Origin of the sequence: Rheinheimera mangrovi, from assembly GCF_003990335.1 — a bacterium.
Classification (GTDB): Bacteria; Pseudomonadota; Gammaproteobacteria; order Enterobacterales; family Alteromonadaceae; genus Pararheinheimera; species Pararheinheimera mangrovi.
In genome coordinates this window covers 320,172-377,842 of the sequence record NZ_CP034683.1, presented here as the reverse complement: position 1 = coordinate 377,842, position 57,671 = coordinate 320,172, and the positions used below count along the sequence as shown (strand labels likewise).

General features: G+C 48.3%; 51 protein-coding genes, 2 tRNA genes and 3 rRNA genes (2 of these 56 cut by a window edge). 11 read left to right on the top strand and 45 right to left on the bottom strand.

The features are described from left to right. Both EK374_RS01775 and gorA read left to right on the top strand, forming a co-directional pair. Positions 1-746, top strand: partial view of a sensor histidine kinase gene (locus EK374_RS01775; RefSeq protein WP_127019572.1) — the 3' portion only. 457 nt of this gene lie to the left of the window's left edge; only the last 746 of its 1,203 coding nucleotides appear in the window; its start codon lies off the left edge, out of view; it ends in the stop codon at positions 744-746. A gap of 84 nt (positions 747-830) precedes the next feature. Next, the gene (gorA, locus tag EK374_RS01770) at positions 831-2,180 is read left to right on the top strand and encodes a glutathione-disulfide reductase (protein WP_127019570.1); all 1,350 of its coding nucleotides are present in this window, start codon (positions 831-833) and stop codon (positions 2,178-2,180) included. Positions 2,181-2,242: 62 nt separating this feature from the next. On the opposite strand, the gene EK374_RS01765 is transcribed toward gorA, so the two are convergent. Continuing rightward, entirely contained in the window at positions 2,243-3,667 is a 1,425-nt protein-coding gene (locus EK374_RS01765; protein WP_127019568.1) for a mannose-1-phosphate guanylyltransferase/mannose-6-phosphate isomerase, read from the bottom strand. Between the two features lie 389 nt (positions 3,668-4,056). Here EK374_RS01765 and EK374_RS01760 point away from each other — a divergent pair, with 389 nt between their 5' ends. After that, complete coding sequence (locus EK374_RS01760; RefSeq protein WP_127019566.1) at positions 4,057-4,977, top strand: DUF6492 family protein; 921 nt, start codon at positions 4,057-4,059, stop codon at positions 4,975-4,977. 70 nt (positions 4,978-5,047) lie between these two features. Continuing rightward, a complete protein-coding gene (locus EK374_RS01755) occupies positions 5,048-5,713 on the top strand; it encodes a type 2 periplasmic-binding domain-containing protein (protein WP_127019564.1) in 666 nt (221 codons plus the stop codon). Here the strand turns inward: EK374_RS01755 and EK374_RS01750 are convergent. The 7 genes from EK374_RS01750 to EK374_RS01720 form a co-directional block, all read right to left on the bottom strand. Further along, positions 5,704-5,928 (bottom strand): hypothetical protein, encoded by a 225-nt coding sequence (locus tag EK374_RS01750; RefSeq protein WP_127019562.1) that lies wholly within the window; start codon positions 5,926-5,928, stop codon positions 5,704-5,706. The two genes, EK374_RS01755 and EK374_RS01750, sit on opposite strands and share 10 nt — an antisense overlap. Before the next feature lie 124 nt (positions 5,929-6,052). Further along, on the bottom strand, positions 6,053-20,707 hold the full coding sequence (locus tag EK374_RS01745) for an Ig-like domain-containing protein (RefSeq protein WP_127019560.1): 14,655 nt from the start codon (positions 20,705-20,707) through the stop codon (positions 6,053-6,055). 68 nt (positions 20,708-20,775) lie between these two features. Further along, complete coding sequence (locus EK374_RS01740) at positions 20,776-22,107, bottom strand: TIGR03032 family protein (RefSeq protein ID WP_127019558.1); 1,332 nt, start codon at positions 22,105-22,107, stop codon at positions 20,776-20,778. A gap of 3 nt (positions 22,108-22,110) precedes the next feature. Next, entirely contained in the window at positions 22,111-23,400 is a 1,290-nt protein-coding gene (locus tag EK374_RS01735; RefSeq protein WP_127019556.1) for a S8/S53 family peptidase, read from the bottom strand. Beyond that, on the bottom strand, positions 23,375-23,929 hold the full coding sequence (locus tag EK374_RS01730) for a phage tail protein (protein WP_127019554.1): 555 nt from the start codon (positions 23,927-23,929) through the stop codon (positions 23,375-23,377). Before EK374_RS01730 ends, EK374_RS01735 begins: the two co-directional genes overlap by 26 nt. Positions 23,930-23,939: 10 nt before the next feature. Further along, positions 23,940-24,488, bottom strand: a complete 549-nt coding sequence (locus EK374_RS01725) for a phage tail protein (RefSeq protein WP_127019552.1) — start codon at positions 24,486-24,488, stop codon at positions 23,940-23,942. 12 nt (positions 24,489-24,500) lie between these two features. Beyond that, positions 24,501-25,049, bottom strand: coding sequence for a phage tail protein (locus EK374_RS01720; RefSeq protein WP_127019550.1), 549 nt, complete (start codon positions 25,047-25,049; stop codon positions 24,501-24,503). A 90-nt stretch (positions 25,050-25,139) separates the two neighbouring features. Here EK374_RS01720 and EK374_RS01715 point away from each other — a divergent pair, with 90 nt between their 5' ends. Beyond that, positions 25,140-25,640, top strand: a complete 501-nt coding sequence (locus tag EK374_RS01715) for a GNAT family N-acetyltransferase (RefSeq protein ID WP_127019548.1) — start codon at positions 25,140-25,142, stop codon at positions 25,638-25,640. A 32-nt stretch (positions 25,641-25,672) separates the two neighbouring features. Here EK374_RS01715 and EK374_RS01710 read toward each other — a convergent pair whose 3' ends face one another. From EK374_RS01710 to EK374_RS01695, 4 genes are all read right to left on the bottom strand, one after another. Further along, on the bottom strand, positions 25,673-25,966 hold the full coding sequence (locus EK374_RS01710) for a DUF6916 family protein (RefSeq protein ID WP_127019546.1): 294 nt from the start codon (positions 25,964-25,966) through the stop codon (positions 25,673-25,675). Between the two features lie 124 nt (positions 25,967-26,090). Beyond that, positions 26,091-27,218, bottom strand: coding sequence for a hypothetical protein (locus tag EK374_RS01705; protein ID WP_127019544.1), 1,128 nt, complete (start codon positions 27,216-27,218; stop codon positions 26,091-26,093). After that, on the bottom strand, positions 27,219-29,201 hold the full coding sequence (locus EK374_RS01700) for a phytanoyl-CoA dioxygenase family protein (protein WP_127019542.1): 1,983 nt from the start codon (positions 29,199-29,201) through the stop codon (positions 27,219-27,221). Beyond that, the gene (locus EK374_RS01695) at positions 29,164-29,766 is read right to left on the bottom strand and encodes an aspartyl/asparaginyl beta-hydroxylase domain-containing protein (protein WP_127019540.1); all 603 of its coding nucleotides are present in this window, start codon (positions 29,764-29,766) and stop codon (positions 29,164-29,166) included. Before EK374_RS01695 ends, EK374_RS01700 begins: the two co-directional genes overlap by 38 nt. 65 nt (positions 29,767-29,831) lie before the next feature. On the opposite strand from EK374_RS01695, the gene EK374_RS01690 reads away from it, so the two are divergent. Continuing rightward, positions 29,832-30,323 carry a hypothetical protein gene (locus tag EK374_RS01690; protein ID WP_127019538.1) on the top strand — a complete coding sequence of 164 codons (492 nt, stop codon included), beginning with the start codon at positions 29,832-29,834 and terminating at the stop codon, positions 30,321-30,323. 8 nt (positions 30,324-30,331) lie between these two features. On the opposite strand, the gene EK374_RS01685 is transcribed toward EK374_RS01690, so the two are convergent. After that, positions 30,332-31,783: an FG-GAP repeat domain-containing protein gene (locus tag EK374_RS01685; RefSeq protein WP_127019536.1), complete on the bottom strand. Its 1,452-nt coding sequence runs from the start codon at positions 31,781-31,783 to the stop codon at positions 30,332-30,334. A 161-nt stretch (positions 31,784-31,944) separates the two neighbouring features. Between EK374_RS01685 and ylqF the strand changes: the two genes are divergently transcribed. The 5 genes from ylqF (at position 31,945) to EK374_RS01660 (ending at position 37,558) form a co-directional block, all read left to right on the top strand. Beyond that, on the top strand, positions 31,945-32,880 hold the full coding sequence (ylqF, locus tag EK374_RS01680) for a ribosome biogenesis GTPase YlqF (protein ID WP_127019534.1): 936 nt from the start codon (positions 31,945-31,947) through the stop codon (positions 32,878-32,880). Between the two features lie 40 nt (positions 32,881-32,920). Next, positions 32,921-34,585 (top strand): amidohydrolase, encoded by a 1,665-nt coding sequence (locus tag EK374_RS01675; protein WP_127019532.1) that lies wholly within the window; start codon positions 32,921-32,923, stop codon positions 34,583-34,585. Positions 34,586-34,949: 364 nt separating this feature from the next. Continuing rightward, complete coding sequence (locus EK374_RS01670) at positions 34,950-35,699, top strand: TrmH family RNA methyltransferase (protein ID WP_127019530.1); 750 nt, start codon at positions 34,950-34,952, stop codon at positions 35,697-35,699. An 87-nt stretch (positions 35,700-35,786) separates the two neighbouring features. Further along, positions 35,787-36,668: a cysteine synthase CysM gene (cysM, locus tag EK374_RS01665; protein WP_127019528.1), complete on the top strand. Its 882-nt coding sequence runs from the start codon at positions 35,787-35,789 to the stop codon at positions 36,666-36,668. Next, positions 36,668-37,558 carry a DMT family transporter gene (locus EK374_RS01660; protein WP_127019526.1) on the top strand — a complete coding sequence of 297 codons (891 nt, stop codon included), beginning with the start codon at positions 36,668-36,670 and terminating at the stop codon, positions 37,556-37,558. Before cysM ends, EK374_RS01660 begins: the two co-directional genes overlap by 1 nt. A gap of 5 nt (positions 37,559-37,563) precedes the next feature. Here the strand turns inward: EK374_RS01660 and EK374_RS01655 are convergent, their stop codons facing one another. The 32 genes from EK374_RS01655 to rplD form a co-directional block, all read right to left on the bottom strand. Continuing rightward, a complete protein-coding gene (locus EK374_RS01655; protein WP_233280309.1) occupies positions 37,564-38,724 on the bottom strand; it encodes an alpha/beta hydrolase family protein in 1,161 nt (386 codons plus the stop codon). A gap of 572 nt (positions 38,725-39,296) precedes the next feature. Next, a 5S ribosomal RNA gene (gene rrf / locus EK374_RS01650) occupies positions 39,297-39,411 on the bottom strand. 147 nt (positions 39,412-39,558) lie between these two features. Continuing rightward, positions 39,559-42,439, bottom strand: a 23S ribosomal RNA gene (locus EK374_RS01645). A 195-nt stretch (positions 42,440-42,634) separates the two neighbouring features. Beyond that, positions 42,635-42,710 (bottom strand) — tRNA-Ala (locus tag EK374_RS01640). Between the two features lie 44 nt (positions 42,711-42,754). Next, positions 42,755-42,831: transfer RNA gene (locus tag EK374_RS01635), tRNA-Ile, on the bottom strand. A gap of 207 nt (positions 42,832-43,038) precedes the next feature. Continuing rightward, positions 43,039-44,573 (bottom strand): 16S ribosomal RNA (locus EK374_RS01630). The 16S, 23S and 5S rRNA genes sit together here with 2 tRNA genes alongside, the layout of an rRNA operon. A 1,002-nt stretch (positions 44,574-45,575) precedes the next feature. Beyond that, positions 45,576-45,980, bottom strand: a complete 405-nt coding sequence (rplQ, locus tag EK374_RS01625) for a 50S ribosomal protein L17 (RefSeq protein WP_127019524.1) — start codon at positions 45,978-45,980, stop codon at positions 45,576-45,578. Between the two features lie 39 nt (positions 45,981-46,019). After that, positions 46,020-47,009, bottom strand: a complete 990-nt coding sequence (locus EK374_RS01620) for a DNA-directed RNA polymerase subunit alpha (protein ID WP_031568298.1) — start codon at positions 47,007-47,009, stop codon at positions 46,020-46,022. 27 nt (positions 47,010-47,036) lie between these two features. Continuing rightward, a complete protein-coding gene (rpsD, locus tag EK374_RS01615; protein WP_127019522.1) occupies positions 47,037-47,657 on the bottom strand; it encodes a 30S ribosomal protein S4 in 621 nt (206 codons plus the stop codon). A 31-nt stretch (positions 47,658-47,688) separates the two neighbouring features. Beyond that, complete coding sequence (gene rpsK, locus EK374_RS01610; RefSeq protein WP_008899098.1) at positions 47,689-48,078, bottom strand: 30S ribosomal protein S11; 390 nt, start codon at positions 48,076-48,078, stop codon at positions 47,689-47,691. A gap of 13 nt (positions 48,079-48,091) precedes the next feature. After that, a complete protein-coding gene (gene rpsM, locus EK374_RS01605; RefSeq protein WP_040555062.1) occupies positions 48,092-48,448 on the bottom strand; it encodes a 30S ribosomal protein S13 in 357 nt (118 codons plus the stop codon). A gap of 135 nt (positions 48,449-48,583) precedes the next feature. Continuing rightward, positions 48,584-48,697 (bottom strand): 50S ribosomal protein L36, encoded by a 114-nt coding sequence (gene rpmJ, locus EK374_RS01600; protein WP_082335860.1) that lies wholly within the window; start codon positions 48,695-48,697, stop codon positions 48,584-48,586. 22 nt (positions 48,698-48,719) lie between these two features. Next, complete coding sequence (gene secY, locus EK374_RS01595) at positions 48,720-50,048, bottom strand: preprotein translocase subunit SecY (protein WP_127019520.1); 1,329 nt, start codon at positions 50,046-50,048, stop codon at positions 48,720-48,722. 15 nt (positions 50,049-50,063) lie between these two features. Further along, entirely contained in the window at positions 50,064-50,498 is a 435-nt protein-coding gene (rplO, locus tag EK374_RS01590) for a 50S ribosomal protein L15 (RefSeq protein ID WP_127019518.1), read from the bottom strand. Between the two features lie 3 nt (positions 50,499-50,501). Then, positions 50,502-50,684 (bottom strand): 50S ribosomal protein L30, encoded by a 183-nt coding sequence (gene rpmD, locus EK374_RS01585; protein ID WP_053426073.1) that lies wholly within the window; start codon positions 50,682-50,684, stop codon positions 50,502-50,504. A gap of 6 nt (positions 50,685-50,690) precedes the next feature. Then, entirely contained in the window at positions 50,691-51,194 is a 504-nt protein-coding gene (rpsE, locus tag EK374_RS01580) for a 30S ribosomal protein S5 (RefSeq protein WP_127019515.1), read from the bottom strand. 9 nt (positions 51,195-51,203) lie between these two features. Further along, positions 51,204-51,554 (bottom strand): 50S ribosomal protein L18, encoded by a 351-nt coding sequence (gene rplR, locus EK374_RS01575; protein WP_053426072.1) that lies wholly within the window; start codon positions 51,552-51,554, stop codon positions 51,204-51,206. Between the two features lie 9 nt (positions 51,555-51,563). Next, the gene (gene rplF, locus EK374_RS01570) at positions 51,564-52,097 is read right to left on the bottom strand and encodes a 50S ribosomal protein L6 (RefSeq protein ID WP_125061012.1); all 534 of its coding nucleotides are present in this window, start codon (positions 52,095-52,097) and stop codon (positions 51,564-51,566) included. A 12-nt stretch (positions 52,098-52,109) separates the two neighbouring features. Beyond that, complete coding sequence (gene rpsH, locus EK374_RS01565) at positions 52,110-52,502, bottom strand: 30S ribosomal protein S8 (protein WP_053426070.1); 393 nt, start codon at positions 52,500-52,502, stop codon at positions 52,110-52,112. Positions 52,503-52,522: 20 nt separating this feature from the next. Beyond that, positions 52,523-52,828 carry a 30S ribosomal protein S14 gene (rpsN, locus tag EK374_RS01560; RefSeq protein WP_127019513.1) on the bottom strand — a complete coding sequence of 102 codons (306 nt, stop codon included), beginning with the start codon at positions 52,826-52,828 and terminating at the stop codon, positions 52,523-52,525. Positions 52,829-52,839: 11 nt separating this feature from the next. Then, positions 52,840-53,379: a 50S ribosomal protein L5 gene (rplE, locus tag EK374_RS01555; protein WP_053426068.1), complete on the bottom strand. Its 540-nt coding sequence runs from the start codon at positions 53,377-53,379 to the stop codon at positions 52,840-52,842. Positions 53,380-53,398: 19 nt separating this feature from the next. After that, entirely contained in the window at positions 53,399-53,713 is a 315-nt protein-coding gene (gene rplX / locus EK374_RS01550; RefSeq protein ID WP_053426067.1) for a 50S ribosomal protein L24, read from the bottom strand. Between the two features lie 9 nt (positions 53,714-53,722). Beyond that, positions 53,723-54,091 carry a 50S ribosomal protein L14 gene (gene rplN, locus EK374_RS01545; RefSeq protein ID WP_127019511.1) on the bottom strand — a complete coding sequence of 123 codons (369 nt, stop codon included), beginning with the start codon at positions 54,089-54,091 and terminating at the stop codon, positions 53,723-53,725. A gap of 175 nt (positions 54,092-54,266) precedes the next feature. Then, on the bottom strand, positions 54,267-54,521 hold the full coding sequence (gene rpsQ / locus EK374_RS01540) for a 30S ribosomal protein S17 (protein WP_125061011.1): 255 nt from the start codon (positions 54,519-54,521) through the stop codon (positions 54,267-54,269). Further along, a complete protein-coding gene (gene rpmC / locus EK374_RS01535) occupies positions 54,521-54,712 on the bottom strand; it encodes a 50S ribosomal protein L29 (RefSeq protein ID WP_008899112.1) in 192 nt (63 codons plus the stop codon). Before rpmC ends, rpsQ begins: the two co-directional genes overlap by 1 nt. Then, the gene (rplP, locus tag EK374_RS01530) at positions 54,712-55,125 is read right to left on the bottom strand and encodes a 50S ribosomal protein L16 (RefSeq protein ID WP_127019509.1); all 414 of its coding nucleotides are present in this window, start codon (positions 55,123-55,125) and stop codon (positions 54,712-54,714) included. The genes rpmC and rplP overlap by 1 nt, the downstream gene beginning before the upstream one ends. 12 nt (positions 55,126-55,137) lie before the next feature. Beyond that, positions 55,138-55,851: a 30S ribosomal protein S3 gene (gene rpsC / locus EK374_RS01525; protein WP_127019507.1), complete on the bottom strand. Its 714-nt coding sequence runs from the start codon at positions 55,849-55,851 to the stop codon at positions 55,138-55,140. A gap of 9 nt (positions 55,852-55,860) precedes the next feature. Continuing rightward, positions 55,861-56,193, bottom strand: coding sequence for a 50S ribosomal protein L22 (gene rplV / locus EK374_RS01520; protein ID WP_053426062.1), 333 nt, complete (start codon positions 56,191-56,193; stop codon positions 55,861-55,863). 11 nt (positions 56,194-56,204) lie between these two features. Next, on the bottom strand, positions 56,205-56,483 hold the full coding sequence (gene rpsS, locus EK374_RS01515) for a 30S ribosomal protein S19 (protein ID WP_053426061.1): 279 nt from the start codon (positions 56,481-56,483) through the stop codon (positions 56,205-56,207). 19 nt (positions 56,484-56,502) lie between these two features. Then, positions 56,503-57,327, bottom strand: coding sequence for a 50S ribosomal protein L2 (rplB, locus tag EK374_RS01510; RefSeq protein WP_053426060.1), 825 nt, complete (start codon positions 57,325-57,327; stop codon positions 56,503-56,505). A gap of 16 nt (positions 57,328-57,343) precedes the next feature. After that, the gene (gene rplW / locus EK374_RS01505) at positions 57,344-57,646 is read right to left on the bottom strand and encodes a 50S ribosomal protein L23 (protein ID WP_008899118.1); all 303 of its coding nucleotides are present in this window, start codon (positions 57,644-57,646) and stop codon (positions 57,344-57,346) included. Continuing rightward, a protein-coding gene (rplD, locus tag EK374_RS01500; protein ID WP_008899119.1) for a 50S ribosomal protein L4 crosses the window boundary here: on the bottom strand, positions 57,643-57,671 show its 3' end. The gene runs 577 nt beyond the window's last position; 29 of the gene's 606 nt are visible here — the last part of the coding sequence; the start codon falls outside the window, past its right edge; it ends in the stop codon at positions 57,643-57,645. Before rplD ends, rplW begins: the two co-directional genes overlap by 4 nt.

The following is a 57,671-nucleotide window of genomic DNA, read 5'->3' as shown; positions in this document are numbered from 1 at the left end:
CTCAGCCCATTCAGAGTAAAATCCAATCTGGATCCAGTTTGTTTCCTCTGGCGAAAAGTCTGGAGCAAATGACTCGCCAAATCAGCCAATTAATCCAGATGAATCAAGACATGTCCCGCACCATAGCCCATGAAACAAGGACACCTTTGGCCCGGATGAAATTTACTTTGGATCTGGCCAGAACGCAGCTCGACACTAAGTACCAGCAACGTATGCTTGATGATATTGCAGAAATTGACGCGCTGGTCAGCAACTACCTTGATTTCTCCCAATTGGAGTATGCCCATACCAAACCGCTGTTACAGAAACAATCCATGGCGAGCGTGCTGGCTGAGCTAGAATCCCGTTTTGATATTTACCAACACAGTGTGGAGCTGAACTTTGCTCCTGCCGTTGCCAATGCTCATTTTCATGCTCCAGCCCTGCTGCTGGCAGGCCAGAATTTGTTGGCCAATGCGCTTCGTTATGCCAATAGCCGCATCCACATCAGTTTTGAACAACTAGGAGCGTATTATCAATTTCAGGTTTGTGACGACGGACCTGGCATGGAGGAGCATCCGGATGTAATGATGCGTTTATTCCGTCGGGGTGATAACAGTTCAGGCTTTGGATTAGGACTGTACATAGTCAGCAAAGTTGCTGAGTGGCATCAAGGCGAAGTCTGTATTCAAAGCACGGCTCAGGGAACTTGTGTCAGTCTACGCTGGCCTGTTCCGCAACACATTTCAGACGAAGTTTTAGATTGATCAGCCTTTCAGCTCCCTTTCTGCTTGAGATTGGCCTCTACAGGCCTTATAACTGCTCAACCAACACTGAGAGATCGACAGTAAATGACTGAACATTTTGACTATATCGCCATAGGTGGCGGCAGCGGCGGTATTGCCAGCGCCAACAGAGCAGCCAGTCATGGCCAGAAATGCGCCATTATCGAAGCTAAATTTTTAGGCGGCACCTGCGTCAATGTAGGTTGTGTGCCGAAAAAAGCCATGTGGTTTGCGGGACAAATTGCCGATGCCATGAAATACGCGCCGGATTACGGTTTAGATGTCCAAATGCCAGCTTTAAATTGGGCCAAATTAGTAGAAAGCCGCGAAGCTTATATCTCACGTATTCATGGCTCTTACGACAGAGTGCTGGCGAAAAACGGCGTCACAGTGATACGTGGCTTTGCCCGCTTTGTGAATAAAAACACTGTGGAAGTGGATGGCAAGCTGTATAGCGCTGACCATATCACCATAGCCACTGGTGGTCGTCCTGTGCGCCCTGATTTACCTGGCGCTGAACTGGGTATAGACAGCGATGGCTTTTTTGCCTTACAAAGCCAGCCCAAACGGGTTGTTGTGGTAGGTGCTGGTTACATCGCGGTAGAAATTGCCGGCGTGATGCAAGCCTTGGGCAGTGAAACCCATTTATTAGTGCGTAAAGACAAACCACTGCGTAGCTTCGACCCTATGTTATCCGACACCTTAGTCGAACTGATGGCCAAAGATGGTCCGACACTACACTCCCATACCGAAGTGAGTTCTGTCAGTAAAAACGCCGATGGTTCTTTAACTGTGCAACTGTCCACTGGCAGCAGCCTGACTGTGGATTGCCTGATTTGGGCTATAGGTCGAGAACCGGCCAATGACCAACTGCAGCTGGAAAAAGCTGGAGTGAAGTTGGATAGCGAAGGTTTTATTCCAACAGATGAGTATCAGAACACGAACGTCCCTGGCATTTATGCGGTGGGTGATAACACAGGTCGCCTGGCCTTAACTCCGGTGGCAGTTGCAGCCGGACGTCGTTTGTCCGAGCGGTTATTTAATAACAAGCCAGACAGCAAACTGGATTACAACACAGTGCCAACAGTGGTGTTTTCGCACCCTCCTATCGGCACTATAGGTTTAACCGAAGACGAAGCCCGTCAGCAATTTGGTGATGACCAGGTTAAAGTCTATCGCAGCGAATTTGCTGCTATGTACACGGCTTTAACCCAGCATCGTCAGCTCACCCGAATGAAACTGGTCTGCGCTGGCCCGTCCGAAAAAGTAGTAGGCTTGCATGTGATAGGTTTTGGCGCTGATGAAATGCTGCAGGGTTTTGGTGTGGCGATAAAAATGGGCGCAACCAAAGCCGACTTTGATAACTGTGTGGCTATACACCCGACGTCTTCAGAAGAGTTCGTTACACTTAGATAATTCAATATTCTGCAGTGAGTCCTGAAAGGGATCAGGCGCTACGCCTGATCCCAAATGCAGAATTATTTAGCGTCTACCCTGCCATAGCGGTCTGAAAACCGAACTATGTCGTCCTCCCCTAAGTAAGTACCGGACTGCACTTCAATCAACTCCAGCGGGATTTTCCCCGGATTTTCCAGTGCATGCACAGCTCCCAGTGGGATATATACAGACTGGTTTTCTGACAGCAAGGTATCTACGCCATCTATGCTGACTAAAGCAGTACCAGCGACAACTATCCAGTGTTCGGCTCTGTGATGATGCATTTGCACTGAGAGCTTTTGGCCCGGGTTTACCGTAATGCGTTTGACCTGATAACGTTGGCCCTGATCTATGGAATCGTATTTGCCCCAGGGCCTGTAGACTTCACGGTGAATTTTATGTTCGCTGCGCCCCAAATCCTTCACCTGCTGCACTATAGCTTTTACATCTTGCACCCTGTCTTTGGCTGCGACCAGCACTGCGTCTTTGGTTTGCACCACGACGATATTCTGCAGCCCGACTGTGGCCACTAAAGCTGTTTCGGCAAACACATAGTTGTCTGTGCTGTCACAACTCAGTACGTCACCTTTATGGACATTACCCTGACTGTTTTTTTCTGAAATATCCCACAACGAGGACCAACTACCGACATCACTCCAGCGTGCATCCAGAGGCACTACCACAGCAGAGTCAGTTTTTTCCATCACAGCATAGTCAATAGACTCGGACGGGCAAGCTAAAAAAGCCTGTTGATTGACGCGGATAAAATCCAGATCAGGGTCCACTTCAGCCATAGCTTGCTCACAGGCAGCATAAATATCAGGCCTGTGTTGTTTCAGTTCCGCCAGATAACGGCTGGCTTTAAACAAAAACATGCCACTGTTCCAGTAATAATCACCACTGCTTAAATACTCCAAAGCTGTTTCCAGTTTTGGTTTTTCGACAAAATCTGCCACTTGATAAGCATCTGCAGACTCTATCTTTTTGCATTGGCCTCTTTTGATATAACCATAACCAGTTTCAGCTGCGGTAGGTACTATGCCAAATGTAACCAATTGATCGGCCCCGGCAAATTCAGTTGCCGCTACCACGGCCTGCTGAAATGCGTCAACGTCAGCAATCACATGGTCTGCAGCCAACACCAACAATAAAGGATCCTGACCTTTTTTTATCGCAGTCAAAGCGGCGAGAGCTATGGCAGGAGCAGTGTTGCGACCCGCAGGCTCTAAAATAATATTGTTATTGAGCTGATTGATCTGCCTTAACTGCTCAGCTGCGACAAATCGGTGATCTTCATTACAAATGACTATGGCTGCTTCAGCATTCAGCCCCTGTAAACGCATCACCGTAGCTTGCAGCATGGTCAAGTCAGCATCGAGTTTTAAAAACTGTTTTGGCATTAAATCACGGGACAAAGGCCACAATCTGCTGCCCGAGCCGCCCGCCATTATCACAGGTAAAATCATTTTTAATCCTTGTCTGTTCAGCTGCCCGGCAGTTTTGTCTGCGTAAAAGTGACGACAGCATAGTCTGGGTAAAGCTGAAATTCTGAGAACTTATTTTCAGTTTTTTTATCCAAAGCGGACTCAACACGCTAGTGACGCAACATTATTCGTTTGATAGCCGCTCAATGTTACGTTTAAAATCTGACTACATATATTACACAAAGTTAAAGTAGTGTTCAGTGGCTTTTGATTGAAGCCAGCGCAAACCACCACCTGACAATCTATACCAGTCGGGGATTTGCTTTTCTGAGCTGCCATGTTAAGCGCCTGCGACTAATAGGTTTGCTAATTGTGATCAGCTTTTTCCCACAGGTTTAGAAAAACCTGATTAATTATGACAGGAGTTCTTTATGGCGATTAGTGCAGTTTTGCCATTAAAAGCAAGTGGTAGCTACGACGTCAACGATTTGAAGCGGGCTCATATCTTATTTACCTCATTACAGACTTTTGTAGCTGCCGGAACAATCTCCGAGATATTTGTGCTGGTTCCGGCTGCAGAAGTAGAGTTAGTCAAACAGGAATACGCTTGCTGGCAATCACTGAACATTAAAGTGATGGCCGAGGATGATTTATTACCTGAATTTAAAAAGTATCCAAAAATGCGGGGCTGGCGCAAACAACAGCTGTTGAAAATTGCCATAGCCAATTTAGTCGAAAATGAGTTTTATCTAACCCTTGATGCCGACGTGATTTGCCTGAAACCTTTGGATGAAAGCAAACTTATTATCAATGGCAAAGCCTTACTGCAATACGAACAAAGAGCACAGCACCCTAAATGGTGGAAATCCTCAGCCCGTATTTTGAACATGAACCCAAGTGTAGGGCCAAAAGAATTGGGGATGACGGTGACTCCGGCCTTGATGTCCAGAACCTTAAGCCAAAAGCTGATGCAGGAATTATCGCCCAACAAAGCAGGTGAAAACTGGGTGGATGCATTGTGTTCACTGCATGATCCGGCAAATCCTAAAAATTGGTGGATCGGCCGTTTCTTAAAACTGAAATGGACTGAGTATTCGCTGTATTACCTCTGTGCAATGAAACTGGGTTTGCTGGAGCAGTACCATATTATTGCAGGCACAGCTCAAACTCCGGCTTTGTTACTGATCCATGATTCACACCCTTATGAATCATGGAATATAGCGGGCAGCTTTGATTTGGCTAACCCCGGGCTGTTTTGTGTGGTAGGCAGCAAAACCCGGCTGCCACCAAAAGAAGTCTGGCTTAAAGTAGCGCCTTTTATTCAAGGTAGTGCTGCGCAGCCTCCTTTATAAATCCTACAAAAATTGTTCCCCGAATAAATCTGCTTGCTATAGTCAACACAGATCTGTCGGGGAGTTATCTATGCGCTTTTTATTGCTCTGCCTGTTTTGTTTTCAGTGCAGTACTTGTCTGGCCGCTGTACCACAAATTGAGGTAGGCGCGTCGAATAATTTGCCCCCTGATCACCCTAGCATTTTATTAATGGAAAAGGCCTATCAGCAATTAGGTTATCAGATGAAGCTGGTGGTTATGCCGCTGGAGCGCAGTGCTTACGAAAGCAATAAAGGCCAACTGCTGGATGCGGAACTAAGTCGCACAGAAGAAGCTGCTGCCATGCTACCCAATATGCTCAGAGTAAAAGTGCCTATTGGGCAGATCCGTATTACCGCGTTTTGTCGTACTAGGGCTATAAAAATCAATAACTGGCAGGATTTGTCTGCCTGGAGGGTCGATGTTTTGCGGGGTATTTATCTGGCAAAAACTAATATGCAGGGCCAGAGCTACACCGAAGTGAATCATATTCCGCAGGCCATACAACGGCTGCTATCTGGCAGAACTGACATTGCTGTGCTGTTGGGCGATGAAACAGAATGGTTGTTACAACAAGATCTGGCTCTGCCTATTTACAGCATTCAGCCAGATCTGGCTAAAACCGAAATTTTTCATTACGTTCATCAACGTCATGCGGCTTTAGTTCCACAATTAGAAGCAACATTACGTCAGTTAACTGCTCAGGCTCAGCGATAAGACTTGAAGCGTGCTGCATCCAGTATCGCGAACAAATGAGCGATAGCGCCAATAATGGCAGGAATGATTAGCCACCACAGCGCATAACCCACCACTGTGATTGCAAAAAACAAAATAGCGGCTATTAAACGGCCTTGTAACAATTGACCTAAACCCGGGATAAACAAACTACATAGTGCGGCCAATACATTGCCGCCTGATCCTTGTCCTGACATGAATTTTCACTCCGATTCGCTGTGGCCTCAGCTTAACAAAGCAGACTCAAAACTGGCAGACTTTTTTGTCACAAAAAATATCAAGGGCGGTAAAAACCGCCCTTGATATGCATATAACCAGAACTCAAAACTCGTAACGTAAGCTCACCAGCCAGCTATTTACATCATTAGGTTTAAGATTCAGCTGCTGATAACCTACACCCACTTTCCAGCCTGCCGCCAGTTGATAGTTCAACTGAACACCAAGGTAGATATCTGTGCCGTCAGTTTCAGATGTCAGCACAGCATCATCCATCCGGCTTTCTATTTCAGAATCCCAAAACAGCACACCTAATGGCACCTCTAAGTTCCATTGTTCGTTTTGCCACAAGCTAAAGCGCACCGCTGCAGTAAAACCATCCACCAATACCGGACTAACGGCTTTCACCACTTCGTGGTATTGCTGTGGGGTTAGGCTTTCTGCGCTGATCTGGCTGCTGGCTTCGCCCAAATCCAGATACCCGGCTTCCAGCGCAACATAAGGGTGTACTTGATAACCTAAAGTAAAACCATAGGAACTATCGCTGTCGTCAAAGCCAGTGATAGTTCCGTCTGGTAATTGTTCCACCAGACGGCTTTGCTTCTGATCGGCATTACTTTGTCCTGCCGAAGCTTGCAAATACCAGTCAGCGCTCTGACTAAAAGGGCTGAAAGACAACAGCACTGCTGCAGCTACCAGCATTGAACGGCGACGTAACACCACAGCTCCCGCTAATACAATCACCATCCACATGGTCATACTACCCCCACTTGATTTGTTATCCACAACAACAGGCTGATAAGCACGCACTGTCACGCTGACCTGTGCTGCTGCTTCACCACCAACTCCATCTGTTATTCTGTAGCTGATGGTATCCACCCCATCAAAACCTACCTTAGGCGTATAACGCAGACGTTGATCCGCCTCAATACTTACGGTTCCCTGCACTGCACTAGCGCTGCTTACCATCAGAGTATTGCCATCTTCGTCACTATCGTTGGCCAGTACCGCAATCAGCACTACGGTTTTATCATCAGTAGACGCCACATCATTAACTGCTACTGGCGAACTGTTTCCTGAAACGCTGATAACTAATTCACTGCTGGCCGTTCCCCCTTTGCCATCGGTAATGCTGTAAATCACTGTATCAGTACCGATAAAGTCTGGGTTTGGCAGGTAGCTCAATTGCTGGTCGGCCAGAATAGTAACAGTACCAAAACTACTTACAGCCTGGCTGACGGTTAAGCTATCGCCGTCCGGATCGGTGTCATTCGCCAGTACATTGACCACTACAGCTGTATCGGCTCTGGTCGAGCTTTGGTCTGCCACTGCTACAGGCAGATTGTTACCATTGAGTTCAACGGCCACACCACCAGGGTCAACAATGGCACTATTGGCAATGCCGTCCGCATCATTTGGACCACCATCTTCTACTGTGACCTGCACACACCAATGACCTTCAGTTAAACCTTCAGTCCATTCGGTTCCACCAGGTGGTGGACAGAAGCCCCGTTCGCCCTGAGTACTGGCCACTGAGTTACGCTCATTGCTGACAAAATCGACCCAGCCAGTAATGTCACTGTATTTGCGGTACACCGCATTAGCTGGCACAGGTAAACGTTGCGGTATCACCAGGCTATAGCTTTGGCCTTGTTCAGGTAAACCATAAGCAATAAAGTCAAAGATACCGCCGATATTGACTGCAACGTTATCTGTCTCCACCGCATCTTGCGCAATTTGCAAACCACCAGCATCAGTTTCAGCAGCAACTGTGCCTAAACGTAAACAGACTCCAGGATCACCTTCCACCAAAAACTCTGTCTGACCCAACAACTCAGTTGGCATTACGTTACATTCGTTGATCGCATCCTGATAATCCGGAATACCATCACCATCTGCATCGGTGAATCCCTCTTGATCATCAGGAATTAAGTCCCCGTCAGAGTCCTCGCTGTTCAGAGTTGGCAAGCTTGGACGCACGACAATAAAGACCGAAGTGCTGGACGATAAAACAGGTGAGCCATTATCTGTAGCTCTGTAGCTCACCTGATACAAACCAGGGCCTTGCTCTGCCGGGTCAAAACTCATCTGAGTTTGATCCGACGTTACATTGACCAGGCGACCAAAGTTCCACTCCCCAGTGAGCTGATCAGCAGGGTTAACGTCTGTCGCTGTAACAGTGACACGAATAACACCTTCATTCTCACTCACGGTTAATCGACTTTCTCCATTTTGCTGCACATCCAGAGAAACGACAGGAGCAATATTGGCTTCAGTGATCACAATACGGCTACTGCGCTGACTGCCACGATTCAGGCTCGCATCCAGACTAATGACCAGCTCTTCTGTGCCTTCGCTTTGGCCATCTTCCAACACAGTAAAGCGGATACTGGTGCTAAGTCCTGAGCTTATTTCAGCCACACCTGATACCAAGGTATGGTCATTGCCACCAGCGCTACCCGTGACAGTATAAGGGACCAACACAGGATAGACAGGTGACGGACCATTGAGGATCACCTCAACTACGACCTCAGCCCCTTCGGTCACCACTTGATCTTTGCTTAAAGAAATTAGCGGTTTCACACTGACTTTCTGTGCTTTGGTCGCGGTGTTGCCATCGGCATCAGTCGCTTGCCAGTAAACAATATGCTCACCAGGTGCGAAGAACAGGCTACCGTTAATCAAGGATACGCGCAAACGACGACCATTACGATCAACGGCTGTGGCAGTACCAAGAGGCACGCGGGTAAAGAGTGCAGTTGCATTCACTTCTATATCCGCAGGCACAGTAATGACCGGCAACTCTGACGCTGCGCCGCCTTCAATAATCAGGCTGACATTAGCGCTGGCGCGGCCGCCTTTGCCGTCAGTCACGGTGTAACGCAGACTGACTGGTCCAACATAACGATCCGGCGCAGTAAGGGTTAGACCCGCCGCGTTAAAGGTTACAGTACCCACCGTAGTAGAGGCGCCATCTATAATCAGAGTGTCTTCATCAACATCCGTATCATTGGCTAACACTGCCAGTTGATATTGATTATTGTCAGTGCGCGGCAGGCTGTAACTGTCGTCTGCCACCACTGGATTATCATTCACTGGCGTCACTGTGATGCTGATCGTCGCCTTATCTGAGCTTGAGTCCGCATCATTTGCAATAAAGCTGATACTGTCTGCGCCATTGAAGTCTTGCTCCGGTGTATAAAGCAGTACTGCCCCTTGCAACGTTACAGTTCCATGCTCTGGCTGACTCACAATCTCATAGGTCAGTGGGTCTTGATCCGGGTCCTGCGCAGTTAAGGTCAGACTCAGCGGCGTATCCTCCTGCGTAGTTGCAGCGCTGTCGGTCGCAACAGGAGCATCATTGGTGTTTGTCACGGTCAGCGTAAAGGCTGGCAATGCCGCACTTAACTCACCGTCCGAGACCGAAATCACTATACCAGCTGTAGCCCCTACATCTGCATTCGCCGGAGTACCAGTGAGCGTACCTGTCGCTGTATTGAAGCTCGCCCAGCTTGGTTTATTGGCAATGCTAAAGGTTAAGGTGGTACCTGTGTCTACATCTGCCGCTGTTGGGATGAAGCTATACGCAGCCCCCTGAGCGACAGTCACAGCCGGACTTCCTGTGATAGTCGGTGCATCGTTGACGTTCGTCACTGCCAGCGTAAAGGCTGGCAATGCTGCACTGAGTTCACCATCTGATACTGAAATCACAATACCCGCAGTAACCCCCACATCTGCATTGGCCGGAGTGCCAGTGAGCGCACCTGTCGCTGTATTGAAGGTCGCCCAGCTTGGTTTATTGGCAATGCTAAAGGTTAAGGTAGTGCCCGTGTCTACATCTGCAGCTGTTGGGGCAAAGCTGTATGCCGCGCCCTGAGCCACTGTGGTTGCAGGAGAGCCTGTGATAGTCGGTGCATCGTTGACGTTCGTCACTGTCAGCGTAAAGGCTGGCAAGGCTGCACTGAGTTCACCATCTGATACAGAAATTACGATGCCCGCTGTAGCACCCACATCGGCATTAACCGGAGTACCGCTTAATACACCGCTAGCAGGATCGAAGCTGGCCCAGGTCGGTTTATTGGTAATGCTGAAAGTTAAAGTACTGCCTGTGTCTACATCAGTTGCTGTTGGGATGAAGCTATACGCAGCCCCCTGAGCGACAGTCACAGCCGGACTTCCTGTGATGCTTGGTGCATCGTTAATATTAGCCACAGTCACGTTAAAGTTCTGCTCTGCAAATAAACCTGCAGCATCAGTCACTCTTAAGGTCACGGCATGCACGCCTACGTCGCTATTGCCAGGAGTACCCGACAATACACCTGTGCCTGCATTAAAGTTGAGCCAAGCTGGTTTGGTCAACACTGAGCGGGTTAAGGTATCCCCCACATCCACATCAGTACCGACAAAACTATAGCTATAAGCTTCGCCTTGTGTGGCTACTGTTACCGCTGTTGAACTGACTACAGGAGCATCATTGGTATTGACTACTGTAATCGCAAACGCTGGCAAGGCAGATGTGGCTGTACCATCGCTGACACTAATCACTATACCTGAACTTGTGCCCACATCACCGTTGGCCGGAGTGCCAGTTAAAGCGCCGGTCGAGGTACTGAAAGCCGCCCATGTTGGTTTATTACTGATGCTGAAGGTCAGAGTAGTACCTGTATCTTCATCAGTCGCAACAGGGGTAAAGCTGTATGGGCTGTCTTCATTGACTGAAGTTGAAGCTGTGCCAGAAATCACTGGCGTTGCATTGTAGAGTTTCACCACTGTCGCTGTGGCTGCGGTTCCGGCATTTCCGACTGCATCGGTCAGGATCGCACTCAGTTGTAATGTCCCTTCCGCCAGACCTGTCACGTCAATAGCCCCGATCTGCTGATTGGCCGCCGTTATCACACCAGTGAAAGTGACTGAATTGGTACCGTCACTCACCACATAGTTATAAGTGGAGCCTACTTCTGCACCGGTAAACACAAAACTCATGGCGTTTTGGTTATTGGCATCAATGCGGCTTTGCTGGATCACTACGCTATAGCCAGCAGGAGGCAATAAGTCGACCGTCAGTTCATTGCCCGTTGTATCCGTATCACTATTGCCTTGTGTATCCGTGGCTGTGACAACAACATCATAAACGCCATGATCCAAAGCAGCGATCTGATTATCGGCCAAAGTCCAACTGCCATCACCGTTATTGGTTGGCGTATAGGTTTGACCATTCACCACCAGACTTAACGTGGCAGAGGTGTCATCCACGGTACCTGCCAATGCAGGAGTTGAGTCTGCTGTTGCCAACTCAGTTACAGTAACTACAGGAGCCACAGAATCCTGAGTAATAGTCACCACATCAGTCACCGCCGATATATTGCCAGCTTTGTCTTTCACCACAACAACAAAGTTATTTGCCAGGTTCTGGGTAAGAGGCGCTGTCAGAGACCATGAGCCTGAAGTGATAGACCCCACCACAGTGCTTGCCAGCACCGTACTGTTATCAGCCACGCCATCGTTATCCGCGTCAACAAATAATTCTACTGTAACGCCATCTTCTGAATGAGTACCGCTAATCACCTGCTCCACAGTATTAACAGCAAGAGCTACATCAGGACTGGTGATCACAGCAGCAAGCGGAGCTATAGAGTCTTCAGTAATAGTTGGAACATCAACTGCCGTCGAGATATTACCTGCCGCATCTTCTGCAATTACAACATAGTTGTGAGCAGTGTCTGCAGTTAACGGCTGGATCAGGCTCCAGTTACCGTCGGCATCAACCACAGCGCTGACTAAAACACCACCGTCTGCAGCACCATCATTGTCTGTGTCCGCATAGAGGTTAATGGTCAGGCCAATTTCGCCATGAGTACCTTTCAACTCGTAGCTTGCTGCATTTAAAAATATAGCTTCGGCTGGATTTGTAACTATGGTGACAGCAGGAGCCGAAGTATCCACTTTAGCTGCACTATTATTCGTGCCACTGAACGTTAAAGTTACATCGTTATTGCCTGAATCACTTATGGTATCGCCATTCAGCGTTATGCTGTTAGATAGCACAGAAACACCAGAACTGTCAGTATTCTGCCCTGCCAATACGGTGTAGCTATACGTCAGTACAGTGCCTGTTGCATTGACAAAAGCAGCTTGCTGAGTAGAGCCATCAATATCTATACCTAAGGTGGAATTAACACCAGACACTATGACTGAATCATCTAAGGTTACAGTGAAAGTGATTGTATCTCCGGCTTTATAGTTACCGTCCGCAATAGCGACCGAAACTACTGTAGGAACTACTGTATCCACTGTCATCGACAGCTGAGTTGCTGCTGTATTGCTGTTACCCGCCGCATCAGTAAAGACGCCGCTTGCTACATCCACAGTGGCAGCTGTGGTGCTGCCTGCTGTCGGTGTAAAGGTCGCGGTATAGCTAGCGCCTGAACCTGTCAGTCCTGACACAGTGCCACCTGCTGCTGTGATATCGCCCAGCTCAAAGTTAGTGCTGCTTTCACTTAAGGTGAAGGTCAGCGTCGCTGTCTCGCCTGCTTTCAGCGCGGATTTATCACTGCTGATAGCCACAGTCGGAACCAGGGTATCCACCGTCATCGACAGCTGAGTCGCCGCTGTATTGTTATTACCTGCCGCATCAGTAAAGACGCCGCTTGCTACATCCACAGTTGCAGCTGTGGTGCTGCCTGCTGTCGGTGTAAAGGTCGCGGTATAGCTGGTGCCTGAACCTGTCAGTCCTGACACAGTGCCACCTGCTGCTGTGATATCGCCCAGCACAAAGTTAGTGCTGCTTTCACTTAAGGTGAAGGTCAGCGTCGCTGTCTCGCCTGCTTTCAGAGCCGCTTTATCGCTGCTGATAGTCACTGTCGGAACTACTGTATCCACTGTCATCGACAGCTGAGTTGCTGCTGTATTGCTGTTACCCGCCGCATCAGTAAAGACGCCGCTTGCTACATCCACAGTTGCAGCTGTGGTGCTGCCTGCTGTCGGCGTAAAGGTCGCGGTATAGCTGGTGCCTGAACCTGTTAGTCCTGACACAGAGCCACCTTCTGCTGTGATATCGCCCAGCTCAAAGTTAGTGCTGCTTTCACTTAAGGTGAAGGTCAGCGTCGCTGTCTCGCCTGCTTTCAGAGCCGCTTTATTGCTACTGATAGTCACTGTCGGGACTACTGTATCCACTGTCATCGACAGCTGAGTCGCTGCTGTATTGCTGTTACCCGCCGCATCAGTAAAGACGCCGCTTGCTACATCCACAGTTGCAGCTGTGGTGCTGCCTGCTGTCGGCGTAAAGGTCGCGGTATAGCTGGTGCCTGAACCTGTTAGTCCTGACACAGAGCCACCTTCTGCTGTGATATCGCCCAGCTCAAAGTTAGTGCTGCTTTCACTTAAGGTGAAGGTCAGCGTCGCTGTCTCGCCTGCTTTCAGCGCGGATTTATCACTGCTGATAGCCACAGTCGGAACCAGGGTATCCACCGTCATCGACAGCTGAGTCGCTGCTGTATTGCTGTTACCCGCCGCATCAGTAAAGACGCCGCTTGCTACATCCACAGTTGCAGCTGTGGTGCTGCCTGAGGTAGGTGTAAAGGTCGCGGTATAGCTGGTGCCTGAACCTGTCAGTCCTGACACAGTGCCACCTTCTGCGGTGATATCGCCCAGCACAAAGTTAGTGCTGCTTTCACTTAAGGTGAAGGTCAGCGTCGCTGTCTCGCCTGCTTTCAGAGCCGCTTTATCGCTGCTGATAGTCACTGTCGGAACTACTGTATCCACTGTCATCGACAGCTGAGTTGCTGCTGTATTGCTGTTACCCGCCGCATCAGTAAAGACGCCGCTTGCTACATCCACAGTTGCAGCTGTGGTGCTGCCTGCTGTCGGCGTAAAGGTCGCGGTATAGCTGGTGCCTGAACCTGTTAGTCCTGACACAGAGCCACCTTCTGCTGTGATATCGCCCAGCTCAAAGTTAGTGCTGCTTTCACTTAAGGTGAAGGTCAGCGTCGCTGTCTCGCCTGCTTTCAGAGCCGCTTTATTGCTACTGATAGTCACTGTCGGGACTACTGTATCCACTGTCATCGACAGCTGAGTCGCTGCTGTATTGCTGTTGCCCGCCGCATCAGTAAAGACGCCGCTTGCTACATCCACAGTTGCAGCTGTGGTGCTGCCTGCTGTCGGCGTAAAGGTGGCGGTATAGCTGGTGCCTGAACCTGTCAGTCCTGACACAGAGCCACCTGCTGCTGTGATATCGCCCAGCACAAAGTTAGTGCTGCTTTCACTTAAGGTGAAAGTCAGGGTCGCTGTCTCGCCTGCTTTCAGAGCCGCTTTATCGCTGCTGATAGTCACTGTAGGAACCAGGGTATCCACCGTCATCGACAGCTGAATCGCTGCTGTATTGCTGTTGCCCGCCGCATCAGTAAAGACGCCGCTTGCTACATCCACAGTTGCAGCTGTGGTGCTGCCTGCTGTCGGCGTAAAGGTCGCGGTATAGCTGGTGCCTGAACCTGTTAGTCCTGACACAGAGCCACCTGCTGCTGTGATATCGCCCAGCACAAAGTTAGTGCTGCTTTCACTTAAGGTGAAAGTCAGTGTCGCGGTCTCCGCGGCTTTTAATGCTGCTTTGTCACTGAGGACACTGATCGTTGGTGCCTGATTGTCGACAGAGGTATTGTTGGTACCAGCTGTCGTTGTAGTATTGCCAGCATCGTCAGTGACTGTTGCGGCTACATTCAGATTGCTGCTGTTAATAGTGCCGGCGGCAATCACATAAGTTGCAGTCCAGACACCACCGCTCAGAGAAGCGCTTACGGCTGATCCGCCGCCGAAGGCTGAGAAATCAATAGTTACGGCGCTGATAGTATCGCTGTTTGCATCGCCGCCCGTATTAATCCAACTAACGGAGGCTGTATCTCCAGCTTTAAAGGTACCCGCAGTTCCAGTGGCACCGCCCACCTGAATATTACCCGAAGTGACTACGGGCCTATTATTGTCCAAAGTTGCGTTGGAGCTGTCAGCAGTAGTCGTGGTATTACCCGCGTTATCAGTCGCTGTAAAAGATATGTTTAGACCAGTGCTGTCTATGCTGCCGGCCGTAATTGTATAGGTTGCGCTCCATATTCCTGCATTGTTGGTGGCGACTACAGCTGCCCCCCCCCCAAATGCACTGAAATCAACGGTGGCACCACTAATCATATCGCTGTTGTTTTCGCCACTTACCAAATTGTCCCAGCTAGCGGTAATAGTATCGCCCACTTTGTAGGCTCCGGCTGTTCCACTGTGACCAGATATGCTGATACGAGCATCAGTCACTACTGGCGCTATATTATCTACTGTGGCATTTGACGTATCTGCTGTTGTAGAGCTTGCATCAGGATTCGTCGCTGTGATACTCACATTTCTGTTCGTTGTATCCACAACACCAGCTGCTACAACATAAGTTGCAGTCCAGACACCGCTACTTTGAGTTGCAGCTACAGCTGAGCCGCCACCAAATTGACTGAAGTCTGCAGTGACTGCAGTAATCTCTGGGTTATTGTCGCCGCTGGCACTGTTATTCCAGGTTACTGTGACTGTATCGCCGATTTTATAAGCACCCGCAGTGCCGGTGGCGCCTGAAATGCTGATTCGGTTATCTGAAACCGTGGGGGCAGGCCAAGGCACATTCACAGTGTGAACATCACCTGATGCATAAGCCACTGCATACCCATTTGTGTTGTTGCCATTCCCCACGCTGTCAATAATATCGGTCGACGCTTTCAAATCCAGCCGCAAAGTACCGCTACCCGAAATACTATTCACTGTCACATTGAAACTGCTGCCTGACGAAGCTGAAACGCTTGCGATGGTGCCAGACGCACTGCTACCAGTGGTGGTTAAAATGAAATCATCAGAGGACAGATTGCTGACGGCTCCATCGAACGCCACAATAAATGACACACTGGTCGCCGATGCCAGCGGAGAACCACTCAGAGTAATTGAATTTACGGCCGGTACTGCATTATCCAATGTATAAGACAGTTCTGAAGTGCCTGATGGTGTAGTGGCTGTTAGCGCATTACCCGCGCTGTCGGTAATGTTCTGACCACCGCCGAAACTTAAACTGGCAACACCATTGTATCCGGCTAAATCACCTGACGACGCCGTAATATCATATACAGAGCCGCTTACCTGACTGACACTCAGACCAGCTGAACTGCCGCTCAGACTAAAATCAGCAGCGTCAACACCAGTGACGGTTTCATCAAAGGTCACTCGCCAGGTCAGACTGTCGGCATTGGTCAGATCTACCGATGGAGTCTGCCGCATTATGCTCGTCACTGTAGGGGCTACATTGTCGTCGTCATTCAAAATAGTACCTGCCGCAGTACCACCAGAAAGAGTGGCATTGGTGGGGCTACTTAAGGCGACTGCAAAGGTCTCATCCGACTCAGGCGTGGTATCCCCTGCGACAGTAACAGTAAAGGTTTTACTGGTTTCACCAGGATTGAAGGTCAGAGCCCCTGAAACTGCAGTGAAATCTGTACCTGCTGTCGCAGAGCTATCCGACGTGGCATAGGCCACTGTCACTGTTTTCGCTGACGCCGCACTTAAAGTCACGGTAAAGGTCATAGTACTAGTGCCACTATTGCCCTCAGCCTGACTGACATCTGCAATGGATAACGTGGGTTCAGCATCATCATCCGTTATAGTCACAGTCACAGGTTGCGAGCTATTTGCAGTGGCTCCATCACCACCACTGACACTGGAGATATCCAAAATTACCGTTTCATCTGTTTCATCCAGCGTATCCTGCACCGCAGTGACTGTGACCGTCCCTGTGGTTTGGCCTGCAGTAATGGTAATGCTGTTACTGCTCAGGTTGTAATCTGTACCGCTGCCTGTGGCTGCGCCGCTGGCTTCTAAATTAACTGTAGTGCTGGTTGATGCTGCTGCGCTTAAGGTTGCAGTGACAGTAGCCACACCTGCAGCTTCATCAATGCTATCGGGACTGACACTCAGGCTGACAGTAGGGGTTGGCACAAGAGTTGTTACATCCAGTTGTACTGGCATACCCATTCTGTTCGGGATAGCTTCATCATCTTGTGCCACGACGTAAAGATCATAGGCAGTACCTGAGGCTAAGCCTGTCAGGTTAAACGTATGTGAGAAATCACCACTGCCAACAGCCTGACTTCCAGCAACTAAAGCTGCTGTGCCTCCGGCATTCTGACCTGCCACAACCTGCGCTGAAGAGGGCGCAGTTGCACCATCTGCCACCACTACGTAAAACAAAGTCCCTGCTTCGTCAATGCTGGCAGACAAATCAAAGCTTGAGGTCGTAATGTTCGACACGGCAGCGTTTACATCGAATACTGGCGCAGTAACATCTTGTGCTGCAGCATCTGCAATAACCAGAATATTGTCGATCAGGCCAGCCATCATACTGCCCCAGGTCGCTGTGGTTTCAGGTCCAAAAGTTAAGCGCACTTCGTCTACAGCATTAAAACCAGCAGGAAGAATGATTCTATTTTGTTGCCCACCAGAATTCATCCTAATAGTGCGCTGCACAACCTCAGCATTATCCTGATAACCTGTGACAGTTAAATCCGTTATGTCACCAAACCAGTCCATATCATCACTATAACTGAAGCCCTGGAAGTCAAAATCTGCGCCATTGCCGGATTTGATGATAAGTGATTGAGGAGAAGTGTAGTCACTCAGCACACGCAAAGATTGGCCGACAGAGTCGTATTCAATTCCATAGCTGTCAGCATCAAATGAACTGACAGAAATTTGTAAATTACCCAAAGCAGACTGAGTAATTTCAACAGTTTCCACCCTTTGTCCAGCTGTAGGATCCGTGTCAAACTCGCTGTAGGTTATTGTGCTATCAACCTCACCAACCGCGATGACCGTCTTGCCAGCCGGAGAGTTGTCCCAGCTAGGATTTCCATCACTGTCCGTCAACTGGAATTTAAACTCACGCTGCCCTGAACTGGAGGATGCATTAAAAGTAACGGAACGCAACACAGTCTGGTACTGCGCCGCAGTTGCAGTACCGCTTAAACTTAGTACACCTGTGCCTGAATCATAATTACCGGTAATACCATGAGCCGCAGTAAAACTCAGGGAGTCACCTGTTGTTTGGCCAGATGTAAAACGGACTGTTGCGCCGCTGATGTTAGCGGAATCAATATCCGTAACAGTTAACTGCGATGCTAACAGCTGAGTGCCACCAGCAACTATAGCTAGTATCCCTTCGGTATTGCTGACGACGGGCGCTAACTCAAAGCTCACCACTGTCAGCCCAGGTCTGAAAAATTCAATCACAGGGTCTGAAGTACTCAGCGCTGGAAAAGAAGAAACCGCCGTAATGGAGGTGCCATCATAACGATATAAAGAACCGCCGCCGGAATTTTCTGTGGTGGTAAAAAATAAGTCACCATCATAGGACTCTAAATCAACAATAGATGTAGTGCCATTGTTAAAGTTAGTCAGATTAGTTACGTTACCTGTGCTGTTATAACGATACAGATTGTAATAGTTGTTCGAGCCAATGCGCGCAGCAAAGTACAACACATCGTCGATCACCCAGGTCCCGCTGATTACACCATCGTTGCCTGTGGCAAACTCTGTCACTAGTGTGCCGACGGCTGTGACCGAAATCAGGTTTTTATCATTTAACGTGGCAATATCCTGCGCATCATTGGAATTGGTACCGGCAAAAAACACCTTACCATCGGCAACTATTAAGTGTTTTGGCATTTCCGTGTTATACGCATTTGTATAGAACTGCCGATTAGTAAGCTGGGTTACTGTATCTGTCACCGAATTGTATTTAAACACTTCAGAGTTATTGCGGCCCTCTCCCGCTGGCTCGTTAGCGCCAAAATACAGCTCATTTCCCATCACTACCATGGAGTTTGTAAACGCAGAGGAATTCGTTTCCGCAGACCACACCACAGTAACTGAAGAACCATCCCAGCGAGCCACTTTATAATCGGATTGGAAGAAATAAAGCTGACCGTTGTACCACTGAATACCAGTTTGCTGGTGGGTATCCCCCACCTTTATCAGCGTATTGTCACTGATATCATATTCAAACAGGCTGTAATTTGCGCCAACCTCGGCAGCCGTAAAATAAATCTTGTCATCATGAGCAACAACAGACCCTAAATCTTCAAACTTCTTGTTATTGAGATACTCAATCTGGCTGCCATCGTAACGCCCGAACTCGTAGCCTTTACCTGCATCTGGGTTTACAAACATGCCATACAGCTTGCCTTCATGCTGAATAAAGGCGTCCGTATCATTAAAGCGGGTTCCCAAACCATCCAAGCCAACAGGATTTGCGTCAATCACACTGACAGCACCACGATCTTGTGTCGCGTTGTAACCACCTAAGGTGCCTGTATTAAAGTAACTAATGTCCGTACCTACTTTAAACAACAAAGTGCCACCCGCTGGCTCGTCATCGTCGATAATAGTCACAGTCACCTGCTGCGAGTTACTTTCAGTGGCTCCATCACCACCACTGACGCTGGAGATATCCAAAATTACCGTTTCATCTGTTTCATCCAGCGTGTCCTGCACCGCAGTGACTGTAGCCGTGCCTGTGGTTTGGCCTGCAGTAATAGTAATGCTGCTACTGCTCAGGTTGTAATCTGTACCGCTGCCTGTGGCTGTGCCAGTGGCGCTTAAATTCACTGTGGTGTTTGTTCCTGCCGCTGCGCTTAAGGTTGCTGTGACTGTGGCCACACCTGCATCCTCAATAATGCTATCGGGACTGACACTCAGGCTGACGGTAGGGGTAGTCACTGCCGTATTATTAATTGGGCTCTCTACTGCAGTTCCAGTTGCTTTAGCATTTTTAGGTGTGACTTCAAAACTAATAAATTTCCCTACATCTGCAGCAACCAGCACATAGGTCTGACTGGTTGCACCGCTGATAACCACTTTACCACTGCCGCCACTAGTGTTACTGCGATACCATTTGAATGTAGTGCCTTCTTCTGTGTCGCTGTCTGCATCGGCATAGTTATAACTGCCTGTTAGCGTTTGACCAACCCGTAAGGTGCCGGTAAAGGATACAGAGTTGGCAGTTGGGGCAGTATCGCTGGCGCCTTGGCAGGCTGTGTTTGTTTCAAACCAGGTTTTGCATGCTGCGGGTATTTTAGCTGCTGTAATGGGGAGCTGAGCGGGATCATACTCATGCAACAAGGATGGTTTCTGATTCCAATTGCCGGGAGGAGTCCGGGTAAGTGCTATACAAGAAATATTGCCTGAGCTTGCAGTGTAGATAAAAGTCACTCCCAAATTCGCATTGTTTGGGCAAACTAACTGGTGGTATTGATGACCACTCCCTACATTTAGCGCAGCCGCAACATCATCCCAATTTACAGTAGTAGCAAACTCCTTGCGCGCCAATGACTGATTGCCCGATAACGCCGCAGGCTGAGCTTCACCCGGCGTTAACCAGCCTTGTTGCTGTAAAAAGTCCATAGCGGCAGCCTGCGGCTCTGGTCGTGCGCTACTTTGAAGCTGTGGTTTGGTTGTTGCAGAGGAAAAAGCTGAAAACAGCTGTTTTTTCACCACGGCGCTGGCAGGCGTAGCAGAGACTGGTTTTTGTTGCTGTGATTGCACAGATGGCATTAATCGGCGGCTGGAGCTGGCGCGGCTATGGCTGGCTGCGGCCAGCGGACTAAAGGCCAGCAGGGCTGGCCATAACATTTTCAGTAAACGGGCTGGCTTTTTATTGTCCGCTTCTGGTGCGGTAATATCCCTGGTGTTCTGTTCCATCTCTTTACTCCTTGCTGGCCTTAGCCGCAAAAACCAGGGGGAAGCCCTGGCCACTGTACCTGTTTAGTTTAAATTGCCCCGTTTACCATAGGTTGTAATTCGGGAAAACAAAAATGATTGCGTAATCTGGGGTGTTCCGGCTCGATAAACTCCGGATAACTGCAACCCGGCAATACGGCTACATCGTAAATTTGGTCGACATTGCCGCTAAATTTCAGCCAGCCCACTTCGGTATTGGTCTCAAGGTTCCACACCCAAATACCTGAATAGGTTTCGCTGTATTTTTCTGCAAGAGGGGCTTGTCGTGTGACATCACCTTGCCGCACTTTGGATAAACCGACAAACAATAGTGGGCCATAAAAGTCCATACCCCGGGTAAAACCCGGTAATTCAGCCACTACCTGCATCTGTTCTGTTTGTGGGTTATAGCAGCACAGCTGGCCTTCACCTGAATTACAAAAATACACCTTGCCCTGATAATAACGCGGCGAATGCGGCATCATCAGGCCCGGCACCACAATGCGGTTTTGCTGCACATCTATTAAAGTACCGGTATTTCGGTTTTCGTTATGCTCGCGCCAGCCTGCCATAGTATCGTATTGCGAAAAGGTGGTGACATACCCAGGCTCGCCGTCCTTTAATGTCATGCCATTTAAATGGCAGCGATCTTCGGGCTCAAGTGCGCTGATAAACCATGGCTTCCAGCGTGGTACAAAGCTGTAATCCGGCTCCAGTGTACATAAACACGAAAAACTGGAGTTTACGGCCCATAAGCCCTCATTGCCCCAGGCAATGTCGTGAATATTGATCATGCCGGTGTAATGCGCGCTGCGGCTGATAAAACAGGCATCGGTTTTGTCATCGACAGGGGCATATAACTCAGCAAAATAGGCTTTGCGCCTGGCTATTTCTTTATCGCGCCGGGCTTGTTGTTCTGGCGTTAGCTGGGGTGGGTCTTCATTTGCCTCAGGCTCTTGTGGACTACTCTGTGCATTAGCTGCTGGCTGAGCCTGCTCTTTGGGTTTGATACGGGGCGCGGTAACATCCTGCTCTATGGGTTGCAGTGGCTGCTTCATTTGTGCCAATAAGCCATCTTCTCGCTGAAACATCAGTACTTCGGTAAAAGTACCTAAGGTAAGGCTATGTTCTGTGGCGGCCAGGCCCATAGGACGGGGAAAGTTTTTAAAGTTCAGGTTCAGCTGTTCGCCGTCGCTGCGCACCAGCATTAAACGACCAGCCTGATAGGAGGTAAAAGCCAGCGAGATGTTTAGCTGTTTCAGCAAAGGCGGAATATTGGCCGAATTATCGCAGCTAAAATCGAGCTCGGCATACAATTGAGCAAGCGTCTGCTCTGAAGCTTGAGGTTCCGTGGCTTGTTCTGTGGCGGCTTTTGTTGTCATCCGTTACTGCGCTCTATTGGTTAATTCGGTTTTTAGCTGCCCGGTCAGCTGGGTTATCGGCAGGTCCGGCTGCAGACTGCGTTTTAATGCCAGCACCCCGGACACCACCGCAGCCGCCGCAGAGCTGCCGGAAATGCCTGTACCGTCAGGCAAATATAACGGCCCCTGTACCCAGATATCCACTTTTCCGCTGTTCGACAGAAGCTGCAACCTGCTATCGAGCAAGCCGACAGAAATCACCCCTGGCAAGGCAGCCAATGGGTTTGACTCTGCCACATCTTGTCGGTGATTGCCCGCGGCGGCCACCACGGCTATCCCATCTGGTTGCTTGGTCAGGTGGTCTATTTTTTGCGCTATTAAATCTGATAAAAACGGTAATGTCCAGCTGCAGTTGATCACATCTGCTCCGGCCAGTTCGGCTAAATGCAGTGCCAGTACTATATCCGAAGTCCAGCCCAGGCTTTGTTTTAGTATCACTGCAGTGGCTTTGGGGGCCAGACCAGAATGAGAAGTGACGCTATTTTCGGTGTAGGGCTGCGCGAACAATAAAGCGGCCATTTTATCGCCATGGCTCACCGCTGTAACGCTGCCAGCTTGCTGCGTGTTTTGTGGCGTAGTTTGTGGCTTAGTGTGCTGCGTAGTTTTTTGATCCACATCGTAGTACAACTGAACTTGCAGTTCAGCCAAAGCCTTGGCTGTTAAGTTCACTGCATCATCAATCAGTGCGATAACGGCCCCTTGTCCTGATGTTTGGTGTTGCAGCGCCTGCCAGTAAGCCTGAGTTAAAATAGCCTGTTGCTCGCTTGCTAGTTTGGCATCCGGCATAGCACTGCCCTGCAGTTTAGCTGCTTTTGCATGAAAATCTGGCTGATACGCCAGCAGCCAGGGAAATTGCTCTGCAGGCAGGGTATAGTTAAACCATAACTCTGCCTGAACAGGTTGCACCAGCCAAATCTGTTGCTCGCCTATTTGCGCCAGTAATTTGGCGTGTTCAACACCAAGTTGCTGCCACATCGCCGCTTTAACGGTCTGACTAGTCTGTACCAGCCAGTCTCCGGATAAATAAAGCTCGATACCGCTTTGAGCTTTATACAGGCCCAGTTCTGCATTGTTCTGATGGGGTTGATACTGCAACTGATGCAACTGGCCATTATTGTTCAGTTTTAACTGCAAAGGCCAGCTATGGGCATTAGCCCAGGGTGTAAACAGCAGGCACACCAGCAACCAAAGCCAGCCTGTAAGCTGGCCTTTTGTGCTGGGCTGGCCCTTAGTTATAGGACGGATAAATGCCATCTGTCGCTATACAAAAGTTCATGGCAAGCCAGGGCTGGCAGTTGTTATAGACAGCAGGTGTTGGCGTGCCTGTGGCACCCAGCGCATTGGCTGCCATAGGCACCAAATTATTTTCATTCACCAAAGACGCAGGGGCTGTGGTAACAATATTACGGCCACCTGTTGTTGCAGTATCATTGGCCAGATAAGCACCTGCCACAGGCAGGGCCTGATTACCAGGTGCCGCTTGAGCAACCAGATTATGACTATGCGCAGGCAAGTTGCTCAGTTGTGACATGCTGTTTCCGACAACAACACCAGATTGACGGGGGGTTAAGCCTGGTCCAGTGCCTGCCCCCATCACAGCTAAATTTTGCAGATTGGGAAGGTTAAAGGTCGTTGTGCCGTTTCCGCCATAGGTTGTTCCCAATATTGTATACAAAGCCGGGTTTTGTTGTATAGACATTTGCTGCCCCAGACAATAAGCCCAGCCCTCTGGCGCAAATTTGCAGGTAAATATTTTCACTTCGCCGAAAAATGGTTCTGACATAACGTGCTCCTTAGTTACGGCTTGGATAAATACCAGACAAGGCAATGATATAGTTCATGGCCGTAGCAGGCATAATGTTATCTTGCACCACTGTGCCTCCGGTTGAACCGATGGAGCTTGCCCCCAAACTCACCGGATTTGGCGTAGCAGGATTAGTCACATAGAGTGTGTCCACTCCAGTGCCGCCCGCAAAAGCGGCAGTCACCAGTTGAGTTGCATTAGTGGCAGTGCCTGTGCTTGCAACAGCCGTCAAACTGTGGCTATGTGGCGGCAGGTTTGCCGCTGTCACTGCCACTTGTTCCTGTCCTAAGGCTTGGGCAAAAGCGATGGGAGCAACAGTTTGCGAATCCGGGTTAGTTCCGAAATGTACCGGCACCCTGCCGCGTAAATCGGGTAAAGCAAAAGTGCTGACGCCGTCGCCACCAAAGTTGGTACTCAGCAGTGAAAACAAAACTTCATACTCAGAGATTTTCAACGAAGTACCGTCGCAAAAATGCCAGCCAACAGGGGCGCGACGGCCTGCGAATAAGCGGATTTCACCTACATAACAATCACTCATCACAAGTTTCCTTTAGTTACGTTGCGGGTATGCGCCCATAGTGGCAATACAAAAATTAAGCCCAAGCGAAGGCTGCATATTGTTGATTGGCTGAGCTGAGCCAGAAACGCTGATACTGTCAGTATTTAACGTGATGTTTTTACTGGTATCTGCAATTTCAATAGCCGCATAACTGGCCACAGCCGCACCATTAGGGCCTGGTAGTTTGGCAGCCGCCAGATAAGAACCCGCCACCATTTTAGTGCTGGCGTTTAGCTCGGTGGCATGCAACTGATGGGTATGGGCTGGCATATGAGCAGTGGTCAGCGTTATTGTGCTGCTTCCGCCGCTATCACCAGGGAGGATCTTAACACCATGAGTAAGCTCCTGAGCAACAGGGGTGCGCCCCCTTAAATCAGGCACTGCAAAAGTGGTGGTTCCATTACCGCCAAACTGAGTATGAATGAGCGAGTACAAGGCCTGGTTTTGAGCTATCGGCAATAAAGCCCCGTTACATGCAAGCCAACCTTTGGGTGCCCAGTTGTAACTGAACATTTTTATTTCACCTAAATATGGTTCCATTTTTATCTCCTGAACTGAGGCCTTTACAACCTCAACTTTTGGCTTTTACACTCGCTGTACCTTTTAGCTCAGCGTACTGATCACCATCAAATGACGATAGATATTCAACTTCACCCCTACACCTCAGAGGATTTACCTTTTCTGTACAGGCTTTATGCCTCAACCCGCCAACAGGAGATGCAATTTTTTCCGTTCGACGAAGCGCAAAAACAAGCCTTTTTGCACCAACAATTTCAAGCCCAACTGCAGCACTACACCCAGCATTACAACAAGGCGAAATTCTTTATTGTGCGCCGGAACAACATTGCTGTAGGCCGTCTTTTTTTGGACCAATGGCAACACGAGATCCGTATTGTTGACATCAGCCTGCTTCCAGAATTTCAACAGCAAGGTATAGGCTCCTGGCTGTTTCAATTTGTATTTGAGCGGGCTGCCGCCGCGCAGTTATCTGTATCTATTCATGTTGAACAACACAACCCGGTACGCAGCTGGTACGAAAAACTGGGTTTTAAGTACAAAAGCCAAACCAACGAAGTGTATTTGCTGATGGAATGGATCCCTGATGATAAGAGGTCTACCCTTGGTCTCTGAAGTGACCAGGATATGTCAGGCTCAGCCCAGACTTAGCTTTGGTCCAACCGCCTGTTCATAACCAGTTCGTATTCCACTTCGCTTTTTGGTGACAGAAACAGACTGGCCACCCCAAGTTCTGGGTGTTCGAGTTGATAGTTACCTTGTGGTATATGAAAACTGGGATCCCCTATCAGATACGCAGCAAAAGACTCCCAATGCTTCGGATCTAACTGGCCTTTAACGACCCGATCTAAAGTCAGATTTACCTTTGTTCCTGCATCATCCTGTAATTGAAGCTGCTGACCTACCAGTTGATTTAAACGCTCGAAGCTGTACAGCTGCATAAAAACTCCGTAAATACACTAACTTATAAACATTGTACAAATTTCAGAACCAAAATTAGGATAGAAATCAGGAAAACGCAAGTGAGTTCTAAACAAAAAAGGAACATAACAGGCTGAGAATGTTTCAGCCTCTTTGTAACAAGGCCTGATACTCTACCCCCAATTCATTATGAATTTGTTGCAACTCTTCCGTAGTAAAAATTTGTTGCGGACTTTGGCTGGCCTGAAAGATCAATTCGGGTTGTTTGGCGTCACGCAAACTAAAGGTATGCCAGCGTTGTTGTTCTGCCTCAGTGAGCTCCCGGGATAAAAAGCTGACCAATTGCTGCGGATTTTGCTGAAGTACCTGTTTCAGCTGGCGGTAGTCCAGAAATTCAGCCTTGCCTGTACCGAGCAGTTGTTCTGTATAACACATCAGTAAACGCAACACAGCAATGCGCCCCTGCAGTGGACTAAGGCTCAGATCATATGGATTTCCTGCTTGCCAGACGCCGTTCACCGCAACCATATGCAAGCCAGACATACGCTGATGGGAAGCCAGAATAGCTTCTGGTTGTCGCCCAAGGCACAGTATTCTGGCGTCAGGAAACTGTTGCAGCCAGAGCGGCCACTGCTGCAGATCCCAGGAATTTAGTTTCAGCACCAGCTGAGTTTCTCCGTGCCTGAAACGCCCCTGCAATAGCACAGCCAGCTTTAGCAGTTGGGGTTTGGCCTCCTCAGACCAGAAAGAGTCCAACAGCATGTCGCTGATGAGCATTGATTCCGACAACAGCTTTACTGCGCTAAGCTGACGATACAAGCCCCCCAACAAGGTGGAGCCACAACGCGACCAATGGAAGATGATCAGATCAGGACAAAGGTCAGCCAGATTGTTGCTTTGTGGTAGCAAGTCTTTAACTAAGGTCACAGGCCTGATAAATACGGCCAGCAGCTTGCCTTTTTGTATCAGCATATCCTCCTTATAAAAAGGTTGCTTCAGTGGATCTAAAGCAGGCACCCAGATCAGGGCCTGATCTTTTTTCCTATAATCCGCTGGTTGCCAAAACTGGCTGAACAGTTCGAGATCTGGCACCAGTACAGAGCTGTTCTGCTGTTGCAAGAAACTCTGCATCAGATCCAAATTCAAATCCGGCCAGTCGAGATACTGTGCCATTTGGCGCACAAAATCATCGACAGATCCGCTGTGCTGCAAAGCGATTAGTCGCTCCTTGTCGTGTAGCAATTGCCAATACAATCTCAATTTATGCTGCACTCAGGCTTCACTTTTTATCGGATAACAATTGATGTAATGCACCATGCGGGGTTGATGTGTTGTGTTGGCACTGGGGCCATGAGGCAACGCATGATGCCAGATGATCAAATCTCCGGCTTTGGCAGCTATGGCTTTCACTGGCCAGTCTGCCCAGCGCTGTTGCTGTAACTCAAATTCAGTTTTACCCTGGCTGGTGATCCAGTTTTCTGCTTTTAAATGAAAACCCGGAACACAACAAAAAGCCCCTTGCTGCTCTGTGGTATCTGTTAAATAAATTAAACCTTGAGTTGCAAACTCAACAGGGGAGCGCAACGGCATATCCCAATGTAAATCAGGGCCAGGAAAGGCCCAGTCTGACGTCTGCGGCGGGTTAAAACTCACTCTGTCTGTGCTCATCACCAGATCGGTTCTCTGCCATAGCTGCTCAAACACCTGCCGGATCAGCGGCACTTCCCGGTTGGCATCTAAAGCCGGATGACGAAACAACGGCAACATGATTTTTTCACACAAGCCCAACTGCCTGTACCAGCTTTGGGGTTGCTCTGGCGAGGCCTGCAGGTAGTGCCAGATAGCAGCCCGGCTTTGTTCACATTGTTCCGGCGTCAGTACAGCTGGCACCACCAGATAACCAAATTGATGCCAGAAAGCCAGTTGTTGTTCAGTCAGTACTGAAGGTATTGTCCTGCTCTGTTGTCCTGCAGTCAGTTCACGCAATTGCTGATTGATCTGCTGTTTTTGTGCTTCAGTCAGTGACAATTGCTGCACTTCCTGCTGCAACTCAGACAATCTTTCACATCGGTGCAGCAGTTGCAAACCAGAATACAAGCCTAAACCGGCCAGATCCAACACTGCTCTGTCGACCAACCATTCGTCTGCTGGCAACGCTGTGGGGAGTTTTAACTTTTTGATCTGCGTTTTTTGCCACAGTCTGTAGAAATGCAATAGCCCTTCGACACGCACATCATCAGTTGCCGCCAACGAAAAGGTCTGGCTTTGATACTCTAATTGCCACAAGGGCATTTGCCCGGACTGATAACTAAACTCAAGCACTGAGCCGGGTTGAAGCAGCAGTTGCTTACGGTATTTTGCCAGAGTTAACTGGCTTTGCTTCTCTACCAGCCAAAACTGCTGATAAACCTGAATTTCGGTGTTCAATTTAAGATCGACTGGGCCCGGTTCAAGTTCGGGCACTATCATCTGGCATCGTAGTAGTTCGGTTTTTCCTTGCGCTAACGCCTTCGCGCTGTCCATCTCCAAACAAAAGACAGGCCCTAAGCTATGACTTTGCGGCTGTTGTTTGTACTGCCATTCCAGTTCTGCCGACAACAGTACTTTTTGTGGGATAAGGCTGCCACTCTTTTTCAGATAACGCTGTAAATTGACAAAAATCTGGATTTGCGGCTCTTGTTCCAGAAACTGATTCATGGTTTCAGACAAGATCAGGTCATAGCTTTCGCCTGATTGCGGTTGCCATACAGTCGCATCAGCGCATATCCAGCCCGCTATTCTGTCCTCCAGTTTCAGCGTTTTGCATAACTGCCGGAAACTATCGAGGCAAAACTGATGGATATCCAACGCAGTCACCTGCAGCTGTTGTGCACTGAATACACTGAGTAAGGGCAAAATCAGCCAACCTAGAGGGCCAGTGCCCGCATAGAGCACAAACACTGGTCGCTCTGTTGTCAGACGGTCCTGCACCGCCCTATAAATAGCCTGTATAAAAACCCTGCTTCGCTCAATATCCTCGGCGCATTGAGCCGCTGTAGTGGGTGATACCGCTTTACCAAAAGGCGTCAGGGTAAAGTCTTTATCTTTGTATTGGTCTGGGTGCAAATCCAGATTCAGGTGCTGGCATAAAGTGGTCAGCAGCAAAACAATCAAAGGCCGCGCTTCAGCTGCGCCCTGACACTTGAGGATCTCAGTCGCAAACAGTGATAACACGTCTTCAGTTAACTCTGGATAACTCAGTGTTCCATCCGGCATAAACTTGCTCCTTTAATTCATCATTGACCACAACGTCCAACACCAGATTGATACGGGACTCTGAACCTTTGTTTTCTACCTGGTGTACTTGATCAGCATTGATGTACCACAGCTCGCCTGCTTGCATAGGCACCAGTTGATCGTTAACAAAAAATTTCAGTAATGGATTAGTTTGCAGTGGCAGGTGCAAACGAGCTTCGCCTTGCTCCAGACACAAGCCATGGTCACGGTGCGGTTTAATTTTAGCGCCGGGGTGTAAGCGCATAAGCCGCACTGATTTCACTGAGAATGGTAAAGCAGTCACAAAACGCAGTAGAGCAGGGCTTTGTTCTAATTGAGGTAAGTTGCTCCAGTGGTCGCTGGGGTATATCGCAAAACTTTGCAATATGCCATGGCCATTCAGATGCTCTGAGGCACAGCGCAGCGGTAATACGTCCCAGCCCCCCTGATAATCTCTTTTGTTCACATGTGCATACCATTCCAACTGCATCAGCTGTTCAAGTTCATGTTGTATTTGTGAAAAACCAGTCACCTTGCCCAACAAAGCAAAATTACAAATAGTCATAGCTAAGTCGTTATTTTTGTTTTATAAAAAACTAGGCTAGCAGAAAAAAGGAACATAGAAAGACCATGGCACAGAAAATATCAGAGCCTCTGCAACTGCTGCTAGCATTCTTCAGCGACATAGGTATTGGTTGGCGGATCCAAAGCGATATAGGGCAAAGCTTTTTACCTGGCGTCAGGATCCAGCATGGTGAGTTGTGTATCGATCCATTGATGCTGAATCAGCCCGGCGATCTGTTGCACGAAGCGGGTCATATTGCAGTGATGCCGGGTGCCTCGCGCCATTTGTTACAGGACAATGTCAATCTGTCTGCTGGCCAGGGCCCTGCCGAAGAGATGGCAGCTATTGCCTGGTCCTGGGCTGCTTTAATCTATTTAAACTTGCCACCAGAGTTTTTATTTCATGCTGACGGCTACAAAGGTGGTTCAAAAAGCTACATCACAGCATTCAGCTCTGAAGGAGGCTTTGGTTATCCCCTGCTCCACTGGTATGGCATGTGTGAGCAGCCCGGTGCAGAGGATGGCTACCCACAGATGAAGCAATGGTTAAGGCCTTAACACCAGGGCTATTGCTGCAAAATAAAATGCAGCTGATTACGCACCGCTTCCGGGTCTAAGTGAGTAAAAGGCAAAATTAAATCCATCTTGCCGTTCTGGTCTAAATCAGCTGTGGACGCCAGCATACCGTTCAGAGGTATCGCCTGTTTTAATCTGATGCTTTTGCTGCTGAATAGTTTTTCTTTGGCGCTTTGGTATACCTTCAGATGATCTTCATCCCCTATCAATAGCAAAGCCGGAGCCTGATCCGATACCAGCGCTTTCAGTACAGGTAAATTGACCTGTGCATTGCCAATACTGACCTGAGCTGTGGCGTCTTGCCGATACACAGGTTTATCCGGAAACTTGCCACTTTGCAGCTGTGGAAAAAACTGCAGTTCCATATTCGCAGTGCCTGCCAGTAAAGCCCGTACCAGAGTACCGATACCAAATTCTGCAGCCGGCGTGAAAAAGTCCAATCTTTTATCATTATTTAAGTCGGTAAATACAGGTTCAGACTGAATACCTTTGGTGTTGATCAGTGCATCAGGCTCTGCTTTAAATTGCAGGCCGCCAGGCCCTGTTTGGCCATAATGGATACGGTAGCTGTAGCTTTGCTCCACTGCGTCAGCAAATTGTTCCTGACGTACAATAAGGTCAGCGATAGTATCGTTATTGAGATCTTTCACCTCATATAACCTTTTAATAGACAAACCTTTGAAGCTGCGGCCATCACCACCCCGCACTTCAGCCAAGGCATCAGGTGTTAAGTCCAATCCCAGTTCGATCACTTCGGCCTTAGCCAAAAAACCTGTTTCAGTTTGCAGGTACAACAGCAGGCTATCGTCAATCGCAAAAGCTATATCAGTACGACCGTCCGCATTCCAATCCAGAAAACGGGCGTTACGGCTAATGTAATCCGGGTTTTCATCAAATAAACGGGATTTAGCATCCACTACCAAAGAGTGTTTACTAAAACTACCGTCCTGTTGCTGCAGATAAACATGATGAGCATTAAAGTCAGGCACAATAAAGTCAGATAAACCGTCATTATTGAAGTCATAGACAAAGTCCAGTTTCAGCAATCGTTTAGCATCCACTGTGCGATACAAAGATTCGGTATTAAGCAAACGCTGCCAGCTGTTATCCTCAGGCTTAAAATAACTGATCCCTTCCACGCCTAGTACGACAAGTTGCTCATTGGGCTGGCCTTTCACCTGAGCTTTATGAAAAAACTGTGCCTGTGTAGGGATAGGAACTTGCTTGGCGGTGCTTGTGGTTAAGTCGACCCAACTGAGCCAGCGACTGTTGGATGAATGACCCGACTGCAACACAGCTTTGGCGCCGGGAATGAATAAGGTATCGCCATTGGCGGGGTGCTCCAGTTGCACCTGAACTTGTTTAAATTCTGACGCCATTAATGGTTCAGCGCTCATAATTGCAGTGACAACTAAAACAGCAAGATACTTCAACTTCATCATTCCCTTTGACTCCGATTTGTACAATACGAGATTCTTCTACAGTAAAAGCTGCTAATCGGAGGTTTAAGCCGGAAAAAAGTTCCTGCCCAACCTGATAACAGCGTAAAATATTGAATTGTTTTCTGTTCCAACCGCTAAGCGGCTAACCCAAGAGAGTTTTTATGTCGATAAACTGGTTCCCAGGCCATATGCACAAGGCCCGTAAAGAAATAGCCGAGGTTATGCCGCAGGTCGATATCATTATCGAAATGCTGGACGCCCGTATTCCTTTTTCCAGTGAAAACCCTTTGGTGCCAGAGCTACGTGGTGACACCCCGGTGATCAAGGTGCTGAACAAAGCTGACTTGGCAGATCCGGCTGTTACCGCTTTATGGGTGGAACGCTTCGAACAGGAAAAAGGTATAAAAGCCATCCCTATTAGTCAGCAAAACCCTGAACAAATCAAGGCTTTGTTACAGCTTTGCAACCAGATGCTGCCCGATCGGAATTTAGACATACGTGGTGCCCGCGCCATGATTATGGGGATTCCTAACGTTGGAAAATCCACCATCATCAATACATTGGCTGGTCGCACTATTGCTAAAACAGGCAATGAAGCTGGCGTTACCAAAGTACAGCAGCGGATTAAACTGGATAACAACGTGATCTTAACCGACACTCCAGGCTTTTTATGGCCCAAGCTAAGTCCAGCCAGTTGTGGTTATCGTTTGGCGGTGACAGGTGCCATTAAAGATACGGCTTTTGATTATGCTGATATCGCTATTTTTGCCGCCGATTATTTGCTTAAAGCTTATCCACAACAGGTGATGGCACGCTATCAGCTGACAGAGCAACCAGAAAACGATGTGGCTTTGCTTGATGCTTTGGGGGAACGCCGGGGTTGTATGCGTAAAGGCGGTGTGGTTGATTTACAAAAAGCCGGTTCAATTTTAATTACCGAACTTCGTGCAGGTCTGTTTGGCCCTGTCAGTCTGGAAACACCGGATATGGTGACAGAGGAATTGCACAATGCTAAGTTAGAGGAAGCCATCAGAGCTGCTGAAAAAGCTGAACGCGAAAAGATCCGTCAGCAAAAAGCCAAGAAGAAATACCGTTAACCCGGCTGGTCCGGTGACGGACCAACCAGGGAATTGTGTTATGCGTTTTTCTACTCTTTCAGTATTTAGTCTGTTATGTATCGCCAGCGGCTCTTTGTCAGCCGCCCCTGTAGTGCTGCACAATATTCAGGGTTATGGCTTTGACGATAAAGGCCAGATCACAGAATTCAGCCACTTTGTATTTGATAACCAGACCGGCAAAGTACTGGCTCGTGGCGATAAAGCCGCTGTTGCAGCCTACAACAAAGCAGAACAAATGGACGGCAAAGGCCAGACGTTATTACCTGGCCTGATAGACGGCCATGGTCATGTGCTGGGTTTAGGTCAGAATTTAAATCAGGTGGACTTACGTACCAGCAGCAGTGAAGCACAGGCCGTAGCTCAGGTTGCAGCCTTTGCCAAAGCGCATCCACAATCACAATGGATTTTAGGCGGAGGCTGGAATCAGGTGTTGTGGCCTACCCAGCAATTTCCCGGTAAAACTCTGCTGGATGAAAGCATGAAAGACAAACCCGTTTGGCTAACGCGCGTTGATAGCCATGCAGGTTGGGCTAACAGTAAAGCATTGCAATTGGCAGGCATCACCAAGGAAACCATAGATCCACCAGGTGGTGAAATTATTCGGGACGCTGAAGGCAATCCAACAGGCGTATTGATAGATAACGCCATGTTATTGCTGGAAAAACAAATTCCACAGCAATCCGAAACTGAACGTTTAGCTGCATTGGATGCTGCATTTGAGCATTTATTGGCTTTGGGTATTACCTCTACTCACGACGCGGGCGTTGATCAAGCCAACTTACAAAGTTATCAGCAATTACGTAAAGACAACAAACTACCGCTGCGTATTTACGCCATGTTATCGGCTACAGATCCGCATTTAGCCGACTGGTTAAAGGCTGGCCCTATCCTGGATAAAGACGACATATTTGTCGCCCGTTCAGTCAAAATATATGGTGACGGCGCTTTAGGTAGTCGTGGTGCAGCTTTGATAGAACCTTATTCTGATCAGCCCGGCCAAAAAGGTTTATTTGTTACCCAACCAGATAAGTTAACCGCTGTAATGAAGCTGACGCTGGATGCAGGTTTTCAAACCAATGTGCATGCTATAGGTGATTTAACCAATCGCCTGGTGCTGGACAGGTTCGAACAACTGGCAAGCAAAGAGCAGCTGGAACAAGGCCGCCACCGCATTGAGCATGCGCAGATTGTTTCACCTAAAGATATCCCACGTTTTGCCCAGTTGCATATTCTGCCGGCTATGCAACCGACCCACGCCACCTCAGATAAAAATATGGCAGCCGATCGTTTAGGCATAGCCCGTTTACGTGGCGCTTATGCCTGGAAAAGCTTTGTAGATCAGGGCAGCCGCATAGTGGCAGGCTCAGATTATCCGGTAGAACTGGCAAATCCTTTTTATGGTATTCATGCCGCGGTCACTCGTCAGGATCAGCAAAATCAGCCTGTAGGTGGCTGGTTGCCAGAACAGCGCCTGACGTTAACTCAGGCGTTAAAGTCTTTTACTCTGGATGCAGCATATGGCGCCTTTCAGGATCAAAGCATGGGCTCGTTAGCCCCTGGTATGTGGGCTGATTTTATTTTGGTCGACCGCGATATTTTCAAAGTAGCCCCGGAAACTTTATGGCAAACCAAAGTGCAACAAAGCTGGGTAGCAGGACAACAGAAATATCAGGCACAGCTGTAGGGGCGGGGCTTGTCCCCGCCCGTCTCGCCGACCACTCCATGTTCGAAAGAAAAAGCGCAGTTAACGCGGCTGCGGCTTCAAGTAAGAAGGTTGTAACCCAAATTAATTGGAATTGCAGCAAGACGATATACGTAGGGGCGGGGTTTATCCCCGCCCGCCTCGACAGCCAGTCTATGTTCGGAAGAAAAAGCGCAGTTAACGCGGCTGCGGCTTCAAGTAAGAAGGTTGTAACCCAAATTAATTGGAGTTGCAGCAAGGCGATGTACGTAGGGGCGGGGTTTATCCCCGCCCGTCTCGCCGACCAATCTGTGTTCGGAAGAAATAGCGCAGTTAACGCGGCTGCGGCTTCAAGTAAGAAGGGTTTATGATTAGTCAGAAATGGTCGAAGCTGATTCGGTCCTTACAGCAAAAAAAATACCGCAAAGCAGAGCAGCTCTTTTTTGTCGAAGGCGAAAAATCAGTGCTGGAATTGCTGCACAGCTCTTGGAAAGTAAGGGCCGTGTTTGGCACTGAACAGTTTTTGCAGCAATACCATGCTCTTTGCGCTAAAGCCGATTTAGTACAGCAATGCACTGAACATGAGTTAGTGCAAGTTGGCACCTTCAGCAGCAATAACGCGGCTCTGGCCGTAGCTGAAATACCAGTAGCCCAACCATTTAAAGAGCAGCCAGGTGATTGGGTACTGGTGCTGGACCAAATCAACGACCCTGGTAATTTAGGTACTATTATCCGCGTTGCCGACTGGTATGGTATTCGCAATATCCTTTGCTCGGCTGACACAGTGGATTTATATAATCCCAAAGTGATAGCGGCGGCTAAAGGCTCGTTTTTGCGGGTGCAAATGTATTACCAGGAGTTATTACCTGTCTTAGAGCAAAGCTCCATGCCGGTATATGGTGCTTATCTCGAAGGGGAGTCAGTGCATCAGTTAAAGCTCAGTAATGCAGGTGGTTATCTGGTGATGGGTAATGAAGCCAATGGTATAAGCCCTGCATTAAAGCCTGTGATCAGCCACCCTGTGACTATCCCAAGTTTCAGCGACACAGAATCACTGAATGTAGGCATAGCCACAGCCATTTTATGTGACAACTTTAAACGTCTGTCGAGACTATAAAGCTTCTGAGTTATAGCGGATCCGTCTGTGAGTAAAGAGTCGGATCCGCTACACTAAGCGCTATTTCTTTTGCCCCGCAGAGGTTTTATGTTCCCTACCCTCGAAGACTATGTTGGCCAGACACCTTTAGTACGGCTACAACGTATGGCTAACCATACCAAAAGCACCGTATTGCTGAAACTGGAAGGTAATAATCCAGCAGGTTCAGTTAAAGACAGACCAGCGCTTTATATGCTGCAACAGGCCGAAGTACGGGGCGAGATCAAACCGGGAGATTGCCTGATTGAAGCCACCAGTGGTAATACAGGCATAGCACTGGCGATGGCAGCCGCCATCAAAGGCTATAAAATGAAGCTGATTATGCCGGACAATATGACCGACGAACGTAAAGCGTCGATGCGGGCTTATGGCGCCGAGCTGATTTTGGTCAGTAAAGAACAAGGCATGGAATACGCCCGTGATTTAGCCAAACAAATGCAGGCTGAAGGTGTGGGTTTAGTGCTGGACCAATTTAATAACACCGACAATCCGGCTGCGCATTATGCCTCTACTGGCCCTGAAATCTGGCAACAAAGTTTCGGTAAAGTAACGCATTTCGTCTCCAGCATGGGCACCACAGGTACCATTGTGGGGGTGTCACGTTACCTGAAACAACAAAACCCTGAGATTCAAATTATAGGCCTGCAACCAGCTGAAGGCAGTAGTATTCCTGGTATTCGGCGTTGGCCAGAAGCTTATTTACCAGGCTTTTATGAAAAACAGCGGGTTGATAAAATCATAGATATTACTGCGGATCATGCTCTAGCCACCATGAGGCAACTGGCACAGCAGGAAGGGATCTTTTGCGGTGTTAGTTCGGGCGGTGCTGTGTATGCGGCATTGCGTCTGGCGGAGCAACTTGAAAACGCCGTCATAGTCGCCATCGTCTGCGATCGGGGTGATCGTTATTTATCCTCAGGAATTTATTAGTGCCTTTTGAATACTTAGCTTTATTAGCTGCAGTCTGCTGGGCGGTCGGCAGTTTGTTATCAGCTACTGCCTCCAGTCATTTAGGCGCTTTTGCTTTTACCCGCTGGCGTCTGGCATGCGCTGCCAGCATGTTATGGCTCTGTGCTTTTTTCAGTGGCGGCTTTAGCACTTTGGCTTTACCTCAATTACCACTTTTGGCTATTTCGGCGCTTATTGGTATTTTAATTGGAGATACCTCCTTATTTGCTTCTATGAACAGATTAGGACCACGCCGTGCCGGTGTGTTATTTGCCACTCATGCGATGTTTTCGGTGCTGCTGGCTTATCTGTTTTTAGGCGAATCAATTTGGGGTTGGACCTTGGTTGGCTGCGGTTTGTTAAGTTCAGGGGTAATGACAGCCATAGTGCTCGGCCGCAGAGCAGAAGAACAACACCACTGGGAATCAAATCAATCCCAGCTGCGTTCTGGTATAGCTTTAGGTTTAACTTCAGCCCTGTGCCAGGCGGCTTCCACTTTAATGCTAAAGCCTTTAATGGAAACCACCATAGACGCAGTCAGCGCCTCTGCAGTACGGATGACAGTCGCTTTATTTGCTCACCTGCTGTTGTTCTGGCTGGGCTTTAAGGTGGCTCGTGTTTATTTACCTATGACGAAAAAGGTATTCGCCATGGTATTTGTTAATGCAGGATTGTCAATGGTGATAGGCATGACGCTGATTTTGCAGGCTTTAAAAACGGGTGATGCAGGTTTAATAGGTATGCTATCGTCAGTCAGTCCTGTGTTGGTCGTGCCTTTATTATGGCTGGTTTATAAAAGGCGACCTGCTCTCGGAGCCTGGATAGGTGCCAGCCTGACAGTAGCTGGCACAGTGTTGATTTTGTGGCACTAGACTTATCAAATAGCTTCCGGGATTTGGTTTCTGTGGTAATCAATCAGACTCAAGATTTCCGCCAAAGCACCGGCATGGCTTGGCGTTAAAATACCATTGTGACCTAATATAATATCGTCTGAAACAGCCAGTACCCAGACCGCCTGCATATTGGCGTCATCACAACTCTGAATAGTGCGACGTGCCTGTACCCTGGCACGGATACGCCAGCCAGATCGGTTGAGCTGCATCATACAGCCTGGTATCGCGTCATGCTGAGCCAAACTACTGTGTAAATGCAGAGGGATTTCACAGTTCCCTCTGGGGCATTTATCTATATCGTGGGTGATAGCCCAGGAATTCCCCACTGCCTGCTCACCATCTTTTAAGAAGTTAAAAGCTTCCTTTACTGCAAAATCACCTTTGGACTGCAATACCACCATACTGGGTTTTTGTCGGTCGATGCTGAGTAAGGTATCAAGCGGTTTGTACTCTTTAGCTGTTACCGCAGGGTTTAATAACAAATACAAATTCGGGTTGTCTTTGCCACTATCTATGGCTTTTTTGACCCGTTCCTTACTGGCATGCAGGGCGACTGAACCGCCTAAGCTATGGCCGATAAAGATGTAGCGTCTTAACTGACCTTGCGCAACCACAGTATCCAGCTTGTCCAAGAGTTGACTAACACCCTGTTCACCTACCAGCCGTGACACTCTTTTACGTTGAAAAATGGTCGGGAAATCCAGCGGCTCCATCCAACCTTCAGCTTTATAAGATTCGTCCAGCCAAAGTGGATCATATTTGTCGCCGCGCCATCCCAGATACAGCCCAATCAGGTTCCGTTGTGGAGCTGCTTGTTGTAATTCTTTGATATAGGTTTGAAAAGCGACAAAGTTTGAATCTGTAGGGGCCGCATTCTGATGCCAGCCGTGTACAAAAATGACCAACTCTGCTGTGGCAGAGTCCGGTTTTTTAATACGTTCAAACAAAGCCTGCTGTTGTTTTAAGTCGTGAGGCTGACCTTCATCATTAAATTCAACCACATGAAAGTTACTGTTTGCGGTATTTTCATCCGGGAAATGATACTGCTGATCAGGAATAGGGGTGATAAAAGTAGAGAGCAACACCAGGCTGATGAGCATCAGTGGGATCAACTTCAGCCATGAACGCCAGCTAAGCCGGATCATTCTGAACCAAAGGTACTGGACTGCACGGACTAGGATCAAACTACACCCAAAACTGCTGTAAAAACGGGCTGCATTATAGCCAAATGAGGGGGTAAAAGGTAGGTGGAAGTGGTGAGTGTCTGAACGGAATCGCCTGTAGGGGCGTCCGTTTGGAATATTAAGAGCGGTAAGGTGTTGAATTCGGGTGCGGTGAACTACTTTATTCCGGGCGATGAGGCGGCAGCAGGGCGTCTTGTCCGGCCATTGCTCGACCCATCCTGGGCCTCGTCGCTTCGCGACCCGCTGAAGCGGTCCCAAACTGCTCCCGGCAGTTTGGTCGCAGAGCTCAATGCGTGAAACAGGCGTGACGCAAAGCAGTTTGCGTCCCATTTTTCCTTGTTTCACCCTGGCGGTGAACTACGCTGCTCACCCCGTCCGTGGGGTTCGTCCCTGCGGGACCCGCCGTTGGCGGTCCAAAAACGTTCCGGACGTTTTTGTCGCATGGGGAATGCCCTGCTCGAATGGCTCACAGCTAAATTCGCATAAAGCAAAAAGGCCCAGTCGTTAGACTGGGCCTTCTGGCTTAATTGGGCGCCTGGCGGTGAACTACTCTCGCATGGCATCTGCCACACTACCATCGTCGCGGCTGCGTTTCACTTCTGAGTTCGGAATGGAGTCAGGTGGTTCCACAGCGCTATTGCCACCAGGCAAAAAACGTGTCTGGAACACGTTTTAACGCACTTTAGTGCGGCCCGTAAGGGTAAAATCCACGGATGGATTTTATAAAAACGTATTCCTTTAATTGAGCAAACCGATAGAATTCTTTATCACACCAACAAACACCTTGGGCGTTGTATGGTTAAGCCTCTCGGGCAATTAGTATGAGTTAGCTTAACACATCACTGCGCTTCCACACCTCACCTATCAACGTTGTGGTCTCCAACGACCCTTATGTGTACTCAAGGTACAAGGGATGACTCATCTTTTGGCCGGCTTCCCGCTTAGATGCTTTCAGCGGTTATCCGTTCCGAACATAGCTACCGGGCAGTGCCATTGGCATGACAACCCGAACACCAGCGGTTCGTTCATTCCGGTCCTCTCGTACTAGGAACAACTCCAATCAATCATCCAACGCCCACGGCAGATAGGGACCGAACTGTCTCACGACGTTCTAAACCCAGCTCGCGTACCACTTTAAATGGCGAACAGCCATACCCTTGGGACCGACTTCAGCCCCAGGATGTGATGAGCCGACATCGAGGTGCCAAACACCGCCGTCGATATGAACTCTTGGGCGGTATCAGCCTGTTATCCCCGGAGTACCTTTTATCCGTTGAGCGATGGCCCTTCCATACAGAACCACCGGATCACTAAGACCTACTTTCGTACCTGCTCGACGTGTCTGTCTCGCAGTTAAGCTGGCTTCTGCCTTTGCACTAACCGTACGATGTCCGACCGTACTTAGCCAACCTTCGTGCTCCTCCGTTACTCTTTAGGAGGAGACCGCCCCAGTCAAACTACCCACCAGACACTGTCCGCAATCCCGATCAGGGACCCACGTTAGAACATCAAACATACAAGGGTGGTATTTCAAGGACGGCTCCATCAGAACTGGCGTTCCAACTTCAAAGCCTCCCACCTATCCTACACATGTAGGGTCAATGTTCAGTGCCAAGCTATAGTAAAGGTTCACGGGTCTTTCCGTCTAGCCGCGGGTATACGGCATCTTCACCGCAATTTCAATTTCACTGAGTCTCTGGTGGAGACAGCCTGGCCATCATTACACCATTCGTGCAGGTCGGAACTTACCCGACAAGGAATTTCGCTACCTTAGGACCGTTATAGTTACGGCCGCCGTTTACCGGGGCTTCGATCAAGAGCTTCGCTTGCGCTAACCCCATCAATTAACCTTCCGGCACCGGGCAGGTGTCACACCCTATACGTCCTCTTACGAGTTTGCAGAGTGCTGTGTTTTTAATAAACAGTTGCAGCCAGCTGGTCACTGCGACTCTCATATGCTTACGGAGCAAGTCCTTCACACACAAGAGCGTACCTTCTCCCGAAGTTACGGTACTATTTTGCCTAGTTCCTTCACCAGAGTTCTCTCAAGCGCCTTGGTATGCTCTACCTGACCACCTGTGTCGGTTTCGAGTACGGTCGACAATACCTGAAGCTTAGAGGCTTTTCCTGGAAGCGTAGCGTCAACAGCTTCACCACCTTAGTGGCTCGTCTCGTGTCTCAGAATATAGGGAACCGGATTTGCCTAATCCCCCTTCCTACGCACTTTCACATGGACTACCAACGCCATGCCTGCCTAGCTTTCTCCGTCCCCCATCGCAGTATTGTCGGTACGGGAATATTAACCCGTTTCCCATCGACTACGGCTTTCGCCCTCGCCTTAGGGGCCGACTTACCCTACCCTGATTAGCATGGGATAGGAACCCTTGGTCTTCCGGCGGGGAAGTTTTTCACTCCCCTTATCGTTACTTATGTCAGCATTCGCACTTCTGATACCTCCAGCAACCCTCACGAGTCACCTTCAACGGCTTACAGAACGCTCCTCTACCACTTGCACATAGTGCAAGTCCACAGCTTCGGTGCATGGTTTAGCCCCGTTACATCTTCCGCGCAGACCGACTCGACTAGTGAGCTATTACGCTTTCTTTAAAGGGTGGCTGCTTCTAAGCCAACCTCCTAGCTGTCTATGCCTTTCCACATCGTTTTCCACTTAACCATGACTTTGGGACCTTAGCTGGTGGTCTGGGTTGTTTCCCTTTTCACGGCGGACGTTAGCACCCGTCGTGTGTCTCCCGAGTAGTACTCATTGGTATTCGGAGTTTGCAAAGGGTTGGTAAGTCGGGATGACCCCCTAGCCTTAACAGTGCTCTACCCCCAATGGTATTCGCTCGAGGCGCTACCTAAATAGCTTTCGAGGAGAACCAGATATCTCCGAGCTTGATTAGCCTTTCACTCCGATCCACAAGTCATCCCCAAATTTTTCAACATTTGTGGGTTCGGTCCTCCAGTTAGTGTTACCCAACCTTCAACCTGCTCATGGATAGATCGCCCGGTTTCGGGTCTACACCCTGCAACTATTCGCCCAGTTAAGACTCGGTTTCCCTACGGCTCCCCTATTCGGTTAACCTCGCTACAGAATGTAAGTCGCTGACCCATTATACAAAAGGTACGCAGTCACCCAACAAGTGGGCTCCCACTGCTTGTACGTACACGGTTTCAGGTTCTATTTCACTCCCCTAACAGGGGTTCTTTTCGCCTTTCCCTCACGGTACTGGTTCACTATCGGTCAGTCAGGAGTATTTAGCCTTGGAGGATGGTCCCCCCATGTTCAAACAGGATACCACGTGTCCCGTCCTACTCGTTTTCATTGATAAAGCCTTTTCGTGTACGGGGCTATCACCCTGTATCGCCGCACTTTCCAGAGCCTTCCACTAACGCTTTACCAACTTAAGGGCTAGCCCCCGTTCGCTCGCCGCTACTAAGGGGATCTCGGTTGATTTCTTTTCCTCGGGGTACTTAGATGTTTCAGTTCTCCCGGTTCGCCTCGTATGACTATGTATTCATCATACGATACCTGATAAATCAGGTGGGTTTCCCCATTCGGACATCTGTGAGTCTAACGTCTCTTACCGACTTCTCACAGCTTTTCGCAGGTTAGCACGTCCTTCATCGCCTCTGACTGCCAAGGCATCCACCGTGTACGCTTAGTCACTTAACCATACAACCCCAAAATGTCTGAAGTTATAGGTGTGATAAGGTTCACAAATAAATTGTTTTACCTTGTTTCTTTCTATCAGCTTGCCAATTTGTTAAAGAGCACTTCGAGCATAAAGCTCAAAAAGAACAATTCTTTCAAAGAATGGTTGTTTTTAAGTTTTCAAACAGTATTTACTTTCAGAATCTTCTTAAGTAATGGTGGAGTTAAGCGGGATCGAACCGCTGACCTCCTGCGTGCAAGGCAGGCGCTCTCCCAGCTGAGCTATAACCCCAATCTACATTGGTTCATTCGTTGTCAAGCTGACTTGCAGCGAATTGGTTGGTCTGAGTAGACTCGAACTACCGACCTCACCCTTATCAGGGGTGCGCTCTAACCACCTGAGCTACAGACCAGCTCTAACTTGTCTGTTTGTCTTATCGCTTCGTTGCAACCATCGCTCACTCAGTCATGTACTTTTCGTACACTCCTTCATTCGCTCAGGCTACGCTTTGCGCTAAACCAAACATCCTGCGTTATCCTCGCGGATACCGCTTTTACTGTTTGCTCTACGTATCAATCAATCATCTGTGTGGACACTACACGAACTAGTCTGCTTTAGGTAAGGAGGTGATCCAACCCCAGGTTCCCCTAGGGTTACCTTGTTACGACTTCACCCCAGTCATGAATCACAAAGTGGTAAGCGCCCTCCCGAAGGTTAAGCTACCTACTTCTTTTGCAACCCACTCCCATGGTGTGACGGGCGGTGTGTACAAGGCCCGGGAACGTATTCACCGCAACATTCTGATTTGCGATTACTAGCGATTCCGACTTCACGCAGTCGAGTTGCAGACTGCGATCCGGACTACGATACGCTTTAAGAGATCCGCTCACTGTCGCCAGCTTGCCTCCCTCTGTACGTACCATTGTAGCACGTGTGTAGCCCTACTCGTAAGGGCCATGATGACTTGACGTCGTCCCCACCTTCCTCCGGTTTATCACCGGCAGTCTCCCTAGAGTTCCCGACCGAATCGCTGGCAACTAAGGATAGGGGTTGCGCTCGTTGCGGGACTTAACCCAACATTTCACAACACGAGCTGACGACAGCCATGCAGCACCTGTCTTACGGTTCCCGAAGGCACAACCGCATCTCTGCAGTCTTCCGTAGATGTCAAGAGTAGGTAAGGTTCTTCGCGTTGCGTCGAATTAAACCACATGCTCCACCGCTTGTGCGGGCCCCCGTCAATTCATTTGAGTTTTAATCTTGCGACCGTACTCCCCAGGCGGTCTACTTAGTGCGTTAGCTGCGCTACTCACAGTACAAGACCACGAACAGCTAGTAGACATCGTTTACGGCGTGGACTACCAGGGTATCTAATCCTGTTTGCTCCCCACGCTTTCGCACCTCAGCGTCAGTATTGTGCCAGGGGGCCGCCTTCGCCACTGGTATTCCTCCAAATCTCTACGCATTTCACCGCTACACTTGGAATTCTACCCCCTCTCACATACTCTAGTTAGCCAGTTTTGAATGCAATTCCCAGGTTGAGCCCGGGGCTTTCACATCCAACTTAACTAACCGCCTACGTGCGCTTTACGCCCAGTAATTCCGATTAACGCTTGCACCCTCTGTATTACCGCGGCTGCTGGCACAGAGTTAGCCGGTGCTTCTTCTGCGAGTAACGTCAAAAAGCTGCGCTATTAACACAACTCCCTTCCTCCTCGCTGAAAGTGCTTTACAACCCGAAGGCCTTCTTCACACACGCGGCATGGCTGGATCAGGCTTGCGCCCATTGTCCAATATTCCCCACTGCTGCCTCCCGTAGGAGTCTGGACCGTGTCTCAGTTCCAGTGTGGCTGATCATCCTCTCAAACCAGCTAGAGATCGTCGCCTTGGTGAGCCGTTACCTCACCAACTAGCTAATCCCACGTAGGCGCATCCGATAGCATGTGGCCCGAAGGTCCCACACTTTGGTCCGTAGACATTATGCGGTATTAACAGTCGTTTCCAACTGGTATCCCCCTCTATCGGGCAGCTTCCTACGCATTACTCACCCGTCCGCCGCTAAATCAGGGAGCAAGCTCCCCTCATCCGCTCGACTTGCATGTGTTAGGCCTGCCGCCAGCGTTCAATCTGAGCCATGATCAAACTCTTCAATTAAAGTTTAATTGCTACCTAAGTAGCTGCTCAGTATCACTGACTTAAAACATATTTCTATGTAAGTCACTTCACTGATATATATTCTTTGTGCGATTGCTCGCTGCAGAATCTAAACCGTGAGTGCCCACACAGATGATTGATTGCTTATTGTTAAAGAGCAGTGCTTCACTTATGAAGCGAAAGTCGTTTATAATCAACGTCTTTCAGAATCTTTCGCTACAAACTATTTCGCTTTGGAAACCGTCTTCGCTGTCGATGGAGCGCATTATAGAGATCTCTGATTAAGCCGCAAGATCTTTTTTAAGAAAAGCTGATCGACCGCTCACTTATTAAACGAATCAGGCGTTTTTGCTTAAATTGCATACAAAAATAGCCCTTGTATCGCTCTTCGTTGTGGATCAAAGTAGGATCCTAAGCGATCTCTCCCCTCTTTCTTTATACAGCTCTGTAATAACTCCCCCCCTGTTGTAACTTTATCCACCCCTCCAACTGCCCGGATCGGAGATGAACTCTTTTCTCCTCTTCTATATAGGAAGCGAAAACATATCGAAAACATAATGACGATCCCTTCAGTAGATTTGGATCAGAGATTCGCTCAGACAGACAAATAGGAGAAATAGGCAGAAATATAAGTAGAGGGAGGCAGATCGACATCGTAAAGCAAACGACAAGTTCGTAGAACTCTTCATAGCAGTAAAAGACAAAGCGGCATGTATGGCATACAGAGATTTAACTATAAAAAAGAAAGCATGCAACGTCTTAAAAGGGAGGCTTTATCCGCAGGCCTTCTTCTATCACACGACCAACAGTCTAATCTGGTAGGTTTTACCAGGTCTTCGCCAAAAAGATAGCGAGCTAATACCTTTGGTAAGGTTGCAAAGAAACATAAGATCTTAATGCAATGCTGGAGGACTATTAACTAACTGCTGAAGGGGGTTATTTAGGACAGACCACAAAAAAATAAAGCCGGCATTAAGCCGGCTTTATTAACTAACGAATTACTTACTCAGCTGCTGTTTCTTCAACTGGTAATGCAGCGCCGGCCACTTCTGGACGGTCTACTAACTCGATGTAAGCCATTGGTGCGTTGTCGCCAGCACGGAAGCCACACTTCAGAATACGAGTGTAACCACCTGGACGGGCGTTATAACGTGGACCTAACACGTTAAATAACAAACCAACTACTTCTTTATCACGTGTACGAGCAAAAGCTAAACGGCGGTTTGCAACGCTATCATTTTTCGCCAGTGTAATCAGAGGTTCGATTACACGACGTAACTCTTTTGCCTTTGGCAGAGTCGTTTTGATGATTTCGTGCTTCACCAACGAGCTAGCCATGTTGCGGAACATTGCAGTACGGTGACTGCTGTTCCGGTTTAACTGACGACCACTCTTGCGATGGCGCATGATCTATTCCTTCTTACTAAACCAGGAACTGGAATCTGGTTAGTCTTTATTTACCAAACTTGCTGGCGGCCAGTTTTCCAGGCGCATGCCTAAAGATAAACCGCGTGAAGCCAACACGTCTTTGATTTCGGTAAGCGACTTTTTACCCAGGTTTGGCGTTTTCAGCAACTCAACCTCGGTACGTTGTACCAGATCACCGATGTACTGTATCTGCTCTGCTTTTAAGCAGTTAGCAGAACGAACTGTTAACTCTAAATCATCGACTGGACGTAACAGAATCGGATCGAATTCCGGTTTCTCTTCACGTTTTTCTGGCTCGCTCTTGTCGCGTAATTCTACGAAGAATTCCAGCTGTTCAGCTAAAATAGTCGCAGCACGACGAATCGCTTCCTCTGGCTCTACTGTGCCATTGGTTTCCATATCGATAACCAGCTTGTCCAGGTCAGTACGCTGTTCTACACGAGCAGCTTCAACTGAGTAGGCAATACGCTCTACCGGGCTGAAAGATGCGTCCAGTAACAGACGACCAATTGGACGTTCGTCATCCTCTGAGGATACGCGGGCAGAAGCAGGAACATAACCACGACCACGTTGAACTTTCAGGCGCATACTGAATTCAGTTTCGCCAGTCAGGTTGCAAATTACGTGCTCTGGGTTAACGATCACTACACCGTCACCACGCTGGATATCACCAGCAGTTACAGGGCCAGCACCTTTCTTAGTTAAAGTCAGAGTGACTTCGTCTTTGTCTTCCAAGCGGACGGCTAAACCTTTCAGGTTCAGTAAAATATCAATGATATCTTCCTGAACACCTTCTTTGGCGCTGTACTCATGAAGAACGCCGTCGATCTCCACTTCGGTCACTGCACAACCTGGCATTGACGAAAGTAAAATACGACGCAACGCGTTGCCCAAGGTATGCCCGAAACCGCGCTCAAGTGGTTCCAAAGTAACTTTGGCACGAGTTGGGTTGATTTTTTCGATACCAACTAATCTCGGCTTAAGGAATTCGGTGACAGAACCCTGCATTTTATCCTCTCTTAAGAAAACGCCTTACTACTTAGAGTAAAGCTCGACGATTAACTGTTCGTTGATGTCTGCAGACAAGTCTGAACGCTCTGGAACGCGTTTGAAAACGCCTTCCATCTTCTTGGTATCCATTTCGATCCAAGTTGGTTTTTCGCGTTGTTCAGAAATCTCTAAAGCAGCAACGATACGCGCTTGCTTCTTCGCTTTCTCACGAACAGCGATGACTTGATCAGGTGACACAGCGTAAGATGGGATGTTTACCACAGCGCCATTAATCATAATAGCTTTGTGGCTAACTAACTGACGTGCTTCTGCACGCGTGCTAGCCAGACCCATGCGATAAACCACGTTGTCTAAACGGCCTTCAAGTAACTGAAGTAAGTTTTCGCCAGTGTTACCTTTCAAACGAGCAGCTTCTTTGTAATAGTTACGGAACTGCTTCTCTAATACGCCATAAATACGACGTACTTTTTGTTTTTCGCGTAATTGTAAACCGTAGTCTGATAAACGACCGCGACGAGCGCCGTGCTGACCAGGAGCAGTAGTTAAATTACACTTTGAATCAATTGCTCTAACGCCGCTTTTCAGGAACAAATCTGTTCCTTCGCGACGACTTAACTTGAGCTTAGGACCCAAATATCTTGCCATCTTCTTTCTCCAATAATCCTAGAAGCGCTTGTTACACGCGACGTTTTTTCGGTGGACGGCAACCATTGTGTGGAATTGGCGTCACGTCGGTGATATTTGTAATGCGGTAGCCAGCTGCGTTCAGAGCACGAATCGCTGATTCGCGGCCTGGACCTGGACCGTTTACAAACACTTCAAGATTCTTCAGACCATATTCTAACGCGGCAGTACCAGCACGCTCAGCAGCAACCTGTGCAGCAAACGGCGTAGACTTACGCGAACCACGGAAACCAGAACCACCAGCAGTTGCCCAGCAAAGAGCGTTACCCTGGCGATCAGTGATCGTGACTATGGTGTTGTTGAAAGAGGCATGGATATGAGCCATACCGTCAGAAACTTGCTTTTTTACTCTTTTACGAGTACGAACTGGTGCTTTAGCCATGTTTTACCCCGTCCTATTTCTTAATAGCTTTGCGTGGGCCCTTGCGGGTACGCGCATTAGTTTTAGTGCGCTGACCACGAACAGGCAGACTACGACGGTGGCGTAAACCACGGTAACAACCCAGGTCCATTAAACGCTTGATGTTTAATGTAATCTCACGACGTAAGTCACCTTCAACAGTGTACTTACCTACTTCGTCACGAAGAGAGTCAAGCTCTGCGTCAGACAAAGAAGAGATTTTGCGAGTTTCTTCAATACCCACTGCAGCTAAGATAGCTTTTGAGCGGGTTTTACCGATACCAAAAACATACGTCAAAGAGATGACAGCATGTTTATTATCGGGGATGTTAATGCCAGCGATACGGGCCACTAACGTTCTCCTATAAAAGATTAAAAGGGTGCCGATTTGAAAAGCCCGTAAGGATACTCAAACGGCGGCCATATTGCAACAATAAGTCGGGGCTAGACTAAAAAGCCTAGCCCTGACCTATAATTTTTTCTGCTGTTAGCCTTGACGTTGCTTGTGCTTAGGCTCTACACAAATTACACGCACAACATTGTTGCGCTTGATAACTTTGCAGTTACGGCAGATCTTCTTAACGGAAGCTCGTACTTTCATGACTTAACTCCGCAAAATTACCTTAACGGCCGTAGCCCTTAAGATTTGCCTTTTTAAGTACAGACTCATACTGATGAGACATCAGATGGGTTTGTACCTGTGCCATAAAGTCCATAATAACCACTACGATAATCAATAAAGATGTACCGCCGAAGTAGAATTGCACGTTCCATGCAACCATCATGAACTCAGGAACCAAACAGATAAAGGTGATATACGCCGCGCCAGCTAAGGTTAAACGTGTCATTACTTTATCAATGTATTTAGATGTCTGCTCACCAGGACGAATACCAGGGATGAAGGCACCAGACTTTTTCAGGTTATCCGCTGTATCACGTGGGTTAAATACCAACGCAGTATAGAAGAAACAGAAAAAGATGATCGCTGCAGCATATAAAACCATATACAGCGGCTGACCCGGAGATAGGGTTAAGGCTAATTCCTGCAGGAAGTTCGCAACCATACCTTCGCCAGACCCAAACCAACTGGCAATTGTACCAGGGAACAGGATTATGCTTGAAGCAAAGATTGGTGGTATTACACCAGCCATGTTGACCTTCAGAGGTAAGTGACTGCTTTGAGCAGCAAATACCTGACGGCCTTGTTGGCGTTTGGCGTAATTAACCACAATGCGACGTTGACCACGTTCGAAGAAAACTACGAACCAGGTAACCGCTACAACAATGGCTCCAATCGCTAATAAAAGCAAAAAGTGCAAATCGCCTTGACGTGCCTGCTCAATCGTCTGACCAATGGCAGACGGGAAGCCAGCAACAATACCGGTGAAAATCAGCAACGAAATACCATTACCAATACCACGCTCAGTAATTTGTTCACCTAACCACATTAAAAACATGGTACCGGTCACCAAACTGATCACAGCAGTGATTGTAAAACCTAAGCCTGGGTCTGATACTAGACCAGGCATCAGATTTGGCAAACCGGTAGAAATACCGATTGCCTGGACTATTGCCAATCCTAAGGTACCGTAACGTGTATACTGATTTATTTTGCGCTTGCCTGACTCACCTTCTTTCTTTAGTTCGGCCAGCGTGGGATGAACCACGGTTAACAGCTGAACAATAATAGAAGCAGAAATGTAAGGCATAATACCAAGTGCAAATACAGATGCACGCTCAAGGGCGCCACCGCTGAACATGTTAAACATTTCAACGATGGTGCCTTTTTGTTGCTCGAATAATTGAGCTAGCACGGTGGCGTCAATTCCAGGAATTGGCACAAATGACCCTAACCGAAACACGATTATGGCCAAAAGCACGAACAACAGACGGGATTTCAGCTCGCTGAAGCCGCCTTTTGCACTTTTTGTATCCGAACCTGGTTTTGCCATCGCGTACTATCCTTATTATTCTTCGACTTTGCCGCCAGCGGCTTCAATCGCAGCACGCGCACCTTTAGTCACGCTTAAGCCTTTAACAGTTATCGGACGAGTGATCTCGCCAGATAACACGACTTTTGCGAACTTAACGATACGAGAGATGATATTAGCTTCCATCAGGCTTGCTAAATCAGCTACATCACCAGCTACGGCAGTCAGCTCGTGTAAACGAACTTCAGCAGATACTAAGCCTTTACGTGATGTAAAACCGAACTTAGGCAGACGTTGTTTCAGAGGCATTTGACCGCCTTCGAAACCTGGACGTACTTTACCGCCTGAGCGAGATTTCAAACCTTTGTGACCACGGCCACCAGTCTTGCCTAAGCCAGAACCGATACCACGACCTAAACGGCGTTTCTCTTTTTTAGCACCTGGTGCAGGAGATAACGTATTTAAAAACATTTATTACTCCTCCACTTTAACCATGTAATACACAGTGTTGATCATACCGCGCACTGAAGGTGTATCTTCCAGTGTGACAGTGTGACCAATACGGCGTAAGCCTAAACCTACTAAAGTCGCTTTGTGCTTCGGTAAACGACCGATGCTTGACTTAGTTTGGGTTACTGTAACAGTCTTTTTAGACATGGCAAATTACCCCAGAATGTCGTCAACGCGTAAGCCACGCTTCGCAGCAACCTGAGCTGGCGATTTGATCGCTGACAGGGCGTTGATAGTAGCGCGAACTACGTTGATTGGGTTGGTTGAGCCGTAACATTTAGACAGAACGTTCTGTACACCTGCTACTTCTAACACTGCGCGCATTGCACCACCGGCGATGATACCAGTACCTTCAGACGCCGGTTGCATATACACGTTGGAACCAGCGTGCACACCTTTAACCGGGTGGTGAAGAGTGTTACCGTTTAACTCAACTTGAGTCATGTTACGACGAGCTTTTTCCATTGCTTTTTGAATAGCAGCTGGTACTTCACGCGCTTTACCGTAACCGAAACCGATACGACCATTACCGTCACCCACTACTGTTAAAGCGGTGAAGGAGAAAATCCGGCCACCTTTAACAACTTTGGAAACACGGTTAACAGCAACCAGCTTCTCTTGTAAATCAGATTGTTGTTTAGCTTCTACGTTAGCCATGATCTACTCCTAGAATTGAAGACCGGCTTCACGCGCCGCATCAGCTAATGCCTGCACACGACCGTGATACTGGAAACCGCTACGGTCAAAAGCACATTTACTGATGCCTTTAGCCACTGCACGTTCAGCAATCGCTTTACCTACAGCTTTAGCAGCGTCGATATTACCGGTGTACTTCAATGATTCACGGATTGATGCTTCAACTGTAGAAGCAGCAACAATCACTTCAGCATTTGGTGCGATAAGCTGGGCGTAAATGTGACGTGGTGTACGATGTACAACCAGGCGGTTCGCACCTTGTTCGATAATTGTTCTGCGAACGCGTTTAGCGCGGCGCAGACGAGCAAGTTTCTTATCCATCGTCCTACCCTACTTTTTCTTCGCTTCTTTACGACGCACGTTTTCGTTAGCGTAGCGAACACCTTTACCTTTGTAAGGCTCTGGTTTACGGTACGCGCGGATGTTTGCAGCAACTTGACCAACTAATTGCTTGTCAGAACCTTTCACCAACACTTCTGTCTGAGAAGGAGTTTCGATCGTGATACCGGCAGGTACTTCGAACGCAACAGGGTGAGAAAAGCCCAGGCTCAGGTTTAATACTTTGCCTTCTGCTTTTGCACGGTAACCAACACCAACCAATTCCAGTTTTTGAGTGTAACCTTCAGTCACACCAATCACTAAATTGTTGATCAACGCGCGAGCGGTACCCGCTTGTGCGTCAGCGTTTGCGATGCCGTCGCGAGGATTCGTACGCAGTACATTACCTTCCACAACAACTTCGACTGCAGGGTTAACGTTCAACGTTAACTCGCCATTTTTACCCTTTACTGTCAGGTTTTGGCCATTCAGTGTAATTGTTACACCTGCAGGAACCGTGACGGGGGCCTTAGCAACACGAGACATAGTTACCCTCCGTTACGCTACATAGCCGATGATTTCACCACCGATACCGACCTTGCGCGCAGCACGGTCAGTCATTAGCCCTTTAGATGTAGACACGATAGCCACACCTAAACCACCCATTACCTTTGGTAACTCGCCACGTTTCTTATAGATACGCAGACCTGGACGGCTAACACGATCGATAGTTTCAATTACTGATTTGCCCTGGAAATACTTTAATGTAACTTCCAGCTCTGCCTTAACATCAGCAGATACAACGAAATCTTCGATGTAACCTTCGTCTTTTAATACTTTCGCGATGGCAACCTTCAACTTTGAAGATGGCATCTTAACCGCAAACTTTTTGGCAGCTTGGCCGTTGCGGATGCGAGTAAACATATCCGCTACTGGATCTTGCATGCTCATAGCTGTTACTCCCGTGATTCTTACCAGCTAGCCTTACGAAGGCCAGGAATTTCACCGCGCATCGCTGCTTCACGTACCTTGATCCGGCTCATGCCGAATTTACGAAGATAACCGTGAGGACGACCTGTTACACGACAACGATTACGTTGACGCGAAGGGCTTGAATCACGCGGTAACGACTGCAGCTTCAGAACTGCTGCCCAACGGTCTTCGTCAGAAGTCGTCGGATTTGCAATCAGATCTCTCAGTGCATGACGTTGCTCAGCGTATTTGGCTACCAGTACCGCACGCTTTGCTTCGCGCGCTTTCATTGATTGTTTTGCCATGACCCTACACCTTATTTCTTGAATGGGAAGTTAAACGCGGCAAGTAATGCACGCCCTTCATCATCAGTACGAGCTGTAGTAGTGATAGTGATATCTAAACCACGTACCGCATCTACTTTATCGTAATCGATTTCAGGGAATATGATTTGCTCACGAACGCCCATGCTGTAGTTACCACGGCCGTCAAACGACTTAGGATTCACACCGCGGAAATCGCGGATACGAGGAATAGCAATAGATACTAAACGCTCGAAGAAATCCCACATACGTTCGCCACGCAGGGTCACTTTTGCACCAATAGGGTAGCCTTCACGGATTTTGAAACCAGCTACTGATTTACGAGCCTTGGTCACCAATGGCTTTTGGCCAGAGATAGCAGTTAAATCTGCTACTGCGTTCTCAAGGATCTTCTTATCAGCTACTGCTTCACCCACACCCATGTTCAGTGTGATTTTAACAATCCGAGGGACTTGCATGACGCTCGTGTAGCCGAACTGTTTGAACAGCTCTGGAACTACGGTGTCTTTATAAATTTCATGCAGTTTCGCCATCGTATTACTCCAATAGCAATTAAATTACTTCGTTATTCGATTTGAAGAAGCGAACTTTTTTGCCATCTTCAAAACGGAAACCTACACGATCAGCCTTTCCAGTTTTTGGATTGAAGATCGCTACATTTGAAACGTGAATTGAGGCTTCTTTCTCAACGATGCCACCTGGGGTGTTCAACGCTGGGATTGGCTTCTGGTGTTTCTTAACGAAATTAACGCCAGAAACATAAACACGGCCTTCAGCTACTAAAACTTTCAGAACCTTGCCAGTTTTGCCTTTGTCCTTACCAGTAAGAACAATAACCTCATCATCACGACGGATTTTATTAGCCATTGTGACTCCTTACAGTACTTCTGGGGCCAGAGAAACGATCTTCATGAACTTTTCGCCACGAAGTTCGCGCGTTACCGGTCCAAAAATACGTGTACCGATCGGTTCCAGCTTGGCGTTTAATAACACCGCTGCATTGCGATCAAAACGGATTAATGACCCGTCCTGACGACGTACGCCTTTGCGTGTACGCACCACCACAGCATTCAGAACGTCACCTTTTTTGACCTTACCGCGAGGAATTGCTTCCTTAACGGTGATCTTGATAACGTCACCAATTGCTGCATAACGGCGATGCGAACCACCTAAGACCTTAATACACATTACGCTGCGCGCGCCGCTGTTGTCTGCGACTTCCAGCATAGATTGCATCTGGATCATCTTAGTGCTCCGCTATTCCACTACTATAACCCTCTCGGGTTACGCTGCTTTCGACTATAAACTACCCCCAACAAAAGGGCGCGTGATTATAACAGCACTTTTGTACAAATGGTAGCCTTTAGTCGAACAAGAAAAAAACGGCCCCGAAGGGCCGTTTTCGCTTACATCTTAATCATTAAGATGCAGATTCGACAACGGAAACCAGAGTCCATGACTTAGTCTTGGACAGAGGACGACATTCGCGAATAGTCACGATGTCACCTTCTTTACACTGGTTTGCTTCGTCATGTACGTGCAGTTTGGTAGTACGTGTGATGAATTTCCCATAGATTGGGTGCTTCACGTGACGTTCGATAGCAACAGTAATAGACTTGTCCATTTTGTTGCTGATCACTTTACCTTGCAGGGTACGGGTGTTTTTTTCGCTCATTAGGCACCTGCCTTCTCGGTTAAGATAGTCTTAACACGCGCGATATCGCGACGCACTTGCTTTAACAAATGAGTCTGAGCCAGCTGACCTGTAGCTGCTTGCATGCGCAGGTTGAACTGCTCACGTAATAAGCCCAGTAATTCAGCGTTTAACTCTTCAACGCTTTTTACTTTCAGTTCGCTTGCTTTCATTACAATACCGTCCGCGTTACAAAGGTTGTCTTAAATGGAAGTTTGGCTGAAGCCAATGCAAACGCATGACGAGCCAGTTCTTCCGACACACCGTCCATTTCATACAGGACTTTGCCAGGTTTAATCTGGCAAACCCAATATTCCACGCTACCTTTACCACTACCCATACGAACTTCGAGTGGTTTTTCCGTCATTGGCTTGTCCGGGAACACGCGGATCCAGATTTTACCAACACGTTTAACGGCACGAGTCATGGCACGACGTGCAGATTCGATTTGACGTGAAGTCATTTGACCACGTTCAACTGCTTTAAGTGCATAAGTACCGAAGCTGACTTTATCGCCTACCAGCGCTAAGCCACGGTTACGTCCTTTGTGCACTTTACGAAATTTAGTACGTTTTGGTTGCAACATCGCTCAATACTCCTACTTAGCCTTGCGAGGAGCCGGTTTTTTCGGCGCCTTAGGCTGTTTGTCGTTGTTGGCGTTCGCGTTGTTGTTCAATGGCATAGCTCCTAAGATCTCGCCTTTGAAAATCCAAACTTTCACACCAATGATACCGTAAGTAGTTAAAGCTTCTGATGTTGAGTAATCGATATCAGCACGCAGAGTGTGCAGTGGCACACGGCCTTCACGATACCATTCATCACGAGCAATCTCAGCACCGCCTAAACGGCCGCTGACCTGAACCTTGATACCTTTAGCGCCTAAACGCATGGCGTTCTGTACCGCACGCTTCATTGCGCGACGGAACATTACACGGCGTTCCAGCTGGCTGCTGATCGAGTCAGCAACTAATTTAGCATCTAATTCTGGCTTACGGATTTCAGAAATATTGATCTGAGCAGGCACACCAGCGATAGTCGCTACGGCTTTGCGCAGTTTCTCTACGTCTTCACCTTTTTTACCGATGATCACGCCTGGACGAGCAGTGTGAATAGTCACACGGATGCTTTTCGCAGGACGTTCGATATCGATCCGGCTTACTGAAGCGGCTTTCAGTTCTTTTGTCAGATACTGACGAACTTTAAAGTCACCAACCAGGAAGTCCGGGAAGTCTTTTGTATTCGCGTACCAGGTTGAGCTCCAAGGCTTAGTGATACCTAGGCGAATACCATTAGGATGTACTTTCTGTCCCATTTCTCACTCCTAGTTATCAGCTACAACCACAGTAATGTGGCTGGTACGCTTGACGATACGGTCAGCACGGCCTTTGGCACGTGGCTTAATCCGCTTCATTGACGGACCTTCGTCAACAAACACAGTTTTCACTTTTAAAGTGTCGATATCGGCACCTTCGTTGTGTTCTGCGTTCGCAATGGCTGATAAAAGAACCTTTTTAACTAACTCAGCCGCTTTTTTCGGGCTGTAAGTTAAAACATTCAACGCCTTATCAACTGACAGACCGCGGATTTGGTCAGCGACCAAACGGGCTTTCTGTGCAGAAGAACGGGCAAATTTGTGTTTAGCTAATGCTTCCATTTATTTACCCCTTAGCGCTTCTTGGCCTTTTTGTCGGCTGCGTGACCACGGTAAGTACGAGTAGGTGAGAACTCACCTAACTTGTGACCAACCATCTCTTCTGAGACAAGTACTGGTACATGCTGACGACCATTATGGACAGCGATGGTCAAACCGATCATTTGTGGAATGATCATTGAACGACGGCTCCAAGTCTTAATAGGCTTCTTGTCACCGCTTTCCAACGCTTTCTCTACCTTCTTCAACAAGTGAAGGTCGATAAATGGACCTTTCTTGAGAGAACGTGGCATGGCAATTCCTCACATTAAATTATTTGTCACGACGACGGACAATGAACTTGTCAGTACGCTTGTTCGAACGGGTTTTGTAACCTTTGGTTGGTACACCCCATGGTGTAACCGGGTGACGGCCACCAGAAGTTTTACCTTCACCACCACCGTGAGGGTGGTCTACCGGGTTCATTACCACACCACGCACTGTTGGGCGGATACCGCGCCAACGCATCGCACCGGCTTTACCGTATTGACGCAGCATGTGTTCGGCGTTGCCGATTTCGCCGATAGTTGCACGGCAGTCAGCCAGAACTTTGCGCATTTCACCGCTGCGTAAACGCAGAGTAACGTACGCGCCGTCACGCGCCAGGATCTGGGCGAATGCACCAGCTGAACGCATTAATTGGCCGCCTTTACCAGGCTTCAGTTCGACGTTGTGGACGATTTGACCCACTGGGATGTTGCGCAGTGGCATAGTATTACCAGATTTAATTGGTGAATCTAAGCCTGACTGTACTGTATCACCGGCTTTTAAGCCTTTTGGTGCCAGGATGTAACGACGCTCACCGTCTGCATACAACACCAGAGCGATGTTAGCAGTACGGTTCGGATCGTATTCCAGACGCTCAACTTTAGCTGGGATACCATCTTTATTACGTTTGAAATCAACCAGACGGTAGTGTTGCTTATGACCACCACCGATATGGCGAGTAGTAATACGACCGTGGTTGTTACGACCACCAGTTTTAGTATTCTTCTCTAACAAAGGTGCGTATGGCTTGCCTTTGTACAGGTCTGGGTTCACGACTTTTAAGACGTGACGACGACCAGGTGACGTAGGTTTACACTTAACAAGTGCCATTTCCTAACTCCTCTAATTACTCAGCGCCGCCAACAAAATCAAGTTCGCTGCCTTCTTTAAGAGTCACGTAAGCTTTTTTCCAATCGCTACGCTGACCAGTACGCATACCAGTGCGCTTAGTCTTGCCCTTAACATTAACAGTGCGAACACCAACAACTTCTACTTCAAATAATTTTTGAACAGCAGCTTTGATGTCAGCTTTAGTAGCAGTAGTAGCTACTTTGAACACGATAGTGTTGTTGGTTTCTGCCGCAATTGTGCTCTTTTCAGACACGTGCGGAGCCAGAATCACTTTCAGTAAACGTTCTTCACGGATCATGCTAACATCTCCTCGATTTGCTTAA

Excerpts from the sequence above, each read along its gene's own strand:
- rpmJ (WP_082335860.1), bottom strand. The coding sequence starts at position 48,697 with ATGAAAGTACGAGCTTCCGTTAAGAAGATCTGCCGTAACTGCAAAGTT.
- rplW (WP_008899118.1), bottom strand. The coding sequence starts at position 57,646 with ATGATCCGTGAAGAACGTTTACTGAAAGTGATTCTGGCTCCGCACGTG.
- EK374_RS01730 (WP_127019554.1), bottom strand. The coding sequence starts at position 23,929 with ATGTCAGAACCATTTTTCGGCGAAGTGAAAATATTTACCTGCAAATTT.
- EK374_RS01710 (WP_127019546.1), bottom strand. The coding sequence starts at position 25,966 with ATGCAGCTGTACAGCTTCGAGCGTTTAAATCAACTGGTAGGTCAGCAG.
- EK374_RS01735 (WP_127019556.1), bottom strand. The coding sequence starts at position 23,400 with ATGGCATTTATCCGTCCTATAACTAAGGGCCAGCCCAGCACAAAAGGC.
- EK374_RS01740 (WP_127019558.1), bottom strand. The coding sequence starts at position 22,107 with ATGACAACAAAAGCCGCCACAGAACAAGCCACGGAACCTCAAGCTTCA.
- rplF (WP_125061012.1), bottom strand. The coding sequence starts at position 52,097 with ATGTCTCGTGTTGCTAAGGCCCCCGTCACGGTTCCTGCAGGTGTAACA.
- rplB (WP_053426060.1), bottom strand. The coding sequence starts at position 57,327 with ATGGCACTTGTTAAGTGTAAACCTACGTCACCTGGTCGTCGTCACGTC.
- EK374_RS01675 (WP_127019532.1), top strand. The coding sequence starts at position 32,921 with ATGCGTTTTTCTACTCTTTCAGTATTTAGTCTGTTATGTATCGCCAGC.
- rpsS (WP_053426061.1), bottom strand. The coding sequence starts at position 56,483 with ATGCCACGTTCTCTCAAGAAAGGTCCATTTATCGACCTTCACTTGTTG.
- EK374_RS01695 (WP_127019540.1), bottom strand. The coding sequence starts at position 29,766 with ATGACTATTTGTAATTTTGCTTTGTTGGGCAAGGTGACTGGTTTTTCA.
- EK374_RS01720 (WP_127019550.1), bottom strand. The coding sequence starts at position 25,049 with ATGGAACCATATTTAGGTGAAATAAAAATGTTCAGTTACAACTGGGCA.
- rpsN (WP_127019513.1), bottom strand. The coding sequence starts at position 52,828 with ATGGCAAAACAATCAATGAAAGCGCGCGAAGCAAAGCGTGCGGTACTG.
- EK374_RS01620 (WP_031568298.1), bottom strand. The coding sequence starts at position 47,009 with ATGCAGGGTTCTGTCACCGAATTCCTTAAGCCGAGATTAGTTGGTATC.
- EK374_RS01760 (WP_127019566.1), top strand. The coding sequence starts at position 4,057 with ATGGCGATTAGTGCAGTTTTGCCATTAAAAGCAAGTGGTAGCTACGAC.
- rplE (WP_053426068.1), bottom strand. The coding sequence starts at position 53,379 with ATGGCGAAACTGCATGAAATTTATAAAGACACCGTAGTTCCAGAGCTG.
- rpmD (WP_053426073.1), bottom strand. The coding sequence starts at position 50,684 with ATGTCTAAAAAGACTGTTACAGTAACCCAAACTAAGTCAAGCATCGGT.
- rplP (WP_127019509.1), bottom strand. The coding sequence starts at position 55,125 with ATGTTGCAACCAAAACGTACTAAATTTCGTAAAGTGCACAAAGGACGT.
- EK374_RS01765 (WP_127019568.1), bottom strand. The coding sequence starts at position 3,667 with ATGATTTTACCTGTGATAATGGCGGGCGGCTCGGGCAGCAGATTGTGG.
- EK374_RS01715 (WP_127019548.1), top strand. The coding sequence starts at position 25,140 with ATGACGATAGATATTCAACTTCACCCCTACACCTCAGAGGATTTACCT.
- EK374_RS01750 (WP_127019562.1), bottom strand. The coding sequence starts at position 5,928 with ATGTCAGGACAAGGATCAGGCGGCAATGTATTGGCCGCACTATGTAGT.
- gorA (WP_127019570.1), top strand. The coding sequence starts at position 831 with ATGACTGAACATTTTGACTATATCGCCATAGGTGGCGGCAGCGGCGGT.
- EK374_RS01690 (WP_127019538.1), top strand. The coding sequence starts at position 29,832 with ATGGCACAGAAAATATCAGAGCCTCTGCAACTGCTGCTAGCATTCTTC.
- rpsH (WP_053426070.1), bottom strand. The coding sequence starts at position 52,502 with ATGAGCATGCAAGATCCAGTAGCGGATATGTTTACTCGCATCCGCAAC.
- EK374_RS01700 (WP_127019542.1), bottom strand. The coding sequence starts at position 29,201 with ATGCCGGATGGAACACTGAGTTATCCAGAGTTAACTGAAGACGTGTTA.
- EK374_RS01745 (WP_127019560.1), bottom strand. The coding sequence starts at position 20,707 with ATGGAACAGAACACCAGGGATATTACCGCACCAGAAGCGGACAATAAA.
- EK374_RS01755 (WP_127019564.1), top strand. The coding sequence starts at position 5,048 with ATGCGCTTTTTATTGCTCTGCCTGTTTTGTTTTCAGTGCAGTACTTGT.
- cysM (WP_127019528.1), top strand. The coding sequence starts at position 35,787 with ATGTTCCCTACCCTCGAAGACTATGTTGGCCAGACACCTTTAGTACGG.
- rpsE (WP_127019515.1), bottom strand. The coding sequence starts at position 51,194 with ATGGCTAACGTAGAAGCTAAACAACAATCTGATTTACAAGAGAAGCTG.
- rplX (WP_053426067.1), bottom strand. The coding sequence starts at position 53,713 with ATGGCTAATAAAATCCGTCGTGATGATGAGGTTATTGTTCTTACTGGT.
- rplR (WP_053426072.1), bottom strand. The coding sequence starts at position 51,554 with ATGGATAAGAAACTTGCTCGTCTGCGCCGCGCTAAACGCGTTCGCAGA.
- rplN (WP_127019511.1), bottom strand. The coding sequence starts at position 54,091 with ATGATCCAGATGCAATCTATGCTGGAAGTCGCAGACAACAGCGGCGCG.
- rpsK (WP_008899098.1), bottom strand. The coding sequence starts at position 48,078 with ATGGCTAAAGCACCAGTTCGTACTCGTAAAAGAGTAAAAAAGCAAGTT.
- EK374_RS01655 (WP_233280309.1), bottom strand. The coding sequence starts at position 38,724 with ATGATCCGGCTTAGCTGGCGTTCATGGCTGAAGTTGATCCCACTGATG.
- rplV (WP_053426062.1), bottom strand. The coding sequence starts at position 56,193 with ATGGAAGCATTAGCTAAACACAAATTTGCCCGTTCTTCTGCACAGAAA.
- secY (WP_127019520.1), bottom strand. The coding sequence starts at position 50,048 with ATGGCAAAACCAGGTTCGGATACAAAAAGTGCAAAAGGCGGCTTCAGC.
- rplO (WP_127019518.1), bottom strand. The coding sequence starts at position 50,498 with ATGTTTTTAAATACGTTATCTCCTGCACCAGGTGCTAAAAAAGAGAAA.
- EK374_RS01670 (WP_127019530.1), top strand. The coding sequence starts at position 34,950 with ATGATTAGTCAGAAATGGTCGAAGCTGATTCGGTCCTTACAGCAAAAA.
- rpsC (WP_127019507.1), bottom strand. The coding sequence starts at position 55,851 with ATGGGACAGAAAGTACATCCTAATGGTATTCGCCTAGGTATCACTAAG.
- EK374_RS01685 (WP_127019536.1), bottom strand. The coding sequence starts at position 31,783 with ATGATGAAGTTGAAGTATCTTGCTGTTTTAGTTGTCACTGCAATTATG.
- ylqF (WP_127019534.1), top strand. The coding sequence starts at position 31,945 with ATGTCGATAAACTGGTTCCCAGGCCATATGCACAAGGCCCGTAAAGAA.
- EK374_RS01725 (WP_127019552.1), bottom strand. The coding sequence starts at position 24,488 with ATGAGTGATTGTTATGTAGGTGAAATCCGCTTATTCGCAGGCCGTCGC.
- rpsQ (WP_125061011.1), bottom strand. The coding sequence starts at position 54,521 with ATGAGCGAAAAAAACACCCGTACCCTGCAAGGTAAAGTGATCAGCAAC.
- rpmC (WP_008899112.1), bottom strand. The coding sequence starts at position 54,712 with ATGAAAGCAAGCGAACTGAAAGTAAAAAGCGTTGAAGAGTTAAACGCT.
- rpsD (WP_127019522.1), bottom strand. The coding sequence starts at position 47,657 with ATGGCAAGATATTTGGGTCCTAAGCTCAAGTTAAGTCGTCGCGAAGGA.
- rplQ (WP_127019524.1), bottom strand. The coding sequence starts at position 45,980 with ATGCGCCATCGCAAGAGTGGTCGTCAGTTAAACCGGAACAGCAGTCAC.